This is a genomic window from Curtobacterium sp. VKM Ac-2887, from assembly GCF_015350935.1.
In the GTDB taxonomy this organism is placed as follows: Bacteria; Actinomycetota; Actinomycetes; order Actinomycetales; family Microbacteriaceae; genus Curtobacterium.
Genome location: NZ_JADKSB010000007.1, coordinates 111094 through 168168 on the forward strand (window position 1 = coordinate 111094; position 57075 = coordinate 168168).

The 57075-nt window shown below is 69.5% G+C and carries 48 protein-coding genes and 3 tRNA genes (1 of these 51 only partly in view); 30 read left to right on the forward strand and 21 right to left on the reverse strand.

The window, feature by feature from the left end; genetic code table 11:
• The first annotated feature begins 177 nt into the window (after positions 1-177).
• The 10 genes from dnaA (at position 178) to ITJ69_RS10030 (ending at position 11550) form a co-directional block, all read left to right on the forward strand.
• Positions 178-1632 carry a chromosomal replication initiator protein DnaA gene (gene dnaA, locus ITJ69_RS09985; protein ID WP_111083682.1) on the forward strand — a complete coding sequence of 485 codons (1455 nt, stop codon included), beginning with the start codon at positions 178-180 and terminating at the stop codon, positions 1630-1632.
• A gap of 407 nt (positions 1633-2039) precedes the next feature.
• Positions 2040-3185 carry a DNA polymerase III subunit beta gene (dnaN, locus tag ITJ69_RS09990; RefSeq protein ID WP_111083683.1) on the forward strand — a complete coding sequence of 382 codons (1146 nt, stop codon included), beginning with the start codon at positions 2040-2042 and terminating at the stop codon, positions 3183-3185.
• A gap of 70 nt (positions 3186-3255) precedes the next feature.
• Positions 3256-4143, forward strand: a complete 888-nt coding sequence (gene gnd, locus ITJ69_RS09995; RefSeq protein WP_123292939.1) for a phosphogluconate dehydrogenase (NAD(+)-dependent, decarboxylating) — start codon at positions 3256-3258, stop codon at positions 4141-4143.
• Positions 4144-4174: 31 nt separating this feature from the next.
• Positions 4175-5449, forward strand: coding sequence for a DNA replication/repair protein RecF (gene recF / locus ITJ69_RS10000; protein ID WP_194672686.1), 1275 nt, complete (start codon positions 4175-4177; stop codon positions 5447-5449).
• The gene (locus ITJ69_RS10005) at positions 5449-5949 is read left to right on the forward strand and encodes a DUF721 domain-containing protein (RefSeq protein ID WP_194672687.1); all 501 of its coding nucleotides are present in this window, start codon (positions 5449-5451) and stop codon (positions 5947-5949) included. The genes recF and ITJ69_RS10005 overlap by 1 nt, the downstream gene beginning before the upstream one ends.
• Positions 5950-6082: 133 nt before the next feature.
• Positions 6083-8086 carry a DNA topoisomerase (ATP-hydrolyzing) subunit B gene (gene gyrB / locus ITJ69_RS10010; RefSeq protein ID WP_123292937.1) on the forward strand — a complete coding sequence of 668 codons (2004 nt, stop codon included), beginning with the start codon at positions 6083-6085 and terminating at the stop codon, positions 8084-8086.
• 126 nt (positions 8087-8212) lie between these two features.
• Positions 8213-10870, forward strand: a complete 2658-nt coding sequence (gyrA, locus tag ITJ69_RS10015) for a DNA gyrase subunit A (protein WP_216834274.1) — start codon at positions 8213-8215, stop codon at positions 10868-10870.
• Positions 10863-11270: a DUF3566 domain-containing protein gene (locus ITJ69_RS10020; protein WP_027466922.1), complete on the forward strand. Its 408-nt coding sequence runs from the start codon at positions 10863-10865 to the stop codon at positions 11268-11270. Before gyrA ends, ITJ69_RS10020 begins: the two co-directional genes overlap by 8 nt.
• A gap of 75 nt (positions 11271-11345) precedes the next feature.
• Positions 11346-11422, forward strand: a tRNA-Ile gene (locus tag ITJ69_RS10025).
• A gap of 55 nt (positions 11423-11477) precedes the next feature.
• A tRNA-Ala gene (locus tag ITJ69_RS10030) sits at positions 11478-11550 on the forward strand.
• 383 nt (positions 11551-11933) lie between these two features.
• On the opposite strand, the gene ITJ69_RS10035 is transcribed toward ITJ69_RS10030, so the two are convergent.
• Positions 11934-12509 carry a hypothetical protein gene (locus ITJ69_RS10035; RefSeq protein ID WP_123339322.1) on the reverse strand — a complete coding sequence of 192 codons (576 nt, stop codon included), beginning with the start codon at positions 12507-12509 and terminating at the stop codon, positions 11934-11936.
• Between the two features lie 117 nt (positions 12510-12626).
• On the opposite strand from ITJ69_RS10035, the gene ITJ69_RS10040 reads away from it, so the two are divergent.
• On the forward strand, positions 12627-13166 hold the full coding sequence (locus ITJ69_RS10040; protein WP_111083688.1) for a peptidylprolyl isomerase: 540 nt from the start codon (positions 12627-12629) through the stop codon (positions 13164-13166).
• 7 nt (positions 13167-13173) lie between these two features.
• Entirely contained in the window at positions 13174-14040 is an 867-nt protein-coding gene (locus ITJ69_RS10045) for a rhomboid family intramembrane serine protease (RefSeq protein WP_194672688.1), read from the forward strand.
• A gap of 507 nt (positions 14041-14547) precedes the next feature.
• Here ITJ69_RS10045 and ITJ69_RS10050 read toward each other — a convergent pair.
• Complete coding sequence (locus ITJ69_RS10050; RefSeq protein WP_194672689.1) at positions 14548-14802, reverse strand: cell division protein CrgA; 255 nt, start codon at positions 14800-14802, stop codon at positions 14548-14550.
• Between the two features lie 81 nt (positions 14803-14883).
• Between ITJ69_RS10050 and ITJ69_RS10055 the strand changes: the two genes are divergently transcribed.
• A complete protein-coding gene (locus tag ITJ69_RS10055; protein WP_194672690.1) occupies positions 14884-15528 on the forward strand; it encodes an anthranilate synthase component II in 645 nt (214 codons plus the stop codon).
• A gap of 214 nt (positions 15529-15742) precedes the next feature.
• On the opposite strand, the gene pknB is transcribed toward ITJ69_RS10055, so the two are convergent.
• The 7 genes from pknB to ITJ69_RS10090 all read right to left on the reverse strand — a co-directional run bounded on the left by pknB (position 15743) and on the right by ITJ69_RS10090 (position 24943).
• Positions 15743-17548 carry a Stk1 family PASTA domain-containing Ser/Thr kinase gene (pknB, locus tag ITJ69_RS10060; protein ID WP_194672736.1) on the reverse strand — a complete coding sequence of 602 codons (1806 nt, stop codon included), beginning with the start codon at positions 17546-17548 and terminating at the stop codon, positions 15743-15745.
• A gap of 133 nt (positions 17549-17681) precedes the next feature.
• The gene (locus ITJ69_RS10065) at positions 17682-19463 is read right to left on the reverse strand and encodes a serine/threonine-protein kinase (RefSeq protein ID WP_159572922.1); all 1782 of its coding nucleotides are present in this window, start codon (positions 19461-19463) and stop codon (positions 17682-17684) included.
• Positions 19460-20914 carry a peptidoglycan D,D-transpeptidase FtsI family protein gene (locus ITJ69_RS10070; RefSeq protein ID WP_194672691.1) on the reverse strand — a complete coding sequence of 485 codons (1455 nt, stop codon included), beginning with the start codon at positions 20912-20914 and terminating at the stop codon, positions 19460-19462. Before ITJ69_RS10070 ends, ITJ69_RS10065 begins: the two co-directional genes overlap by 4 nt.
• Entirely contained in the window at positions 20911-22353 is a 1443-nt protein-coding gene (locus tag ITJ69_RS10075) for an FtsW/RodA/SpoVE family cell cycle protein (protein ID WP_194672692.1), read from the reverse strand. Before ITJ69_RS10075 ends, ITJ69_RS10070 begins: the two co-directional genes overlap by 4 nt.
• Positions 22350-23708: a Stp1/IreP family PP2C-type Ser/Thr phosphatase gene (locus ITJ69_RS10080; protein WP_111083696.1), complete on the reverse strand. Its 1359-nt coding sequence runs from the start codon at positions 23706-23708 to the stop codon at positions 22350-22352. Before ITJ69_RS10080 ends, ITJ69_RS10075 begins: the two co-directional genes overlap by 4 nt.
• 6 nt (positions 23709-23714) lie before the next feature.
• Positions 23715-24266 carry an FHA domain-containing protein gene (locus tag ITJ69_RS10085; protein WP_111083697.1) on the reverse strand — a complete coding sequence of 184 codons (552 nt, stop codon included), beginning with the start codon at positions 24264-24266 and terminating at the stop codon, positions 23715-23717.
• Positions 24263-24943: an FhaA domain-containing protein gene (locus tag ITJ69_RS10090; protein ID WP_123292929.1), complete on the reverse strand. Its 681-nt coding sequence runs from the start codon at positions 24941-24943 to the stop codon at positions 24263-24265. The genes ITJ69_RS10085 and ITJ69_RS10090 overlap by 4 nt, the downstream gene beginning before the upstream one ends.
• Before the next feature lie 86 nt (positions 24944-25029).
• Here ITJ69_RS10090 and ITJ69_RS10095 point away from each other — a divergent pair.
• Positions 25030-25116: transfer RNA gene (locus tag ITJ69_RS10095), tRNA-Leu, on the forward strand.
• Between the two features lie 86 nt (positions 25117-25202).
• Here ITJ69_RS10095 and ITJ69_RS10100 read toward each other — a convergent pair.
• Positions 25203-25682 carry a hypothetical protein gene (locus tag ITJ69_RS10100; RefSeq protein WP_194672693.1) on the reverse strand — a complete coding sequence of 160 codons (480 nt, stop codon included), beginning with the start codon at positions 25680-25682 and terminating at the stop codon, positions 25203-25205.
• 58 nt (positions 25683-25740) lie between these two features.
• On the opposite strand from ITJ69_RS10100, the gene ITJ69_RS10105 reads away from it, so the two are divergent.
• Positions 25741-26442: an NUDIX domain-containing protein gene (locus ITJ69_RS10105; protein ID WP_194672694.1), complete on the forward strand. Its 702-nt coding sequence runs from the start codon at positions 25741-25743 to the stop codon at positions 26440-26442.
• Here the strand turns inward: ITJ69_RS10105 and ITJ69_RS10110 are convergent.
• Entirely contained in the window at positions 26425-27042 is a 618-nt protein-coding gene (locus ITJ69_RS10110) for a TetR family transcriptional regulator (RefSeq protein ID WP_194672695.1), read from the reverse strand. The two genes, ITJ69_RS10105 and ITJ69_RS10110, sit on opposite strands and share 18 nt — an antisense overlap.
• A 20-nt stretch (positions 27043-27062) precedes the next feature.
• A complete protein-coding gene (locus ITJ69_RS10115) occupies positions 27063-28598 on the reverse strand; it encodes a PucR family transcriptional regulator (protein WP_131877947.1) in 1536 nt (511 codons plus the stop codon).
• 92 nt (positions 28599-28690) lie between these two features.
• On the opposite strand from ITJ69_RS10115, the gene gabT reads away from it, so the two are divergent.
• Genes gabT through ITJ69_RS10135 form a run of 4 tightly spaced genes read left to right on the forward strand, consistent with a single transcriptional unit; the run spans position 28691 to position 33164 of the window.
• A complete protein-coding gene (gabT, locus tag ITJ69_RS10120; RefSeq protein WP_194672696.1) occupies positions 28691-30052 on the forward strand; it encodes a 4-aminobutyrate--2-oxoglutarate transaminase in 1362 nt (453 codons plus the stop codon).
• Complete coding sequence (locus tag ITJ69_RS10125; RefSeq protein WP_123937132.1) at positions 30049-31581, forward strand: NAD-dependent succinate-semialdehyde dehydrogenase; 1533 nt, start codon at positions 30049-30051, stop codon at positions 31579-31581. Before gabT ends, ITJ69_RS10125 begins: the two co-directional genes overlap by 4 nt.
• Positions 31578-32966, forward strand: coding sequence for a flavin monoamine oxidase family protein (locus tag ITJ69_RS10130; protein ID WP_194672697.1), 1389 nt, complete (start codon positions 31578-31580; stop codon positions 32964-32966). The genes ITJ69_RS10125 and ITJ69_RS10130 overlap by 4 nt, the downstream gene beginning before the upstream one ends.
• Before the next feature lie 36 nt (positions 32967-33002).
• Complete coding sequence (locus tag ITJ69_RS10135) at positions 33003-33164, forward strand: hypothetical protein (RefSeq protein WP_159572952.1); 162 nt, start codon at positions 33003-33005, stop codon at positions 33162-33164.
• Between the two features lie 84 nt (positions 33165-33248).
• Here ITJ69_RS10135 and ITJ69_RS10140 read toward each other — a convergent pair whose 3' ends face one another.
• The 4 genes from ITJ69_RS10140 to ITJ69_RS10155 all read right to left on the reverse strand — a co-directional run bounded on the left by ITJ69_RS10140 (position 33249) and on the right by ITJ69_RS10155 (position 38256).
• The gene (locus ITJ69_RS10140) at positions 33249-34613 is read right to left on the reverse strand and encodes an NAD-dependent succinate-semialdehyde dehydrogenase (protein ID WP_194672698.1); all 1365 of its coding nucleotides are present in this window, start codon (positions 34611-34613) and stop codon (positions 33249-33251) included.
• 19 nt (positions 34614-34632) lie between these two features.
• Positions 34633-36054 (reverse strand): APC family permease, encoded by a 1422-nt coding sequence (locus ITJ69_RS10145; protein ID WP_123937135.1) that lies wholly within the window; start codon positions 36052-36054, stop codon positions 34633-34635.
• Positions 36055-36214: 160 nt separating this feature from the next.
• Positions 36215-37225, reverse strand: coding sequence for an agmatine deiminase family protein (locus tag ITJ69_RS10150; RefSeq protein ID WP_194672699.1), 1011 nt, complete (start codon positions 37223-37225; stop codon positions 36215-36217).
• Positions 37222-38256, reverse strand: a complete 1035-nt coding sequence (locus tag ITJ69_RS10155; protein WP_194672700.1) for a nitrilase-related carbon-nitrogen hydrolase — start codon at positions 38254-38256, stop codon at positions 37222-37224. The genes ITJ69_RS10150 and ITJ69_RS10155 overlap by 4 nt, the downstream gene beginning before the upstream one ends.
• Before the next feature lie 60 nt (positions 38257-38316).
• On the opposite strand from ITJ69_RS10155, the gene ITJ69_RS10160 reads away from it, so the two are divergent.
• Positions 38317-38757 (forward strand): VOC family protein, encoded by a 441-nt coding sequence (locus ITJ69_RS10160; protein ID WP_159572956.1) that lies wholly within the window; start codon positions 38317-38319, stop codon positions 38755-38757.
• Between the two features lie 106 nt (positions 38758-38863).
• Complete coding sequence (locus tag ITJ69_RS10165; protein WP_159572957.1) at positions 38864-39682, forward strand: SDR family oxidoreductase; 819 nt, start codon at positions 38864-38866, stop codon at positions 39680-39682.
• Between the two features lie 6 nt (positions 39683-39688).
• Here ITJ69_RS10165 and ITJ69_RS10170 read toward each other — a convergent pair whose 3' ends face one another.
• Entirely contained in the window at positions 39689-40342 is a 654-nt protein-coding gene (locus tag ITJ69_RS10170; RefSeq protein ID WP_123293386.1) for a DUF1345 domain-containing protein, read from the reverse strand.
• A gap of 159 nt (positions 40343-40501) precedes the next feature.
• Here ITJ69_RS10170 and ITJ69_RS10175 point away from each other — a divergent pair, with 159 nt between their 5' ends.
• Both ITJ69_RS10175 and ITJ69_RS10180 read left to right on the forward strand, forming a co-directional pair.
• Complete coding sequence (locus ITJ69_RS10175; RefSeq protein WP_194672701.1) at positions 40502-40954, forward strand: hypothetical protein; 453 nt, start codon at positions 40502-40504, stop codon at positions 40952-40954.
• Positions 40955-41089: 135 nt separating this feature from the next.
• Positions 41090-42544: an Abi family protein gene (locus ITJ69_RS10180; protein WP_194672702.1), complete on the forward strand. Its 1455-nt coding sequence runs from the start codon at positions 41090-41092 to the stop codon at positions 42542-42544.
• Between the two features lie 17 nt (positions 42545-42561).
• Here ITJ69_RS10180 and ITJ69_RS10185 read toward each other — a convergent pair whose 3' ends face one another.
• Genes ITJ69_RS10185 through ITJ69_RS10200 form a run of 4 tightly spaced genes read right to left on the reverse strand, consistent with a single transcriptional unit; the run spans position 42562 to position 47187 of the window.
• The gene (locus ITJ69_RS10185; protein WP_194672703.1) at positions 42562-43899 is read right to left on the reverse strand and encodes a flavin monoamine oxidase family protein; all 1338 of its coding nucleotides are present in this window, start codon (positions 43897-43899) and stop codon (positions 42562-42564) included.
• Entirely contained in the window at positions 43899-45263 is a 1365-nt protein-coding gene (locus ITJ69_RS10190) for an NAD(P)/FAD-dependent oxidoreductase (RefSeq protein WP_194672704.1), read from the reverse strand. Before ITJ69_RS10190 ends, ITJ69_RS10185 begins: the two co-directional genes overlap by 1 nt.
• Positions 45264-45265: 2 nt before the next feature.
• Complete coding sequence (locus tag ITJ69_RS10195; protein WP_123292906.1) at positions 45266-46708, reverse strand: aspartate aminotransferase family protein; 1443 nt, start codon at positions 46706-46708, stop codon at positions 45266-45268.
• Positions 46705-47187 carry an Lrp/AsnC family transcriptional regulator gene (locus ITJ69_RS10200; RefSeq protein WP_035809531.1) on the reverse strand — a complete coding sequence of 161 codons (483 nt, stop codon included), beginning with the start codon at positions 47185-47187 and terminating at the stop codon, positions 46705-46707. The genes ITJ69_RS10195 and ITJ69_RS10200 overlap by 4 nt, the downstream gene beginning before the upstream one ends.
• A gap of 133 nt (positions 47188-47320) precedes the next feature.
• Between ITJ69_RS10200 and ITJ69_RS10205 the strand changes: the two genes are divergently transcribed.
• The 7 genes from ITJ69_RS10205 to ITJ69_RS10235 all read left to right on the forward strand — a co-directional run.
• A complete protein-coding gene (locus ITJ69_RS10205) occupies positions 47321-48775 on the forward strand; it encodes an aminobutyraldehyde dehydrogenase (RefSeq protein WP_194672705.1) in 1455 nt (484 codons plus the stop codon).
• A gap of 31 nt (positions 48776-48806) precedes the next feature.
• A complete protein-coding gene (locus tag ITJ69_RS10210) occupies positions 48807-49994 on the forward strand; it encodes an ABC transporter ATP-binding protein (protein WP_194672706.1) in 1188 nt (395 codons plus the stop codon).
• Positions 49991-51211 carry a spermidine/putrescine ABC transporter substrate-binding protein gene (locus ITJ69_RS10215; RefSeq protein ID WP_323743081.1) on the forward strand — a complete coding sequence of 407 codons (1221 nt, stop codon included), beginning with the start codon at positions 49991-49993 and terminating at the stop codon, positions 51209-51211. The genes ITJ69_RS10210 and ITJ69_RS10215 overlap by 4 nt, the downstream gene beginning before the upstream one ends.
• The gene (locus tag ITJ69_RS10220; RefSeq protein ID WP_123339295.1) at positions 51208-52143 is read left to right on the forward strand and encodes an ABC transporter permease; all 936 of its coding nucleotides are present in this window, start codon (positions 51208-51210) and stop codon (positions 52141-52143) included. Before ITJ69_RS10215 ends, ITJ69_RS10220 begins: the two co-directional genes overlap by 4 nt.
• The gene (locus ITJ69_RS10225; RefSeq protein ID WP_194672707.1) at positions 52140-53000 is read left to right on the forward strand and encodes an ABC transporter permease; all 861 of its coding nucleotides are present in this window, start codon (positions 52140-52142) and stop codon (positions 52998-53000) included. The genes ITJ69_RS10220 and ITJ69_RS10225 overlap by 4 nt, the downstream gene beginning before the upstream one ends.
• A gap of 611 nt (positions 53001-53611) precedes the next feature.
• Positions 53612-56179 carry a carboxylate--amine ligase/circularly permuted type 2 ATP-grasp protein gene (locus tag ITJ69_RS10230; protein ID WP_194672708.1) on the forward strand — a complete coding sequence of 856 codons (2568 nt, stop codon included), beginning with the start codon at positions 53612-53614 and terminating at the stop codon, positions 56177-56179.
• A protein-coding gene (locus ITJ69_RS10235) for an N-acetylglutaminylglutamine amidotransferase (protein ID WP_194672709.1) crosses the window boundary here: on the forward strand, positions 56179-57075 show its beginning. Its footprint extends 912 nt past the window's final position; the window shows 897 of its 1809 coding nt (coding positions 1-897); the start codon lies at positions 56179-56181; its stop codon lies beyond the right edge, outside the window. Before ITJ69_RS10230 ends, ITJ69_RS10235 begins: the two co-directional genes overlap by 1 nt.

Below are 57075 nucleotides of genomic sequence, written 5' to 3' on the forward strand. Positions count from 1 at the left end.
TGTGGGAACACGCGCGGTACGAGGCGTCGACGAAGCCCCCGAGACCCCGACGAACCGCCGGCGCACGACACGGTCCGCTGAGTGCCACACCCCGCGGCACTCCGGCACGTCCGACCCAGCAGGACGCACCCCGGTCCGGCACCGAACGCACGACACACACCTGGAGACGAGCGCGACATGACGATGCCGGCCGACCCCGTCGAGGACCTCTGGTCATCCGTACTCGGAATCCTCAGCGAAGACCCCCGCATCACGCCGCAGCTCCACGGGTTCCTCAACCTGGTCGAACCGAAGGGCGTCCTCGCCGGCACCCTGTACCTCGAGGTCCCCAACGACCTGACCCGCGGCATGCTCGAGCAGCGGATCCGCATCCCGATCACCGAGGCCGTCGCCCGCATCGGTGACGACTCGGTCGCGAACTTCGCCATCACGGTGAACCCGGACATGGCGTCCGAGCCGCGCGTCGACCCGAACGTGCCGGAGTACGCCGAGCCCGTGCAGGAAGCGGTGGAGCAGAGCGCTGCACCCCGCCAGTACATCGAGGCACCCTTCGTGCCGAGCCAGATCGACTCCCCGGGCACGAGCGGCCGGCCCGAGTCGCGGCTGAACCCGAAGTACAACTTCGACAACTTCGTCATCGGGTCGTCGAACCGCTTCGCCCACGCGGCAGCGGTCGCGGTGGCCGAGGCTCCGGCGAAGGCCTACAACCCGCTCTTCATCTACGGCGACTCCGGACTGGGCAAGACCCACCTGCTCCACGCCATCGGGCACTACGCCGAGAGCCTCTACCCGGGGATCCGCGTCCGGTACGTGTCGAGCGAGGAGTTCACCAACGACTTCATCAACTCGATCGCGAACAACCGCTCGAACCAGTTCCAGCAGCGTTACCGCGACATCGACATCCTGCTGATCGACGACATCCAGTTCCTGCAGGGGAAGGACTCCACGCAGGAGGCCTTCTTCCACACGTTCAACACGCTGCACGACCACAACAAGCAGGTCGTCATCACGTCGGACGTCGCACCGAAGCACCTGACCGGCTTCGAGGACCGCATGCGCTCCCGCTTCGAGTGGGGTCTGATCACCGACGTGCAGGCGCCGGAGCTCGAGACGCGCATCGCGATCCTCCGCAAGAAGGCGCAGTCCGACCACCTGCAGGTGCCGGACGACATCCTCGAGTTCATGGCGTCGAAGGTGTCGAGCAACATCCGCGAACTCGAGGGGACGCTCATCCGCGTCACGGCGTTCGCGAGCCTGAACCGGACGGCCGTCGACATGGCCCTGGTGCAGACCGTCCTCAAGGACCTGATCACCCTCGACGAGGACAACGTCGTCGCGCCGACGGACATCATCAACCACACCGCGGAGTACTTCAAGCTCTCCGTCGACGACCTGTACGGCTCGTCCCGTTCGCAGGCGATCGCCACCGCGCGACAGATCGCGATGTACCTGTGCCGCGAGCTCACGAGCCTGTCGCTCCCGAAGATCGGGCAGCTGTTCGGCAACCGCGACCACACCACGGTCATGTACGCGAACAAGAAGATCACCGAGCTCATGAAGGAACGCCGGTCGATCTACAACCAGGTCACCGAGCTCACGAGCCGCATCAAGCAGGACCGCCGCTACCGCTGAGATCGGTACGTCTCCGGGCGCATCCACCATCTGAGACGGTTCCATGGGCCGGAGTTCTCACAGTGTGGATAGCCTGTGGATAACTGTGGAGGACACGCCGCCCGGTTGTTCACAGCGAGGGGGCCTCCTGTGGAAACTGGGGATGGAAGTGGATAGATGAGATTAATTCATCCCGACGTCGCCCACAGACCGCCCACAAGTCACAACCGTGTAGTTCCCTACGGCCGAGCGGCATGCACAGGGTTATCCACAGTGTGCACAGGCGTTAACACCATTACTCCTGGTTAACGATCCATCTCCGCGGGACAACCTTGTGGACGGCGGGATGACAAGAAATCCGGCCCACGTCCGCCTGTGCCAGAATGGGGCGGCCGGACAGTCCAAGCCGATCGACAGGGGTTCCAGCTGTGAAGTTCGAGGTCAACCGGGACGTCTTCTCCGAAGCCGTCTCCTTCGCGGTGAAACTCCTCCCACAGCGCACGACCCTCCCGATCTTGTCGGGCGTCCTGATCCACGCCGACGGCGATCGTCTGACGCTCTCGTCGTTCGACTACGAGGTCTCGGCGCAGACGTCCATCTCGGCGCAGATCGACGACCCGGGCACGGTCCTGGTCAGCGGTCGCCTGCTGAACGACATCGCGAGCCGACTGCCGAACGCCCCCGTGACCTTCACGACCGAGGACTCCAAGATCTCGGTCTCCTGCGGATCGGCGCACTTCACGCTGCTGTCCATGCCGGTCGAGGAGTACCCGACGCTGCCCGAGATCGGTCCGCAGACCGGTGTCATCCCCGGCGATGCCTTCTCCGAGGCCGTGTCGCAGGTCGCCGTCGCCGCGAGCCGCGACGACGTCACCCCGGTCATCACCGGCGTCCAGCTCGAGGTCGGCGACAACGACCTGTCGCTCATCGCCACGGACCGGTACCGCGTGGCCGTCCGCACCATCGCGTGGGACTCCGGCCGCGTCGGCTCGGACCCGCTGCACGCCCTCGTCCCCGCCCGCACCTTGCAGGAGGTCGGTCGCACCTTCGGGTCGGCGTCCACCGTCTCCGTCTCGATCAGCGGCAACTCGGACCGCGAGCTCATCGCGTTCCACGCCGACGACAAGACGGTCACCTCCCTGCTCATCAAGGGCAACTACCCGCCGGTCCGCCGGCTCTTCCCCGAGAACGTCAACGACCACGCGGTGATCAACACCGCGGAACTGGTCGAAGCCGTCCGACGGGTCTCACTCGTCCTGGAGCGCGAAGCAGCGCTCCGGTTCTCCTTCACGGTCGACGGGCTCACGCTCGAGGCGATCGGATCCGAACAAGCGCAGGCGTCAGAGTCGATCAGTGCGTTGCTGACCGGAGAGGAAACGGTGGTCTCGCTGAAGCCCGCCTTCCTCCTCGACGGACTGAACGCGGTGCACTCCGAGTTCGTCCGCATCTCCTTCACCAAGACGGAGAACCCCAACAAGCCGGGCCCGGTGCTGATCACCGGCCAGACTTCGCAAGAGGCTGCCGCGACCGATGGATACCGGTACCTGCTGCAGCCCAACCTGCTGCTGCGATAGGCGCAACAGGAACACTGCGCTGACGCACCAGCTGCGGCCTCAGCGCGACGACGAAACAGAAGAGGAAATCATGCACATCGGTCTTGTCGGCCTTGGTCGCATGGGCAACAACATGCGTGCCCGTCTCCGCAACGCAGGGATCGAGGTCACCGGTTACGACGCGAACCCCGCCGTCTCCGACGTCGCGAGCCTCGCAGACCTGGCGGGCGCCCTGCCCGAGGGTCAGCGACTCGTCTGGGTGATGGTGCCGCACGGCAAGATCACCGACGACGTCATCACCGAGCTCGCCGGCGTCCTGAACGAGGGCGACCTCGTCATCGACGGTGGCAACTCAAAGTGGCTCGACGACACCACGCACGCCGAGCAGCTCGGTGCGCGCGGCATCCGCTACATGGACGCCGGTGTCTCCGGCGGCGTGTGGGGCAAGGACAACGGCTACGGCCTCATGGTCGGCGGTGACGTCAAGGACGTCGAGTTCGCGATGCCGGTCTTCGACGCACTGCGCCCCGAGGGCCCCCGCGAAGAGGGCTTCTCGCACGCCGGTCCGATCGGCGCGGGGCACTACGCCAAGATGGTCCACAACGGCATCGAGTACGCGATCATGCAGGCCTACGGCGAGGGCTACGAGCTCCTCGAGGCCAAGGACCTGATCACCGACGTCCCCGCCGTGTTCGCCGGGTGGCAGCGCGGGACGGTCGTCCGTTCCTGGCTGCTCGACCTCATGGTCCTGGCCCTCAACGAAGACCCGAAGCTCGACGAGCTCGAGGGCTACGTCGAGGACTCGGGCGAGGGCCGTTGGACGCTGGAAGAGGGCATCGAGCTCGCCGTTCCGATGCCGGCGCTCTCGGCGTCGATCTTCGCCCGCTTCGTCTCGCGTCAGGGCAGCGCGTCCCCGACGATGAAGGCCGTCGCGGCGCTCCGCAACCAGTTCGGCGGTCACGCCGTCAAGAAGTCCTAGGACCACCCGGGGAAACCCGGACTCGGCCCGCGTGCACGTCGACCATCTCCAACTCACCGACTTCCGGAACTACCGGGAGGCGGACGTCGACCTCGCACGCGGGCCGAACCTGTTCGTCGGGCGGAACGGACAGGGCAAGACCAACCTGGTCGAGGCGATCGGGTACCTGTCGACCCTCGGTTCGCACCGGGTCCCGACGGATGCCGCGCTCGTCCGTCAGGGCTGCGACGCCGCGATCGTCCGGGCCCGCCTGGCGCACGAGGACCGCAGCATCCTCGCCGAGGTGCAGATCAACCGCACCGGAGCGAACCGTGCGCAGGTGAACCGGTCGGCGATCAAGCCCCGAGAACTCCCGCGCTACTGCACCTCGGTCCTCTTCGCTCCCGAGGACCTCGCCCTGGTCCGTGGCGAACCGGCCGGTCGGCGACGCATGCTCGACGAGCTGCTCGGCCAGATCGCACCGCGGATGCAAGGGGTGCTGGCCGACTACGACCGCACACTCCGCCAGCGGAACACCCTGCTCAAGTCGGCCCGTGCCACCGGCGCCAAGGCCAACGCCCTGTCGACGCTCGACGTCTGGGACGACCGCCTCGTCGGACTCGGTGCCGAGATCGTCGCCGCGCGCGACCACCTGACCCGCCGGCTCGCACCGTTCGTCGCCGAGGCGTACGCCACCGTCGCGGGCGAAGACCACGATGCCTCCATCGCCGGTGTGCTCTCGATCCGTGGCGGCGACCCGGAGGCCGCCGCGGCGACGGACCCGGTCCTCGGTACCCCCGATGAGCCGGTGAGCGTGACCGCCGCAGCCGAGGCGTTCGCGGCTGCCCTCGAGCGGCGTCGTCGCGACGAGCTCGACCGCGGGTTGACCCTCGTCGGGCCGCACCGGGACGACGTTCTGTTCCAGCTCAACGGGTTACCTGCCCGCGGGTACGCCAGTCACGGAGAGTCCTGGTCGTTCGCGCTCGCGATCCAGCTGGCGAGCGCATCGATCCTGCGGGCCGAGTCGAACCTCGGTGACCCGATCATCATCCTCGACGACGTGTTCGCCGAACTCGACGAGTCTCGACGTGAGCGCCTCGGGAACGCCGTGGCCGACTACGAGCAGGTCCTCATCACGGCAGCGGTGTTCGGCGACGTCCCCTCGCAGCTGGCCGCGCACACGGTGCGGATCGAGGCGGGCACGATCGTGACCGACGAGGCGGACGCCAGCCGGGCCTCCAGGTCGACCACGGACACGACCGAAGCGACGGACGACACCGGAGCGACGGACGACACCGACGCGACCCCGCCGGAAGCCGACGCCTGATGCCCCGGCCGTGGAAGCCGACCGAGCCGTCGCGGCTGTACCGGCACCTCCGAGCCGTCTTCGGCGACCCGTCGAAGCGCGGGGTCGACGCCCGCCGCCGTCGCTCCCGCGAGTTCGACGCCGACACCGTCCCGTACGGCCGCGGCCGCGAACCCCGAGGGCTCGGCGACGTGGTCGGATCCCTGGCCAACGAGCTCGGGTGGACCGAACCCCTGGCCCGCTCGGAGCTGTTCGTGGACTGGCCGAGCGTCGTCGGTGAGGAACTCGCCAAGCACTCCACGCCGGTCACCATCGACGACGGTGCGCTGGCCATCCGGTGCGACTCGACGGCCTGGGCGACGCAGCTCCGACTCATGCGTGCCAGCGTCACGACGACCATCGCCGAGCGGCACCCGGAAGCCGGGGTCGAGTCGATCCGGGTTTCAGGGCCGGACGTCCCCACCTGGAAACGCGGCCCCAGGACGGTCCAGGGGCGCGGTCCTCGCGACACCTACGGTTGAGCCGACGAAATCATCCTGTGGTGCCAAAAAAGCCCGCCTGCGGGCCGGATGAGCCCTCGAAAGAGGGGGCTCTGCGGTAGACTGGGAGGTGCAGTGCGCGGGCGTTCCGCGCGCAGGCAGGAGCACGCTCGACATGGCATCAGAATCTGAAGACGACCCGCAGAACCCGCTCGACGCGGAGACCCCGCAGAGCGAACCGTCCTACGGAGCAGACCAGATTCAGGTGCTCGAGGGGCTCGAGGCGGTCCGCAAGCGTCCCGGTATGTACATCGGTTCGACGGGGCCCCGCGGTCTGCACCACCTGGTCCAGGAGATCGTCGACAACTCCGTCGACGAAGCCCTCGCCGGGTACTGCGACACCATCGACGTCACCATCCGTGAAGACGGCGGTGTCCGCGTGGTCGACAACGGCCGTGGCATCCCGGTCGGCATCCACGCGGCCGAGGGCGTCTCGACCGTCCAGGTCGTCCTGACCGTCCTGCACGCCGGCGGGAAGTTCGGCGGCGGCGCGTACGCGGTGTCCGGTGGTCTGCACGGCGTCGGTTCCTCCGTCGTGAACGCGCTGAGCTCCGAGCTCGACGTCGAGGTCCGACAGCAGGGCCACGTCTGGCGCCAGAGCTACACCGACGGCGTCCCGGTCGCACCGCTGACCAAGGACGAACCGTCCGACGAGCACGGCACCACGATCACCTTCTGGCCGAACGCCGAGATCTTCGAGACCGTCGTCTTCGACTACGAGACCCTGCGCACCCGGTTCCAGCAGATGGCCTTCCTCAACAAGGGCCTGCGGATCAACCTGCGCGACGAGCGCACCCCGGAAGAAGGGGAAGAGGCGCGGAACGACTCCTTCATGTACGAGCGTGGTCTCGCCGACTACGTCGAGTACATCAACGCGCAGAAGAAGGCCGACCTCGTCCACCCGGATGTCATCGGCTTCGAGTCCGAGGACACCGAGCGCAAGATCGCGCTCGAGGTCGCGATGCAGTGGAACACCTCGTACCAGGAGAGCGTCCACACCTTCGCGAACACGATCAACACGCACGAGGGCGGCACCCACGAAGAGGGCTTCCGCGCGGCCCTGACGTACCTGGTGAACAAGTACGCGCGCGAGACGAAGATCATCAAGGAGAAGGACGACAACCTGACGGGTGACGACATCCGTGAAGGGCTGACGGCCGTCATCTCCGTGAAGCTCGGCGAACCGCAGTTCGAGGGCCAGACGAAGACGAAGCTCGGCAACACCGAGGCGAAGGGCTTCGTGCAGCGCGTCGTCGGCGCCGAGCTCACGCACTGGTTCGAGAGCAACCCGACCCAGGCCCGTGACGTCGTCCGCAAGGCGATCCAGGCGTCGCAGGCACGGCTCGCGGCCCGCAAGGCCCGCGAGACCACGCGTCGCAAGGGGCTGCTCGAGTCGGGTGGCATGCCCGGCAAGCTGAAGGACTGCCAGTCGAAGGACCCGACCCTGTCGGAGATCTTCATGGTCGAGGGCGACTCCGCTGGCGGTTCCGCCGTGCAGGGCCGCAACCCGATGACCCAGGCGATCCTGCCCCTGCGCGGCAAGATCCTGAACGTCGAGAAGGCGCGGCTCGACCGCGCGCTCGCCAACCAGGAGATCCAGTCGATGATCACGGCGTTCGGCGCCGGCATCGGTGAGGACTTCGACCCGGACAAGGCCCGGTACCACAAGATCGTGCTGATGGCCGATGCCGACGTCGACGGCCAGCACATCACCACGCTGCTGCTGACCCTGCTGTTCCGCTACATGCGGCCGCTCATCGAGCGCGGCTACGTGTACCTCGCGCAGCCGCCGCTGTACCGCCTGAAGTGGTCGAACGCCGCACACGAGTACGTGTTCAGCGACCGGGAGCGCGACGCCCTGATGCAGTCGGGCATCGCCGCCGGCAAGCGGATCCCGAAGGACAACGGCATCCAGCGCTACAAGGGCCTCGGCGAGATGGACTACAAGGAGCTCTGGGACACCACGATGAACCCGGACACCCGCACGCTCCTGCAGGTCACGCTCGAGGACGCCGCCGCGGTGGACAGCACCTTCTCGACGCTGATGGGTGAAGACGTCGACGCACGTCGCCAGTTCATCCAGCAGAACGCCAAGGACGTCCGCTTCTTGGACATCTGAACAGTCTCGACCCAGGCCTGGAGGCGCGGTGCCAGCCGCGCGCTCTGGTCCGGACCACCTGTGGTCGCGTCCACCGCGACGAACGTCACCACGGCCTCCCGGCCGTCAGAAAGGTAACGCAAGCCAATGGCTGACGACAACGAGAACGCCCCCGACGAGCAGCCCGAGATCGTCCACGGCGACAGCGGGGACATCGTCGTCTCCGGTGACCGCATCTCGCAGGTCGACCTGCAGCTCGAGATGCAGCGTTCCTACCTCGACTACGCGATGTCGGTCATCGTCGGCCGTGCGCTGCCCGAGGTCCGTGACGGCCTGAAGCCGGTGCACCGCCGCGTGATCTACGCGATGTTCGACGGCGGCTACCGTCCGGACCGCGCGTTCTCGAAGTGCTCCCGCGTCGTCGGCGACGTCATGGGGCAGTTCCACCCGCACGGCGACTCGGCGATCTACGACGCGCTGGTCCGTCTGGTGCAGCCGTGGTCGCTGCGCTACCCGCTCGCACTCGGTCAGGGCAACTTCGGCTCGCCGGGCAACGACGGCGCAGCAGCCCCGCGGTACACCGAGACCAAGATGGCGCCGCTCGCCATGGAGATGGTCCGGGACATCGACGAGGACACCGTCGACTTCCAGGACAACTACGACGGTCGGACCCAGGAGCCCGCGATCCTGCCGGCACGGTTCCCGAACCTGCTCGTCAACGGCTCGGTCGGCATCGCGGTCGGCATGGCGACGAACATCCCGCCGCACAACCTGCGCGAGGTGGCCGAGGGCGCGAAGTGGGCCCTCGACAACCCCGAGGCGACGCGCGAAGAGCTCCTCGCCGCGCTCATGCAGCGCATCAAGGGGCCGGACTTCCCGACCGGTGCGCAGATCCTGGGCACCAAGGGCATCCAGGACGCCTACCTCACCGGTCGTGGTTCGATCACGATGCGCGCCGTCGTCAACGTCGAGGAGATCCAGGGTCGCACCTGCCTCGTCGTCACCGAGCTGCCGTACCAGGTCAACCCGGACAACCTCGCGATCAAGATCGCCGACCTGGTCAAGGACGGCAAGCTCGCCGGCGTCGCGGACATCCGCGACGAGACCTCGGGTCGCACCGGCCAGCGCCTGGTGATCGTGCTCAAGCGCGACGCCGTGGCCAAGGTCGTGCTGAACAACCTGTACAAGCACACGCAGCTGCAGGAGAACTTCGGCGCGAACATGCTCGCGATCGTCGACGGAGTCCCGCGGACCCTGCCGCTCGACGGGTTCATCTCGGCGTGGGTCGCGCACCAGGTCGACGTCATCGTCCGCCGCACCCAGTTCCGCCTGCGCGAGGCCGAGAAGCGCGCGCACATCCTGCGCGGTTACCTCGCAGCGCTCGACGCCCTCGACGAGGTCATCGCGCTCATCCGTCGGTCGCCCGACGTCGAAGAGGCCCGCTCCGGCCTGATGGACCTGCTGTCCGTCGACGAGATCCAGGCGCGCGCGATCCTCGAGCTCCAGCTCCGTCGACTGGCCGCCCTCGAGCGCCAGAAGATCCACGACGAGGCCGAAGAACTCGAGCGCAAGATCGCCGACTTCCAGGACATCCTGGCGTCGGAGACCCGGCAGCGCACGATCATCCGCGACGAGCTCGAGGAGATCGTCGACCGCTTCGGCGACGACCGCCGCACCGAGATCATGCTCGGCTACGACGGCGACATGTCGATGGAAGACCTCATCCCCGAAGAGGAGATGGTCGTCACCATCACCCGCGGTGGGTACGTCAAGCGCACGCGCAGCGACCAGTACCGCTCGCAGCACCGCGGTGGCCGTGGTGTCCGTGGCGCCCAGCTCCGCGCGGACGACATCGTCGAGCACTTCTTCGTCACGACGACGCACCACTGGCTGCTGTTCCTCACCGACCAGGGCCGGGTCTACCGCGCCAAGGCGTACGAGCTGCAGGAAGCCGGCCGCGACGCCAAGGGCCAGCACGTGGCGAACCTGCTCGCGATGCAGCCGGACGAGCAGATCCAGCAGGTGCTCGACATCCGTGACTACGAGGTCGCGCAGTACCTCGTCCTCGCGACCGAGCACGGGCTGGTGAAGAAGACCGCGCTCACCGAGTACGACACCAACCGCACCGGTGGCATCATCGCGATCAACCTGCGCGACGGGGACAAGCTCCGCCAGGCGCTGCTCGTCGACGAGCACGACGACCTGCTGCTCGTCTCACGACAGGGCATGTCGCTCCGCTTCACCGCGACGAACGACACCCTGCGGCCGATGGGTCGGTCGACCTCCGGCGTGAAGGGCATGTCCTTCCGCGACGGCGACTCGCTCCTGGCCGCACGCGTGGTGGCGGACGACGGTTTCGTCTGGGTGATGACCGAGGGCGGGTACGCCAAGCGCACCGCCGTCGACCAGTACCGCATCCAGGGACGCGGTGGTCTCGGCATCAAGGTGGCGAAGTTGGCGACCGACCGAGGCGACCTTGTGGGTGCTCTCATCGTCGGTGAGGACGACGAAGTGCTCGTCGTGCTGCAATCGGGCAAGGTGGTAAGGTCTGCCGTGGCCGAGGTCCCTGCCAAGGGTCGCGACACCATGGGTGTCGTCTTCGCCAGGTTCGCGGCGAACGACAAGATCATCGCAGTGGCCCAGAACACCGAGCGGAACCTGGTCGACCAGGACGACGCCGAGATCGAGCCAGCGGGCCCGGTGGAGACGGTCAGCCCTTCCGAAGCGGCCCCGGACTCCACTGATCCCATCGACACCGAGCCCGTCGCGGACGAGGCCGGAGAGGACCAGTCAAGCAATGAGTAGTGTCGCCGAGAAGCTCCAGAAGAAGGCGAAGCGACCCGTCGGCACCCGCCAAGTGCGGCTGCGGCTGGTCTACGTCGACTTCTGGTCGATGGTGAAGCTCAGCTTCCTCATCGCCCTGGCCGGCAGCATCGTGATCGTGGTCGCCACGGCGCTGGTGTGGGTCATCCTCAACCAGACGGGCGTGTTCACGCAGGTGGACGCCTTGTTGAAGGACGTCACCGGTCAGAACAGTTACTCGATCATGGACCAGTTCTCACTGGGCCAGGTGCTCGGGTTCTCCATCGTCGTGGGCATCCTCAACGTGGTCGTCGGCACTGTGCTCGGCGCCATCGTGAGCGTCCTCTACAACCTCAGTGTTCGCATCACCGGCGGCTTGCTCGTCGGCTTCACGAACAACTGACACACCCGGGCCGGGTGAGCCGACCGCTCGATTTCGTTCTGCGAGATCCGTGGGGTAGGCTTTCATCCGGTCTGAGGGGCTATAGCTCAGGCGGTTAGAGCGCTTCGCTGATAACGAAGAGGTCCAAGGTTCAAGTCCTTGTAGCCCCACCAGTTCTTCGGAACACACGACAATTCCATCCCGTCGCCGATCACCTCGGTGGCACCCGGGGCCTTAGCTCAGTTGGTAGAGCGCCTGCTTTGCAAGCAGGATGTCGGGAGTTCGATTCTCCCAGGCTCCACTCCACTCCGGGATGACCCTGCTGCGGTCGTTCCTCCCTCCGCCGGATCGTTTCGCCGTGCTGGTCTCGTGCCTTCGGCACGGGCCGCTCCGCGATGGCCGTCTCCGTGCGACATCGTGCGTTCGTCGTCGTCGTCGTCGTGCTTGCTCGGTCCGGGCGGGTGTCGGTGCCCCGAGGTTCCGAGATCTCGGCATCTCGGGCGCTCCAGGGGACGGCCGTGGAACCTCGGCGGCTGGCGTGCGGCATGTCGTGGAACCTCGGCCTCGGCCTCGGCCTCGGCGTCAGCCGGCCAGCCAGTCAGTGGGCGCCTGGTCGCAGCCAGCACCCGGGAACGACGAAGGGCCCCGGCGGAGTGCCGGGGCCCTTCGTACGAACCGTGGAGGTCAGGCGGCAGGCTTCTCCGCCGTGTCAGCGTCGTCGGCAACCCACAGGTCGTCGTCGGCGCGGAGCGTCTGGTATGCGGCGTACGCAGCACCAGCAACGGCGACGACGCCGACGATGATGAGTGCGACACCACCGAAGCCGATGCCCTTCTTCTGCTGCGACGGCACGTACTTCGCAGCAGCCTTCTTGGCCTTCTTGCCCTTCTTCTGGGCGTTCTTCACGATCTTCTTGACCCGGGGGTCCTTCGCGAGGTCGGTGACGCTCAGCACGGAGCCGGCGGTCGACACCAGCCCGGGGATGACCTCGGACTGGAACTTGTGCGAAGCGCTGTGTGCTGCGGACGTCGCAGCGTGCACCCCCGTTGCGACCGCGGGACGGATCCCGTTGTCGATCGCGTTCTGCACACGGGGAGCGATGTCCTTGCGGGCTGCGTCGGCTGCGTTCGACCGGGCTTCCGCCAGGATCGCGTTCGCGTGCTCGAGGACCTTGCGCTGCTCTCCGAGGAGCGAGGCGGTCTGGCCCTTGAGCTTCTTGATCTGCTTCCGACGCTTGCGCGGGATCTCGATCGTCGTCATCTGGTACCTCCATCGGATCGGCGTGACACCCATCCTGCCACCAGAGTCCCTGACAGGTCACGGAGCCTCACCTGTGGGTACGGTCCGTACGCAGCCGCTACATGCGAGAATCGGAACATGTCTCTGCACACCGCTGTCGCAACGATCCACACCAACAAGGGCGACATCCGCGTCAACCTGTTCGGCAACCACGCACCGAAGACCGTCAAGAACTTCGTCGACCTCGCCACGGGCAAGCAGGAGTGGACCCACCCGGGTACGGGCAAGGTCTCCACCGACAAGCTCTACGACGGCGTCGTCTTCCACCGCATCATCAAGGACTTCATGATCCAGGGCGGTGACCCGCTCGGCCAGGGCATCGGTGGCCCGGGCTACCGCTTCGACGACGAGATCTCCCCCGAGCTCACGTTCCAAAACCCCTACATCTTCGCCATGGCCAACGCCGGCATCCAGGGTGGCCGTGGCACCAACGGCTCGCAGTTCTTCATCACCACGGTGGCGACGCCGTGGCTGCAGGGCAAGCACACCATCTTCGGTGAGGTCGCCGACGACGAGTCGCGTGCCGTGGTCGACGCCATCGAGGGTGTCCCCACCGACGGCCGTGACAAGCCCGTCGAGGACGTGGTCATCCAGAGCATCGACGTCGAAGGCGTCTGATCCTCACGTGACCGACCAGGCGTACAACCCGAACAACACCTGCTACCGGCATCCGGACCGGCAGAGCTTCGTGCTCTGCCAGCGCTGTGGGCGGACGATCTGCCCGGAGTGCCAGACGCCGGCGGCAGTCGGGGTGCACTGCCCGGAGTGCGTGCGTGAACAGCGCGCGCAGTTCGCCGCGAACCGCCGTGCGTCCGGAGGCCCCAGCGGGCTGACGGTCGCGCGGCGGCGTTTCGCGATGCTCGACCAGAAGGCGACGGTCGTCATCGTGGCGATCTCGGTCATCGTCTGGCTGCTCGACCAGGTCAGTGGCCGAGCGCTCACGAGCCTGTTCGCCTACTACACGCCCTTGATCGGCACGCAGCCGTGGCGCTTGGTCACCGGCCTGTTCGTGCACTCGTCCTTCTTCCACATCTTGTTCAACATGTGGGCGCTGTGGATCTTCGGCCGGATGCTCGAGAACATCCTCGGTGCATGGCGGTTCCTGGCGCTGTACTTCCTGGCGGGGCTGGGTGGAGACCTGGCAGTGTCGTGGTTGACTCCCGGAACCCCGGTGGTCGGGGCCTCCGGAGCGATCTTCGGGCTGTTCGCCGCATTCTTCATCATCCAGCGCAGCCTCGGCTACAACGCCGTGCAACTGCTCGTGATCATGGGCCTGAACCTCGTCGTCGGGTTCCTGCCGGGGACAAACATCTCGTGGCAGGCGCACGTCGGCGGGATCGTGATCGGCTTCGTCACCGGGTTCCTCTTTTCGAAGACGCGGAACGTCCGTAGGCGGGGCCTGCAGATCGGGCTGTTGGTTGCCGAAGCCGCCGTGATCGTCGGAGCGATCTACGGGGCGTACTCGGCGATTCAGCTCGGCATCGGTATCTGATCTCACCAGATTGTCCTCGAACGCCCCGTCGCTTCCGCGGCGGGGCGTTCGTCGTTCCCGGACATCCCTGCCCCCGGTCCGTCGCGTGGCCGCTCTCCCGCAGAAGCGACAGTGTGCCGCCAACCTTTCGCCGACACCTGACGCTGTCGCAGACGAGACGGCGCAGCCAGCCGCACGTTTGTCGCTTCCGCGACCAAACGGCGGACGGGAGCACGGTGCCAGGCCGCCACGGGCCTCCAGTCCGCCGTCCACAAGGCGTCTGCCGAGTTATCCACAGGTGTGGAGAAAGCGGTGAGTTACACGCGTGTGATTATCCCCATTGTGGACTCACCTGTGGATAACTCCGGGGTCCGGGTGTGGATGACGATGTGGAGAGTGTGGAGAAGTGTGGAGAACCGCCGGGATCCTCGATGATCTGCGTACCAGCGGCCGAAAGCCCTGTGGAGAACGACAACGCCCGCCGCACCAACTGGTGCGACGGGCGTCAGAGTGTCTCGAGGCTGTGGATCAGCGCCAGCGAGTGGTCATGAGGAATCCGATGAACATGATGCCGAAGCCGACGAGGATGTTCCACGAGCCGAGGCTCGGCACCGGCAGGGTCGCGTTCGAGATGTAAAAGACGATCACCCAGACGAGGCCGATGATCATGAAGCCGAACATGACCGGCTTGAACCACACCGGGTTCGGGGCGTCCCCCGCGGCGTCGACCGAGTCGGCTCGGGTCCTCCGGGCGGGCTTGGTGCGGTCCTTGTCACTGGCCATGGCCGGTATCCTACCGTGACCACGTGTGTGGATCGGCCCGCAGGCCGCTGCACACATCCCCCACGAGTACGGTGAACCGCCATGACCAGGATCCTCGTCGTCGACAACTACGACAGCTTCGTCTACACGCTGAACGGGTACGTCCAGCAGCTCGGGGCCGAGACGGACGTGGCGCGCAACGATGCCTTCCCCGAGTCGGAGATCGCAGACCGCATCGCCGACTACGACGGTGTGCTGCTGTCACCCGGCCCGGGGACCCCGGCCGACGCCGGCGTCTCGATCCCGACGGTGCACGCGGCGATCGCGTCCGGCACGCCCCTGCTCGGGGTCTGCCTCGGCCACCAGGCCATCGCAGAAGCCCTCGGGGCCACGGTCACGCACGCCGACGAGCTCATGCACGGGAAGACCTCGCAGGTCGACCACGACGACAGCACGCTCTTCGCCGGAGTCCCGCACCCCTTCACGGCGACGCGGTACCACTCCCTCGCGATCGTCGACGGCACGGTCCCCGACGAACTGACCGTGACGGCCCGGACCGGCGGTGGCGTCATCATGGGCGTCCAGCACCGCGACCACCCGCTCTACGGCGTGCAGTTCCACCCCGAGTCGGTCCTGACCGAGGGCGGCTACCGCATGGTCGGCAACTGGCTCGAGACCACCGGCCTGTCCGGTGCCGCTGAGCGCGCCGAAGGGCTCGGCCCGCTCATCGCGACCCACCGCGCCTGACGCGCCAGGAGGGCGCGCTCGACGGCGTCGTGCGTCGACGCGCCTGGAGCAGTGGACGCGACGACCCGACGGGCGCACGGACGCGTGGCGGGGAGGCGCCGGGCCTCCTGGCCGTCAGCGTGCCGACGGGAGGCCCGTCACCGGTCCGTCACGCTGCGCGCGTACGCGCGTGGTCGGGTCGACGGCCCCGATGGCGCCGTCCCTGATCGGTTGGTCAGCGACCGTCGCCGTTGTCGCCGCCGTTGTCCCCGTTGTCGCCGTTGTCGCCCTTGTCGTTCCCGTCGTCGGACGGGGCCTTGGTCGGCTGGCTCGACGCGGCGCAGTAGGTCAGGGCGACCGCGCTTCCCTGGGCGACGTCGCCCTGGGGGGTGTCCTGCTGCGTGACGAGGCCACCCGTGCACGAGTACGACGGTGACGGTGTCACGGTCAGGCCGAGCTGCTCGAGCGACGCCTTGGCATCGGCGAACTGCTGGTTCGTGACGTTCGGCAGCTGCACCTTGCCGTTGGAGACCGTCAGGTTGATCACGATGCCCTTGGTGTGGAGCGAACCGGACTCGGGGTCGGAACTCATCACGGTGCCCTCTGGCAGGTCGGACGAGTAGTCGGAACTGATCGCGCCGACGCGGAAGCCGGCGTCTTCCAGCGTCTGCTGTGCGGCTGCCTGGGACTGCCCGTTCAACTCGGGGACCGGGAGCCGCTGGGGGCCGAGCGAGACGACCACGTCGACGTTGGACTTCCGCCCCACGTTGATCCCGGAGCCCGGGTCGGTGCGGATGACCATGCCCTTGTCGACGTCGTCGGAGTTCTCCTCGACCTTGACCGGTGTGAGGTCCTTCTTCTCGAGGGCGCTGACCGCGGCACTGTAGGTCGACCCGGTCACGTTCGGCACGCTCACGGACGACGAGACCGGCGGCTTTCCCGGCTGCAGGTTGGCGACGAAGAACACGACGCCGACGATGACCGCCACCGTCAGCAGGATGCCGACCCAGATCCACGCCACCGGTGGACGGTTCTGGGTGCGTTGCGGGCGGTGCTCGGCGGTGTCGTCGTCGAGCTCGCGGAAGGCCGCGGCCGGGTTCGAGGTGGTGCGCGGGTCGACCCCGAACAGTACCGTCGACGCGTCGTTCGCCGCGTTCTGCTGGATCTTCTTGGTGGACGCCGGAACCCGACCCGAAGCGGCCTGCTGCAGGTCCGAGCGGAACTCGGCGGCGTTCTGGAACCGGCGCGTGCGGTCCTTGACCAGGGCGTGCAGGGTCACGGCGTCGAGTGCCGGAGAGACCTCGGGCGTGATCGAGGACGGAGCGACGGGCTGTTCGCTGACGTGCTGGTAGGCCACTGCCACCGGCGTGTCGCCGAGGAAGGGCGCACGGCCGGTGAGGAGCTCGAACAGCACGACACCGGTGGAGTAGATGTCCGTGCGGGCGTCGACGGTCTCGCCGCGGGCCTGCTCCGGCGAGAAGTAGGACGCGGTGCCGAGGATCGACGTGGTCTGCGCGACGGTGGCCGAGGTGTCGGTGATGGCTCGGGCGATGCCGAAGTCCATGACCTTGACCTGGCCGTTGTGCGTGACCATGACGTTGGCGGGCTTGATGTCGCGGTGCACGACGCCGGCGCGGTGGGAGTACTCGAGCGCAGTCAGGATGCCCTCGGTGATGCGGACGGCCTCGGCCGGAGCGACGGCGCCCTCGGCGATGATGTCGGAGAGCGGACGGCCCTCGACGTACTCCATCACGATGAAGGGGACCTGCACCTCGGCGCCCGAGGTCTCGGTCACGGTCTCTTCACCGGCGTCGTACACCCGGACGACCGTCGGGTGGGCCATGCGTGCAGCTGCCTGGGCTTCCTGCCGGAACCGGGTGCGGAACGCCGGGTCGTTGGCCAGGCTCGGCTTCAGGAGCTTCACCGCGACCTTGCGACCGAGACGGGTGTCGTTGCCGAGGTGCACGGTTGCCATGCCGCCTCGGCCGATGACATCACCGATCTCGTAACGGTTGGCGAGGAGGGTGATCCCCGCGGTCACACCTTCTGGCACGTACTCCTCCGTCTGTCCGTCCGGGCTAGTGTACGGCAGCACCACCTGGTGAGACGCTGGTCGGCGAGGGGTCGACCGAACCGTTACCGAACGGTGTCGACAGTCCCCGTCCGGGGGTCGTTCAGTTGCCGTCCATCGGGGTCTCGGTGGGGTTGGTCCCGTCGGTGGGGTCCGTGGTGTCGCCCGGATCCGTCTCGTCCGCCGTCCAGGTCGCCGTCGCAGCGTCCGAGCCGGGCGACTTCGGCAGGGTGTTGCCGTTGGAGCCGCACGTGACCGAGTACACGAAGGTGACGGGGGTGTCCACGGCGTCTGCCTGGATGGTCACCGCCGTCGACGAGATCGTGCCCGAGGTCGCACCGGACGCGTCCTTGCCGTTCTTCGCGACCCAGGTGTACGTCGAGACCGTGTACCCGACGGGGCACTCGGACGCCTGCCAACTGAACAGGACCGAGCCGTCGGACGACACGGTGCCGGCCTTCGCTGCGGCGGGCTTCGCCACGGACGGCGGCGTCGTGTACTGCCGGATGGTCACCAGCGAGCCCTGCAGGACGCTGCCCGTCGGCGTGATCGACTGCACCGTGTTGGCCTGGTCGGCGTTCGGTGCAGCGTCGCCGTCCTCGACCGCCGTCTGGAAGCCGAGGCTCTGGAGCTGGGACTCGGCTTCGGCGGTGGACATGCCGACGTACTCGTCGTTGCTCAGCGTGACGCGGGTCTCGGTGGGCGAGGGCGTCGGAGTCGGGGTCGGCGTCTGCGAGGGGCGCGGGCTCTTCGAGACGGACCTGGACGGCGACGGACTCGGATCGGCGGAACCGTTCAGCGCGAACGCGCCGATGACGGCGGCGATCGCGAGCACCACGACGACACCCACGACCCACCAGATCCAGGCGCGCTTCTTCTTCGGCTCCTCGGCCTCGTCGTTCGACGGGGACACCGGTGCGCCGGGTCCGCCGGCGCCCGCGGCTGCCGCGCCCGACTGGGTGCCGAGCAGTGCCGTGGCGGCGTCGTTGCCCTGACCCTGCGGCGGGTTGAACGCGACGGTGCCACCCTGCGCGATGGCGGGGACGGCGACGGTGGCCGCTGCGACGTCACCACGACGGAGCGCCTGTGCGGCGCGCGCGAGGTTGGCGGCGGTGGCGGGACGATCGGCGGGCTTCTTCGCGATGCACGAGATCACGAGGGCTGCGACGGGTTCGGGGATGTCCCCGGGCAACGCCGGCGGCTGCTCGTTGATGTGCGCCATCGCGATCGCGACCTGCGACTCACCCGTGAAGGGACGACGACCCGCGAGGGCCTCGTACGCGACGATGCCGAGGGAGTAGATGTCGGTCGACGGCGACGCCGGGTGCCCGCTCGCCTGCTCGGGCGAGAGGTACTGCACGGTGCCCATGACCTGGCCGGTCGCGGTGAGCGGGACCTGGTCGGCGATGCGCGCGATGCCGAAGTCGGTGATCTTGACGCGGCCGTCCGGCGTGATGAGCAGGTTGCCGGGCTTGATGTCGCGGTGCACCAGACCGACCGCGTGTGCGGCCTGCAGGGCGTTCGCGGTCTGCGCGACGATGTCCAGGACCTTGTCGACGGGCAGCGTGTGCTCGCGCTCGATCATGGTCGACAGCGCTTCGCCGGGGACGAGCTCCATCACGAGGTAGGCGCTGCCGTCCTCTTCGCCGTAGTCGAAGACGTTGGCGATGCCCTCGTGGTTGACGAGCGCAGCGTGGCGGGCCTCGGCGCGGAAGCGCTCGAGGAACCCGGGGTCGCCGAGGTACTCGTCCTTGAGGATCTTGAGTGCGACGGTTCGGCCGATGACGAGGTCGGTGGCCTGCCACACCTCTCCCATGCCGCCGATGGCGACCCGGGACGAGAGCTGGTACCGCCCACCGAAGGTGAGTCCGCTGGTGGGTCTCATTTGTTCAGCACCGCCTCCATGACTTTCTTCGCGACCGGGGCCGCGACTGTGTTGCCGACTCCCGACTGGCCGAGCCCGCCGCCGTCTCCGACGACGACCGCCACGGCGACCTCCGGGTCCTTCGCGGGCGCGAACCCGGTGAACCAGAGGGTGTAGGGATCGCCTGTTCCGCCCTCGGCCGTGCCCGTCTTCCCTGCGACGTCGACACCGTCGATCTTGGCATTCGTTCCGGTCCCGGCGTTCACGACGCTCTGCATGGCCTCGGTGAGGTCAGCGGACTCGGAGGAGGACAGCGGATCACTGTACTGCCTCGGGGAGAAGGACTCGACCGTCTTCAGGTCGCTCGTGGTGATCGAGTCGACGAGCGAGGGCTGCATGACCTTGCCGCCGTTCGCGATGCCGGCCGACACCATGGCCATCTGCAGCGGGGACACCCGGACGCTCGCCTGGCCGAACGCGCTGAGCATGAGCTGCGCGGTGGAGTCGACCTCGGGGTACTGGCTGGCGGTCGCGGACATCGGGACCTCGATGGCGTCACCGAAGCCGTACTTGTCGGCCATGCTCTTGATCGCGTCGTACCCGAGCTTCTGTCCGAGCTCGGCGAACGGGATGTTGCACGAGTACTGGATGGCCGTGCGGAGCTTGACCTTGTCGCCGCCCCCGCACGTGCCGCCCTCGGCGTTGTTGATGTACGAGCTCGTGCCGGGGAGCTGCAGGCGCGACGGGTTCGGGAACGTCGAGTCGAGGTTGTACTTGCCGCCCTCGAGCGCCGCCGATGCCACGACGAGCTTGAAGACGGATCCGGGCGTGTACAGGTCGCCGCCGATGGCGCGGTTCTGCAGCGGGGACGACGAGGCGCCGAGCAGGGCGTCGTACTGCTCCTTGACCTTCGCGGTGTCGTGCGAGGTGAGGGTGTTCGGGTCGTAGCTCGGCTTCGAGACCATCGCGAGGATCTTGCCGGTCTTCGGCTGGATGGCCACGACGGCGCCGCTGTTCGTGCCGAGGGCGTCGTACGCGGCCTGCTGCACGGCGGGGTCGATCGTCAGGTTGACGTTGTCGCCCTGGACGTCCTGGCCGGTGAGGATCGAGTTGAGGTTCTGGAAGAACGAGGCGTCGGAGTTGCCGGAGAGCACGGTGTTCTCCGCGCTCTCGATGCCGGTGTTGCCCTGGCCGATGGTGAAGTACCCGGTGACCGCCGAGTACAGGTCGCCGTTCGTGTACTTGCGCTGGTACTCGTACTGGTCGTCCACGGGGGTCGACTCGGCGATCGGGCTGCCCCCGACGAGGATCGCACCGCGCTTGGTCGAGTAACTGTCCAAGATGGTGCGTGAGTTGCGGGAATCGGCGCGGAGGGAGTCCGCCGAGAAGAACTGGATGGACGTCGTCGACACGAAGAGTGCGACGAACATGAGCACGATGACGGTCGAGACACCGCGGAGCTGTCGGTTCATCGACGACGCTCCTTCCTGGTCGCGCGCGCGGACCGCCCGCTCGCGGCGGGGATCGCGCCCTGCTGGACGCGTTGTTCGGCTGGGATGGAATCGGTGAGTCGCAGCAGCATCGCGGCGATGATCCAGTTGGCGATGAGCGAGGAACCACCCGCGGCCATGAACGGTGTGGTCAGGCCGGTCACCGGGATCACGCGGGTGATGCCCCCGACGACGACGAACACCTGCAGGGCGATCACGAAGCCGAAGCCGACGCCGAGCAGCTTGCCGAAGTCGTCCTGTGCCATGAACCCGACACGGATGCCGCGCGAGGCGAGCACGATGAAGAGCGCCAGGATCGCGAAGACGCCGATCAGGCCGAGCTCTTCACCGAGCGAGGCGATGATGTAGTCCGCGTTGGCGACCGGCGTGATGTACGGGCGCCCCTGGCCGAGGCCGGTGCCCGTGATGCCGCCGTTCGCGAAGCCGAACAGTCCCTGCACGAGCTGGTAGCTGGCCTGGGTGTCGCGGCTGAAGACCTCTTGGTTGAACGGGTCGAGCCACTGCTCGAAGCGGCCGTGCACGTACTCGAGGACGCTCTGCGCGACGAGGGCGCCGCCGACGAACAGCACGAGGCCGATGGCCACCCAGCTGATGCGCGCGGTCGCGACGTAGATCATCACGAGGAACAGGCCGAAGTACAGCAGCGCCGTGCCGAGGTCGCGCTGGAAGACGAGGACGGCCATCGCGGCGCCCCACATCACCAGGATCGGGCCGAGGTCGCGGGCACGCGGGAACGTCATGCCGAGGAATCTCTTGCCGACGATCGACAGCGAGTCGCGCGCGGTGACGAGGTACCCGGCGAAGAAGAGCGCCATGGTGATCTTCGCGAGTTCGCCCGGCTGGAACGAGAACGGTCCGACGCGAATCCAGACCCGTGCTCCGCCGGGTGCGTAGCCGATGCCGGGGAGCATCGGCAGCAGCAGCAGCGCGATCGTCAGGAACATGAAGATGTAGCGGTAGCGCTGCAGGAACCGGTGGTTCCGGACGACCAGCAGCGTGATGATCGCCAGGACCATCGCGAGCATCGTCCAGACGATCTGCTTCACACCGATGGCGTCCCAGCCGGTCAGGCCGTTGTGGACGTCGATGCGGTAGATCTCCGCGATGCCGATGCCGTTCAGCACGAGGGCGATCGGTAGGATGAACGGGTCGGCGTTCTTGGCGACGACCCGCAGCACGACGTGCATCACGAGCCCGAGCCCGAGGATGCCCCCGCCGACCCACAGCACCGAGGTGTCGAACAGTCGCCCCTTGGTGCCGAGCTGCACGAGCACCATCGCGCCGGCGCAGATGCCGCAGGCGATGACGAGCAGCACGAGCTCGAGGTTCCGAGCACGGGCGGGTTCACGGAGCTTGATCGTGATCGCCTGCGTGAACGACTGGGCGGTGGCGCTGCTCATCGCGAGCCCCGGGTCGGGGACGGGGAGGGCGTCGACGACCGGGTCGGTGACGGCGAGGGTGACGAGGTGGATCCGCCGTCACCGCCGGTACCGGCTTGGTCCTGCCCGGTCTCGGCGGCCTTGCGCAGTCGGTCGACGATGTCCCGCGCGTCGTCGAGCGACTGCGCGTTGATCGTCGAGCGGACGTTCTCGCGGGTGTAGTCCGGCAGCATCGACACGGTGATGTCGGTGTCCTCGTAGACGTCCGACAGCGCCAGTGGTCCGATCGACTGCTGGACGCCCTTGTAGATCGCGACGGTGCCGCGGTCGGTGCCGACGTAGTAGTGGTCCTGGGTGATCCGCCAGCCGAGGAACACGGCCCCGACCAGGGCAGCGACCGCCACCACGAGCGCGACCGTCCACGAGACTCGACGTCGGATGCGGCGTCGGCGGTCCTCGGCGATGAGCTCCGCGAAGAACTGGTCGGACTCGGGCTCGAAGTGCGAGTCCTCGGGGGCGGTGGTGACCTTGAGCGGGTGCAGCAGGATCGTGGGGAGGCGGATCGGCTTGCGACCGGTCGAGGCCTCGAAGGTCAGGGGAGCAGCCGCGGACCCGACGGTGGTGGCCGCGTCGTCGTCGTCGTCGACCTCGTCCGCGGTGACGTCCATGACGACGACGGTGACGTTGTCGGGGGCGCCGTGGTCGAGGGTCTCCTTGACCAGGCGCTGCGTGACCTGGTTGGCGTCCATGTTCGACGCCAGGGCGTGCCGGATGCGCTCTTCGGCCAGGTACGACGACAGGCCGTCGGAGCACAGCAGCCAGCGGTCGCCCGGTTGGATGTCCATGATCGCGGTGTCGACCTCGGGTGCGGCATCCACGTCGCCGAGCACCCGCATGAGCACCGAGCGACGGGGGTGGACCGCGGCTTCCTCCGGGGTGATCCGGCCGCTGTCGACCAGGCGCTGCACGAAGGTGTGGTCCGACGTGATCTGCTGCAGCTCACCGTCACGGTGGCGGTAGATGCGCGAGTCACCGATGTGCGCGATCGCGATCTGTTCGCCGACCCGGATCATCGCGGACACCGTGGTGCCCATGCCGGTCAGTTCCTGGTGCTCGAAGACCGTCTCGGTGATGAGCTGGTTCGCCGCGATCAGGGCCGACTGCAAGGCGAACTCGGCGTCGTGGGCCGAGGGGAACTCGCGGTCCACCTCCCTGATGCGCCGGATCGCGATCGCCGAGGCGACGTCGCCGCCGGCGTGCCCACCCATGCCGTCCGCGACCGCGAACAGGTGCGCCCCGGCGTAGCCGGAGTCCTGGTTGTTCGCGCGGATGCGGCCCACGTGGGACACAGCGGCGCTCAACGTGCGAGCGGTCATGCCGGGTTACCGCCGCAGCTCGAACGTCGTCGTCCCGATCGTGATCGGCGTGCGCTCCGCGACGATCAGGGGAGCGCTCACCTTCTGACCGTTGACGAAGGTGCCGTTCGTGGACTCGAGGTCGGTGAGGAGCCAGCCGTCGGCGCGCAGGTCGAGCCGGGCGTGGTTGGTCGAGGTGTAGTCGTCGCGGATCACGACGTTGGACTCGCTGGAGCGGCCGATCGTGATCGGCCCGCCGCCGAGCGGCATCTCCATGCCCTCACGCGCACCCTCGGTGATCACGAGGCGCACCGCTGCCGGCGAGGGCGACTGCGTCGCCGCCGTGGGTTGCCCGATCAGGTCGGTGAACGCACCACCCGAGGCCGCTGCCGGCGCCGCCGCTGCGGGGATCGTCGGGGTCGTCGGGCCGGAGGGAGCCGACTTGGAATCCGTGGGGATCGTGCGCACGCGCTGGCCGAAGAGATCACTGCGCAGGGCGAAGACGATCACGAAGACGAACAGCCAGAGCACCGCGAGGAACGCGAAGCGCAGGACGAGCAGGGTCAGGCCTGTGGTCATCGAGCACCTCCGTCGTTCTCCGGGATCACCCGGAACACCATACGGGTACGACCGATCTCGATGGTGGAGTCCGGCTCCACGATCGCCTGTTGGAAGTGCTGTCCGTTCAGCTTCGAGCCGTTCGTCGAGCCCAGATCCGTGGCCTGGGCGTGCTTGCCGTCCCACAGGACCTCGACGTGCTTCCGGCTCGTCCCGGTGTCCGCGATGGTGATGTCGGCGTCGCTGCCGCGGCCGATCACGGTGCGTCCGCGCTGCAGGCGGTGGCGCTGCGAGCCGATGTCGAGCACGGCGATCCAGGCGACATCGCGCTGCACCGTGGTGGAGTCGATCTGCAGGATGCCGGTCGACAGGGTGCCGTCCTGCTGCAGCCGGATGGTGACCGGTCCGGAGAACGAGTAGTTCTGCGCGACGGCGTGCTGGTGGGCCATCTGCGTGAGTTCGTCGATGAGCGGACGACCGACGTCGTTCATGCGCGTGAAGTCCGGCGGTGCGAGGCGCACGGTGAACTCGTTCGGCACGAGGATGCGCTCTCGCGACACCACGGCGGCCTTCGTGTCGAGCTCACGGCGCAGGGCGCTGGAGATCTCGACCGGCTGCACACCGGAGCGGAAGGTCTTCGCGAACGCGCCGTTCACGGCGCGCTCCAGCCCTCGCTCGAAGTTGTCCAGCAGGCCCATGTGTCTCCAGAGTCGTCGGTCGTCAACCACTGCATGGTAGTGGTTGGCGCAGGGGGCAGTCTGTGCGTGGTAGTGTTTTGGGGCTGGCGCGAGTGGCGGAATTGGTAGACGCGCACGGTTCAGGTCCGTGTGCTGGAAACGGCGTGGGGGTTCAAGTCCCCCCTCGCGCACCAGGCGAAACAGCGAAAGGCCCCGGAGGAATCCGGGGCCTTTCGTGTTCTTCCAGGACGTACCGGGGCGGCCGTCGCCGGTGGGCGGATCAGGTCCGATCGGCGTCCGTCGCGTGGTCGGGATCCGGCCAGGAGGCGCGGCTCGACCCCGACACGCCGGGTCCGGAGAACCCGTGGTCGGTTCTTCCCGCATCGCTCGGTGCGAAGAACGGGCGCGCGCTGGGCAGGAAGAGGAGGACCGCGGCGACGACCGACAACGCGATCGTCAGGAGTCCGAGCTCGCCGCTCGTGAGGCTGAGCACCGCACGGGCCACGGCGACGACGACCAGCACGATGCGTGCCACCCGCGACCCGGCGGCCGTGCGGACGACCGCCCACCCGACGAGTCCCCAGACCACGATGGCGACGAGCACCGTCAGGACCGTGCCGAGGGCGTTGCCTCCCGTGCCCGCCACGAACTGCAGGACGGTCGCCACCAGGCAGACCGCGACCCAGACGAGCCAGAGCACGAACGACACGGTGACCACTTGCGGTCGGTCCGGGCGACGGGTGAACGGTGTCCTGGTCATGGCTGCACGGTACCGGGCGGGCAGGTCGTGCGAGCAGCCGCCCCGCTAGCGTGACCAGGTGACCGATGATCGTCCAGCAGCCCCTCGTCCCGGCGTCGACGTCCCCGATGCCCGTGGGCGGACCGGACTCGACGCCGTCGGCCGTGACCTCGACCGCAACCCCGACGTCGTCGTGCGGGACGTCGAGGTCGTGTCGGACGGCTGGCACGTGCTCCGTCGCACCACGCTCGACGTCCGGCGCCGGGACGGCCGGTGGGACCGGCAGCAGCGGGAGACCTACGACCGCGGGAACGGTGCCACGGTGCTGCCGTACGACGCCGAGCGCCGTACCGTCCTGCTCACCCGGCAGTTCCGCTGGCCGGCGTACGTGAACGGGCACCCGGACGGCATGCTCATCGAGGCTGCGGCGGGGCTGCTCGACGAGGACGACCCCGAGACCGCCGTCCGCCGCGAGGCCGCCGAAGAGCTCGGCATCCGGCTGGGCGACCTGGTGCGCGTCGGCGACGTCTTCATGAGCCCCGGTTCGGTCACCGAGCGTGTCCACTTCTACGTCGGTGCCTACACACCGGCGGACCGGGTCGAGGCGGGCGGCGGGGTCGAGGACGAGGGCGAGGACATCGAGGTGCTCGAGCTGGCACTCGACGAGGCCCTCGCGATGGTCGAGGACGGCCGGATCGCCGACGGCAAGACGATCATGCTGCTGCAGTGGGTGGCACTGCGGTCAGTGGCACCGCGGCGGGTGTCACCCCGACAGGGCTGAGCCGTCCAGGCCCACCGCTCGGGCGATCGTCGTGCGGACCAGGCCCTCGCGGGTCGGTCGGTCGAGGTAGTCGACCAGGGCGTACCCGTTGGTGGCGTCGACGAGCGCGAAGAGCAGGCGTCCCACGCCGTCCGGGTCGTCGGTCCGCAGCACGCCCGCGCGCACCCCGTCGACGACGACCGTGGTCGCGAGGAGCTGCCAGTCGTCCATGACGTCCCGTGCCGCGGTCGCCAGCGCCGCGTTCGTGCGGCCGATGCTCCACGCGTCGGCCCACAGGGTGGCGACGTCGTCGCGCGCGGGATCGGCGATGCAGCCGAGCAGGGTGCGGAGGCCGGAGACGGGGTCGGGAGCAGCGGCGACGATCGCGCGGACCTCGGCGACCTCGGCTGTCGCGACGGTGCGGAACGTCTCGCCGACCAGGTCCTCCATGCTCGGGCGGTAGTGGGCGACGAGCGAGGGCGCGACCCCGATCACGGCGGCGACCCCGCGGAGCGTCACCGCCGCGAGGCCCTCGGCGCGCGCCAGGTCGACGGCAGCCGCCGCGATCTGGGATCCGCGCTCGGCCGGGCTCAGGCGCCGGCGGGCCGGTGTCGTCGGCATCGTCCCACCGTATCCGCGCGTCACGCGCCCTCGACGACGAAGGCCGCCCACAGGTCGGCCCGGGTCGCGAAGACGGAGAGGTCGCGGTCGAGGAGCCGGCCGGCGTGCTCGACCCGGGAGCGTGCGGTGTGGCGGTGGATGCCGAGCACCTGGGCGGCGCGGTCGTACTCGCAGTTCTGCTCGAGCCAGGCACGGACGGTGCGGGTGAGCTCGGTGCCCGCCGACCGGTCGTGTTCGAGCAGGGGAGCGAGGAACGCGCGTGCGACGGCTCCGGCGTCGACGTCCACGTGGGCCAGGTGTGCGAGGACGCCTTCCCGGGCGAGGTCGCCGAACTCGGTGGTGCCCGGTCGTCCTTCGCGCCGACGGTCCAGGGCCTGCACGGCCTCGGTGCGAGCGCGTCCGAACGATCGGTAGGCGGCACCGTCCGACAGGCCGGCCCGCAGGTCGAAGCGCCCGACCAGTTCCTCGACGATCGCGGTGTCGTCGGCGCTCACGCACAGGAAGAGGGCGTCGTCGACGGCGAAGAAGAGCTGTCCGGGCCGGTCCTGCACCCACAGTTCGAGCAGGTCGACGACGGTGTCGAGGTCGTGGTCGTCGACGTCGAGGGCCGCGATCCGGACGGGTTCGGCGGGCAGGGGACCCCACACCTCGCGCGACGTCGACTGGACCACCTCCGGATCGCCGACGGAGAGCATGGTGAGCAGGCCGGTGCGCAGGAGCCCGCGTGCCCGGGCCAGCTCACGGTTCTGCTGCAGCGCGAGTCCGGCGAGGGCGATGACGGACGTCACCACCTCGCGTCCGGCGCGGTCGAGTGCTCCTCCGTTGGCGATCGCGAGCACGCCGCTCAGGTGGCCACCGCTGCCGAGGGTCTGCAGCGTGAACCCGGTGTGGTGCTCGGTCGTCACCGGCAGGCTCGCCCGCTGTCCCGCACGCAACAGGCGCAGCGCCTCGGTCCGGAGCAGCTCGAGGTCCTGCGCGGGCACGCCGTCCGCCGGGTGCCCGCGGTCCAGGCGCCCCGACACGTCGAAGAGCCCGACCCAGCCGTCGAGCTGCCCGGAGAGCTCGGCGATCGTGGCCCCGAGCCCGTCCGGGCGCATCGCTGCGAGCGAGATCGCCCGCTGTGCGGCGAGGGCCCAGGCGTTCCGGGCGTTCGCGTCGCGGGCGACCGCTTCGGCGTTCGCCTGCGCGACCGCGATGAACGAGGTCTCGTAGGGCACCTCGAACAACGGGAGCCCGTGCTGCGAACAGGCGGCGACGAGGGCGTCCGGGGTGCCCGCGCGGACGACCTCGGTGCCGAACCCGAGTGCGACGACGCCCCGCTCGACGAGTCGGCGGACGTAGGGGCCGGCGACGTCCTCCGGGACCTCGGCCTCGGCGCCGAACTGGGTGCCCGTGGTCAGCAGTCCCTGCCCGTCGGCCAGGAACGGCGTCGGGTCCTCGAGGTCGGAGCTGTGCAGCCACGACAGCGGGGCGTCGAGGGCGCCCGTGTCCGCGTCGGTCAGCGGTCGGAGGCGGAGGTCGGCACGGTGCAACAGGGAACGCAGCGTCGCGGGCATGGGAGCACCCTATCCACCGGGGCGATCGGGCCGGTGCTCGATGTACACGGTGGACAGCCGCCGTGGTCACCGCAGGCTCCTACCATCGCCGCATGTCCTCCACCGCAGCACCCTCGATCAGTGCGCCCACCGGCGGCCCCTCGCTGCCCCAGGAACGACGGCTCGTCACGGCCGTCCCCGGCCCCCGGTCACGCGAGCTCATGGCGCGGAAGGCCGGAGCCGTCGCAGCCGGGGTCGGCGTCGCCGTGCCGATCGCCGTCGTCGCGGCCGGTGGCGGGGTCGTCGTGGACGCGGACGACAACTCGTTCGTCGACCTGGGGTCCGGGATCGCCGTGACCAGCGTCGGCAACGCGCACCCCGCCGTCGTCGCCGCGGTCACCGAGCAGGTCGCTGCCTTCACCCACACGTGCTTCACGATCGCCGCCTACGACGGGTACGTCGCGGTCGCCGAGGCACTCAACCGGCTGACCCCCGGTGACCACGAGAAGCGCACGGCGCTGTTCAACTCCGGCGCCGAGGCCGTCGAGAACGCCGTGAAGATCGCCCGCAAGCACACCGGTCGGCAGGCCGTCGTGGTGTTCGACCACGCGTACCACGGCCGCACGAACCTCACGATGGCGCTCACCGCGAAGAACCAGCCCTACAAGGACGGCTTCGGACCCTTCGCGCCCGAGGTCTACCGGGTGCCGATGTCCTACCCGTTCCACGACGGGCTCTCCGGGCCCGAGGCGGCGAAGCGCGCGATCAGCCAGATCGAGAAGCAGATCGGCGCGGCGAACACCGCGGCGCTGCTCATCGAGCCGATCCAGGGGGAGGGCGGGTTCGTCGTCCCCGCGCCCGGGTTCCTCACCGCCCTGTCCGAGTGGACCACGGCGAACGGCGTCGTGCTCATCGCCGACGAGGTGCAGACCGGCTTCGCGCGCACCGGGTCGATGTTCGCGAGCGAGCACGAGGGGATCGTGCCGGACGTCGTCACGACCGCGAAGGGCATGGCCGGCGGTCTGCCCCTGTCCGCCGTGACCGGGCGCGCCGAGATCATGGACTCCGCGCACGTCGGCGGGCTCGGCGGCACCTACGGCGGCAACCCGATCGCCTGCGCTGCCGCCCTCGCCGCGATCGACGCGTTCGAGCACGACGGGCTGATCGACCGAGCCCGCGAGATCGGGGACGTGCTGCTCGGACGACTCCGTGCCGCACAGACGACCGACCCGCGGATCGGCGACGTCCGCGGACGCGGCGCGATGGTCGCGATGGAACTCGTGGACCCCGCGACCGGAGAACCGGACGCAGCACTGACCGGGAAGGTGGTGCGGTCCGCGTTCGAGCACGGCGTCATCGCGCTGACCGCCGGCACGTACGGCAACGTCGTCCGGTTCCTGCCCCCACTGTCGATCGACGACGCCCTGCTCCACGAGGGACTCGACGTCGTCCTGGAAGGACTCGCAACAGCATGACCACCGGCACCACCACCGCCCCCGCGGCCGACCGCACCGACGCCGAACGCGAGCTGCTCGCCCGCGTCCCCACGGGCCTCCTGGTCGACGGCGCATGGCAGCCGTCGGCCGACGGCCGGACCTTCGCCGTCGTCGACCCCGCCACCGGCGAGACGCTGCTCGACATCGCCGACGCAACCCCCGAGGACGGTGTCCGAGCGCTCGACGCCGCGGAAGCGGCCAAGACGGGCTGGGCGACCACACCGCCGCGGCACCGCGCCGAGCTGCTGCGTCGCGCGTTCGACCTGCTGCAGGAACGGCGCGAGGAGTTCGCGCTGCTCATGACGCTCGAGATGGGCAAGCCGCTCGCCGAGGCCCGCGGCGAGGTCGCGTACGGCGGGGAGTTCCTGCGCTGGTTCTCGGAGGAAGCGGTCCGGATCGGCGGCTCGTACGGCACCAACCCGGAGGGCACCGGCCGTGCCACCGTCTCCCACAAGCCCGTCGGCACCGCGTTCCTCATCACGCCGTGGAACTTCCCGCTGGCGATGGCGACCCGGAAGATCGCACCGGCGCTCGCCGCCGGATGCACGGTCGTCGTGAAGCCGGCCGAACTGACGCCGCTCACGACCCTGCTGTTCGTCGACCTGCTGCGCGAGGTCGGTCTGCCCGCCGGGGTGGTCAACGTGGTGCAGACCACGCGGGCCGCCGACGTCTCCGCGCCGGTGATCGCCGACCCCCGGCTCCGGAAGCTGTCCTTCACGGGCTCGACGCCGGTCGGACGCACACTGCTCGCCCAGGCGGCGCAGAACGTGCTCCGGACGAGCATGGAGCTCGGCGGCAACGCCCCGTTCCTGGTGTTCGCCGACGCCGACCTCGACCTGGCCGTGGAGGGCGCGCTCGCCGCCAAGTTCCGCAACACCGGGCAGGCCTGCACCGCCGCGAACCGGTTCCTGGTGCACGAGGACGTCGTCGACGAGTTCACGCGCCGGGTGACCGCACGCGTCGAGGCCATGCGGGTCGGACGCGGCACCGAGGACGGCGTCGCCATCGGACCGCTCATCGACGACCGTGCCGTCGACAAGGCGCACCGCCTGGTCACCGACGCGCTCGACCGCGGGGCGACGCTCCGCACCGGCGGACACCCGGTCGACGGCCCCGGCACCTTCTACGCGCCCACGGTCCTGACCGACGTGCAGCCCGGCAGCGACCTGCTCCGCGACGAGATCTTCGGGCCCGTCCTGGCGATCCGGACCTTCCGGACCGAGGACGAGGCCGTGGCCGCCGCCAACGACACCGAGTACGGTCTGGTCGGCTACGCGTTCACGGAGGACCCGGCCCGCGGCCAGCGCCTGATGGAGCGGCTCGAAACCGGCATGCTCGGACTCAACACCGGGGTCGTCTCGAACGCGTCGGCCCCGTTCGGCGGGGTGAAGCAGTCCGGCCTCGGCCGCGAGGGCGGCGGCGAGGGCATCGCCGAGTACCTCGAGACCATGTACACGCTGACCCCGGACCCGTTCCGGAGCACCACCACCGAAGGAGCAGCACGATGATCGAGAGCGACGTCGTCGTCATCGGAGCCGGTGTCACCGGCCTGACCGCCGCGAACCGCCTGCGCGCCGCAGGACTGACCGTCACGGTGCTCGAGGCGCGCGACCGCGTGGGCGGCCGCACCTGGACGAACGACATCGACGGGGTCACGCTCGAGATCGGTGGCCAGTGGGTCTCGCCCGACCAGACCGCGCTGCTCGAGACCCTCGACGAACTCGGGCTCGACACCTACGACCGGTACCGCGAGGGCTCCAGCGTCTACGTCGACGCCGAGGGCACCCGCACCGAGTACACCGGCGACATCTTCCCGCTGCCCGAGGCGACGGCGAACGAGATCGAGCGACTCGTGACGGTCGTCGACGAGTACGTTGCGGCGGTCGACCCCGCGCGCCCCTGGGAGTCCCCGCACGCGGCGGCACTCGACGAGATCTCCTTCCGTGCCTGGCTAAACGCGCTGAGCGACGACCGCGTCGCCACCGACAACGTCGAACTGTTCATCGCGGGCGCCATGCTCACGAAGCCGGCACACGCGTTCTCGGCACTGCAGGCCCTGCTGATGGCTGCCTCTGCCGGGAGCTTCACGAACCTGGTCGACGCCGACTTCATCCTGGACAAGCGCGTCGTCGGCGGGATGCAGCAGGTGTCGGGACGCCTCGCGGAGCGCCTCGGTGACGCCGTGCACCTCGACGCGCCGGTGCGCACCCTGCGCTGGACCGACGACGGGGTCGTCGCGCTCGCCGACGGCGGTCTCGAGGTCCACGCCCGGCAGGCGCTCGTCGCCGTGCCGCCGCCCCTGTACTCGCGGATCTCGTACGAACCCCCGCTGCCCCGTCGCCAGCACCAGCTGCACCAGCACCTGTCGATGGGCTTCGTCATCAAGGTGCACGCCGTCTACGACCGGCCGTTCTGGCGCGGCGCCGGGCTCTCCGGCACCGCGTTCAGCCCGTACGAGGTCGTGCACGAGGCGTACGACAACACCGAGCACGGATCAGAGCAGGGCACGCTCGTCGGGTTCGTCTCCGACCAGCACGCCGACGACCTGTTCGCACTGTCGGTCGAGGAGCGGAAGGCCCGGGTGCTCGGTTCGCTCGCGCACTACTACGGCGACGAGGCCCTGCGCCCGGTCGTGTACTACGAGAGCGACTGGGGCACCGAGGAGTGGACCCGCGGCGCCTACGCGGCGAGCTTCGACCTGGGCGGGCTCGTCCGCTACGGAGCCGACCAGCGTGCAGCCGTCGGTCCGATCCGGTTCGCGTCGAGCGACCTGGCCGGGCAGGGGTACCAGCACGTCGACGGTGCGGTGCGGATCGGGCGCGAGGTCGCCGACGAGATCCTGGCCGTGACCCCGGTCGCCGCCGGCTCGGGCGCTGCCGCCTCGTCCGTCTGAACGGGTGCAGCATCGACCGCGCGTAGCGTCCGGGCCATGAGCGACACGACGGCGAACGGATCCAGCGACCCCAGCGAGGCCGAAGCGCAGTACACCGAGGACCTGCCGGACGGGTCGCCCACGGGCGACGCGACGAAGGACCCCGCGCAGGACAGCGACACGGACTCCGGCGGCGAGCCCGCCGACCCGCAGCAGTAGCGGCGACCGACGAGCAGACGGGAGGCACGGTGCCAGCTGGCACCGTGCCTCCCGTCCGTCGTGGAGCCGGGTTCAGAGCGTCCGTCAGCCGATGCGGATCAGCTTCTTGTTGACGAATTCGTCGGCCCCCAGGGGGCCGAGCTCGCGGCCGAAGCCGCTCGCCTTGACGCCGCCGAACGGCAGTTCGGGGCTGTCCGCGCCGACCATGTTGACGTAGACCATGCCGGCCTCGAGCCGGTCCGCGACGCGGAGTGCCTGGTCGGCGTCGGTCGTGAACAGGTACGAGCCGAGGCCGTACGGGGTGTCGTTGGCGAGTGCGACGGCTGCGTCCTCGTCGGCGACGCGGTACACGGCGGCGACGGGGCCGAAGAACTCCTCGCGGTACGCGTCGTTGTCCGGCGTGACGTCGGTGAGGATCGTCGGCACGAAGGCGTTGCCCTGGCGGTCACCACCGGTGACGACGGTCGCACCCTGCGCGACGGCGGACGCGAGCTGCTCCTGCAGCCGGTCCGCGGCGGTCGGGGACGACAGCGGGCCGAGCTCGGCACCGGGCATGGACGGGTCCGTCGGCGAGACCGCGGACATGGCCGTCGTGAACTTCGCCAGGAAGTCGTCGTACAGGTCGTCCACCACCAGGAAGCGCTTCGGGGCATTGCAGACCTGCCCGTTGCCCTCGAGGCGGGTGGTGACGGCCGACTCGACCACGGAGTCGAGGTCGTCGGTGGACAGCACGATGAAGGGGTCCGACCCACCGAGCTCGAGGACGACCTTCGTGAGGTTCCGGCCGGCGATCTCGGCGACGGCGGCACCGGCGCGGGCGGACCCGGTCAGCGAGACACCCTGCACGCGTGGGTCGGCGATGACGTCGGCGGCCTGGTCGTTCGTCGCGAAGACGTTCGTGTACGCGCCCTCGGGGAACCCGGCGTCGTGGAAGATCCGCTCGATCGCCAGGGCCGACTCGGGGCACTGCGGTGCGTGCTTGAGCAGGACCGTGTTGCCGATGAGCAGGTTCGGACCGGCGAACCGGGCGATCTGGTAGGCGGGGAAGTTCCACGGCATGATGCCGAGCAGCACGCCGATCGATGACTTCCGGATGAAGGCGCTGCCCTCGGAGCCGTCGGCCAAGGTGATCGGCTGGTCGGCGAGGAACTCCTCGGCGTGGTCCGCGTAGTAGTCGTAGATGTCGGCGCAGAAGTCCACCTCGCCCTCGGCCTGGTCGATCGGCTTCGCCATCTCGCGCACGATCGTGGCGGCGAGGTCGGCGTGACGCTCCCGGTACAGGTCCGCGACGCGGTGGAGCAGGGCCGCGCGGTCGGCGACGGTGCTGGTGCGGCCCCACTCGCCGTGGGTCTGGTGGGCGGTGGTGACGGCGGCGCGCAGCTCGTCGTCGGTGATGGTCGGGAACGTCTCGAGGGTCGTGCCCGTGGTGGGGTCGGTGACGGCGTACATGGCGTCCTCTCGTGGTGGGTCAGGCCTGGTCGGTCAGCTGCTTGTTGACGCCGGTGACCGGCTGGTTCTCGTCGAAGCTCTTCGGCAGCACCCGGAAGCCCTTCGTGATGACGAGCAGGTAGGCGAAGCCGATCGCAGCCCACACTCCTCCTGCGATCAGTGCGTCGGCGTGGAGCTGCGACCAGAGCACCCCCGTCAGGACCATCGCGAGGCCGGGCAGGACGATGTACTTCCACCGGTCACCCGCGGTGTGGCGGCGGCCCTGCCGGACGGCGAAGTGCACGATGACGCTCGCGTTGACGAAGGTGAAGGCGACGAGCGCGCCGAAGTTGATGTACGACGAGATGGTGTCGAGCGAGAAGCTCATCGCGAGCAGCGTGACCGCCCCGACGAAGACCACGTTGAACACCGGGGTGTGCGTGCGCGGGTTGACGTAGCCGAACACCCGCTTCGGCAGGACGTTGTTCCGACCCATCACCATGAGCATGCGGGCGACGCTCGCGTGCGAGGCGAGCCCCGACGCCAACGCGGCGACGAACCCGGCCGACACCAGGACCGCCTGGAACACCGGGCCACCGACGAGCAGGCCGATCTGGGGGAGCGGGTCGTCGGTGAACTCGCCGAACGGGGTGTTCGTCGGGAACCGCAGCTGCGCGAAGTACGCGGACACCAGGAAGATCGCGCCGCCGAGCAGCACCGTCAGCATGATCGCCTTCGGCATGATCCGGATCGACTTCGCCTCTTCCGTGTACATCGTCACGGCGTCGAAGCCGATGAACGAGAAGCAGACCACCGTCGCACCGGTGAGCAGGGCGGACATCGTCACGCCGTCGTGCACGAACGGCTCGGTGCTCGCGATCGTGCCGGCGCCGGCACCGTGGACGAGTTCGATGACGGTGAAGACCACGAACGCGATCATCGCCAGGATCGCGCCGATGAGCAGCACCATGTTGAGGTTCGACGTGCCACGCATCGACAGGCAGATCACCGTCGTCACGAACACCGTGTAGACGACGACCGTCACCCACGACGGCAGTGCCGGGAACACCTGCTCCAGGTAGAGCCGGATGATCAGGGCGTTCACCATCGGCAGCAGCAGGTAGTCGAGCAGGGACGCCCAGCCGACCATGAACCCGAGGTTCGGGTGCATCGACTCCCGCACGTACGTGTAGGCCGAACCGGCTGCCGGGTAGACCCGGACCATCTTCCCGTAGCTGATCGCCGTCAGGGCCATGATGACCAGCGCGATCAGGTACGCGCTCGGCACGGCGCCGTCGGTCTGCCCGGAGACGATGCCGAAGGTGTCGAACACCACCGTCGGGGTCATGTAGCCGAGGCCCAGGCCGACGATCGCCCAGAGTCCGAGGCTCCGCTTCAGGGAACCGCCGCGCGCAGGTGTTGCCGGTGCTGTCGGTGTGGGGACCGCGGTCGGTGATGCCATGTGCGTGGACTTCCCTGCTGGGTCGGAGGTGGGCAGCGCCGGAGCTGGGCTGGGCAGCGTCGCCCGGACTGGTTCGGAGCAACATACCGATGTGCGAGTGCTCGGTGGACCGGCCGCGGTGTACAGACGTCGGGCAGTTGCTGTACACCGCGGCGATGGATCAGACCGCCGGCTGTTGCTGCGTGATGCAGTGCAGGCCGCCGCCGCGCGCGAAGACCTGACGAGCGTCGATCGAACGCACCTGACGACCCGGGTACACGTCGGCGAGGATGCCGCGGGCGTGGTCGTCGGCGACGGCGTCACCGAACGCGCAGGCGATCACGGCGCCGTTCACCACCACGTGGTTGACGTAGTTCCAGTCGACCGGGCCGTCGTCGTCGGTCAGGGTCGACGGGGCCGGCAGTTCGACGATGGTCGCGTTCGTGGCCTGCTCGAGCGCCCGACGGATCTGCGGCATCACCAGGTGGTCCGGGTGGCCGGCGTCGGGCTGCGCGTGCAGCAGGACCGTGCCCGGATCGGCGAAGGTCGCGACCATGTCGACGTGGCCCCGGGTCCCGAACCCGTCGTAGTCACGGGTCAGGCCGCGGGGCAGCCAGACCACGTCCGTCGCGCCGATCGTCCGGGCCAGCTCGAGTTCGACGCGCTCGCGGTCGGCGTACGGGTTCCGTCGCGGATCGAGCTGCACGGTCTCCGTCACCAGGACCGTGCCCGTGCCGTCGACGTGGATCGCCCCGCCCTCGTTCACGAGCAGCGACGGGATCCGCCGCGCACTGGCGGCGGCCGCGACCGTGGCGGCGACCTCGGCGTCACGGGTCCACGTCGACCAGGAGTTCGCGCCCCAGCCGTTGAAGACCCAGTCCACGGCGCCGAGCTCGCCGGTCACGTCGTCGACGACGAACGTCGGCCCGATGTCGCGCATCCAGAAGTCGTCGAGGGGCGCTTCGAGCACCTCGACCGCGGTCGACAGCAGGCGACGAGCGTCGGCTCGCGCGACCGGGTCCACGACGATCGTGACGGGCTGGTGCTCGCTGATCGTGTTGGCGGTGGTCGCCCACGTCCGTCGCGCCGCCTCAGCGCTCGCCGCGTCGTCACCGAGCGTCAGGCCGGGGCGCGGGAACGCCATCCAGGTGCGTTCCTGCGGAGCCGTCTCGGGAGGCATCACCCACGTCATGCGCGCACCTCCGGTCCGGCGTCGGTCGCCGCCACCCCGATGGCCGCGACGATCGCGTCGCGTGCGCCGTACGCGTGGCGGTCCTCGTCGACCGGGGCGACGAGCCCCGCGTAGAGGTCGGGGCGACGGGTCACGTAGAAGGGGAACAGTCGGAGCCACTCCGTCCGGGCCTCGAGGTCGAGGTCCGCCACGAGCACCGCGTCAGCGTCACGCGGAGCTTCGGCGAGCACGCGGCCGAACGGGTCCGAGATGAACGACGACCCGTAGAACGTGATGTCGCCCTCGTCGCCCCAGCGGTTCGGGACGACCATGAACTGGCCGGCGGTGATGCCGTTCGCGACGATGACCTGCCGCCAGATCGGCGCGGTGTCGAAGTCCGGGAACGTCGGCTCGGAGCCGATCGCCGTCGGGTACACCAGGACCTCGGACCCGGCGAGGCCGTAGGACCGGGCCACCTCGGGGAACCACTCGTCCCAGCACGTCGGCAGTCCGACGCGTGCGCCGAGACCCGCCGGCTCGTACACCGGGAAGGCGTCGTCGTCCGTCCCCGCGCGGAAGTACGTGTCCTCGTAGTAGCCGGCGCTGATCGGGATGTGGGTCTTTCGGGTCCGGCCGACCAGGGTGCCGTCGGGGGCGACGAGGACGGCGGTGTTGTAGCCGCGGGGGTCGTCGGGCTGGTCGTCGTCGGCAGGGCGCTCGTACAGCGAGGCGTGGACGAACACCCCGTGCTCGATCGCCTGTGCGCGGGTGAAGGTGACCGTCGGGCCGTCCTCGAGCGACTCGGCGAGGTCCTTCGGGACACCACTGGCCGGAGTGTCGCCGGGGTAGCGGCGCAGGGTGAGCTCGGGCAGGAACACTGCCGCGGCGCCATTGGCCGCGGCGGTGGCGATGCCGTCGGCGAGTTGTGCTCGGTGGGCAGCGGGGTCTTCGAGCCAACGCACCTGCACGAGGGCGACGCGGGTCGAGCGGCGGGGGGTGCCGGTGTCCTGGTGCAGCGGAGACGGGTGCGGGGGAGCGATGACGACGTCCATCCCGCCATTGTTGATCGCATGGTCAATGAGCGCAAGGCCCAGGGGGAGTTGGGTGGGGTGATGAGCGAACCCATCGTCACGCCGCTCGGCTTCTCGCACGTGCGCCTCACGGTCACGGACATCCGCCGGAGCAAGGCCTTCTACGAGCAGCTGTTCGGCATGTCGCCCGGCAGTGACTTCAGCGACCAGATCGACGACCCGACGATCCACGACGACCCGTGGCGGACCTACGGCGGGTGCTCGTTCACGTTCGGCGGGCAGACGCTCGGCCTGCGACCGGTCGCCCCCGCCGAGGACCGGTTCGATCCCGACCGAGTCGGCCTCGACCACGTGTCGTTCCGCGTCGGGTCCGTCGACGACCTGCACGCCGCCGTCGAGCGGCTGGACGCCGCCGGCATCGACCACGGCGACGTCACCGACCTGCCGCCGTTCGGCCTGGTGATCCTGTCCGTGCAGGACCCCGACGACGTCAACCTGGAGTTCGCGGCACCTCGACCCTGAGTCGCGGTCCGCTGGTGTCCGCTTGCCGCGTCCGTCACCCGGACCTCCAGGTGCCACGGAAGCGGGGAGCGTTGCCTGATCGCGTCAGATCTCAGGAGGAGACAGCATGAGCAAGACCTGGTTCATCACCGGAGCGTCGAAGGGCTTCGGCCGCGAGTGGGCGGAAGCCGCCCTCGAACGTGGAGACTCCGTAGCCGGCACGGCCCGCGACACCGACGACGTGCAAGCACTCGTCGACCAGTACCCGGACACGTTCCTCGGACTGCAGCTCGACGTGACCGACCGTGCCGCGGACTTCGCGGCCGTGCAGCGTGCGGCGGAGCACTTCGGCTCGCTCGACGTCGTCGTGAACAACGCCGGCTACGGCCACTTCGGCATGGTCGAGGAACTCACCGAGGACGAGGTCCGAGCCCAGCTCGAGACGAACCTGTTCGGAGCGCTCTGGGTGACCCAGGCCGCGCTGCCGATCATGCGGGAGCAGGGCTCCGGGCACGTCATCCAGGTGTCGAGCATCGGCGGGATCAGCGCGTTCCCGACGGTCGGCGCCTACCACGCATCGAAGTGGGCGCTCGAGGGGCTGTCGCAGTCCCTGTCGCAGGAGGTCGCCGGCTTCGGCATCCACGTGACGCTCATCGAGCCGGGCGGCTTCTCGACCGACTGGTCCGGACCGTCGTCGAAGAAGAGCGACGAGATCGCCGCCTACGCCGACGTCCGCGAGGCCGCGTCGAAGCGCCCGTCGGCCGCCGACCCCGGCAAACCCGAGGCGACCCGCTCGGCGATCCTGAAGGTCGTCGACGCCGAGCAGCCGCCCCTGCGCGTCTTCTTCGGCAAGGCGCCGCTCGGCATCGCCGAGAAGGACTACGAGTCCCGCCTGGCGACCTGGCGCGAGTGGCAGCCGGTGTCGGAGGAAGCACACGGCTCCTGAGCGACCTCAGCTGATGATGTTGACCGCGCGCGAGATGACCAGGGCCAGCAGGATGAACCCGCCGAGTGCCTGGTAGGCCATGATCATCTTCGCGCGCACGGTCATCGGCATGGTGTCGGTCGGGCTGAACGCCACCATGTTCGTCATCGCGACGTAGAGGTAGTCCAGGTACACCGGTCGCCACGCGGCGGTCTTCGGGTCGGTCTCCTGCGGGAACTGGAAGTCGGCCTCGTCACTCGTCCACAGCTCGGGACGACGACGAGCCACCGGCCCGCCCCGGTCGAGCTCCCAGTACACGAGCCCGAACGCGATGATCGTGCTCACCCACACCTGCAGGGCGGTAAGCAGCACGGCACCGCCGTCGGCCTGGCCACCGAGGAGCACCTCGATCGTCCGGACCACGGTCAGCTGGTTCGCGACGGTGAGCAGGATCGCCAACGAGAAGGACACCCACCGCGACCAGGTCGTCTCGCGGGTCAGTCGTCGCGGGTTGAAGACGACGAGCGGGATCAGCAGCAGGACGCCGAGGACCGGGACCACCCACGACGGGAAGAACAGCACCTCGCTCGGCAGGAACAGGCTGAGCCCGAGGTTCACCAGGACGGCGATCGCCACCGGCGCGCGGTGTTCGTGGCGGTGGCGGGTCCTGGTCGGGGTCACGGTGTGAGTGTCGCGCACCGGCCGGGCGCGGAGGTGACCCGCGGCGGCGCGTCGGTCCGTCGTGTCCACCGCTCGACGGACGCGGGGTCGCCCCGGAGGTGCACGACGGCGCACCGAGCGGCGGACGACACCGGATCGCCACCGGTCGAGGCTGGAGCCATGACCGAACGCATCCACCGCCCCGTCCGTCTCGTGGCAGCAGCCGTCCTCGCCGGGGGCCTGGCCCTCACCGCGACCGGCTGCTCCTTCATCCAGCAGCAGACCGGCGACGCCTGGGCCGTCACGTACCAGGTGCAGGTCGACGGGCCGGCCGGGTCGGAACTGACCGACGTCCGCGTCGAGGGTGCCGAGAAGCGCGGCGACGCCCCGGAGGTGCACCGGCTCGGCACGCAGGAGACGGGCACGCAGAAGACGGGTTCGCAGGAGACGGGTACCTGGGAGCACGAGTCGATCGTCCTCGCCGAGCAGCGCGCCTCGGTCCGGGCGACCCCGGCGCGGGGCGCGACGGCGACCTGCCGGATCCTGCTCGACGGCAAGCGCGAGATCGCCACGGAGACCGCGGCCGCGGGTGAGCCCGTGACGTGCTCGGTCGACACCCCCGCGTTCGACTGAAGGGTTCCCACCGCGGTGCAGCACGACGTCGCCTGAGGGGGTGACAATGGCGGGCCGTCGGGGTATCGTTGCGGCATCACGACTGGCCGTCATTCCCGACAAGGGGAGGCGGCCAGTTTTCTTTACGATGACGGTGTGACGAGCACCTACGCGAAGCCGTTCCTGTCCGTCGAGGACCAGCTGGAGCTCATCGAGCGACGCGGTCTTCAGATCGGAGACAAGACGACCGCGCTCAACGCCCTGGCGTCGATCGGGTACTACCGACTCTCCGGGTACTGGTATCCCTTTCGCGTTCCTGCAAGCGCAGAGGATGAGGCGCGCCCGTCCGACTTCGTTGCAGGCTCGAGTCTGGCCGACGTCATCGCGAGCTATCGGTTCGATGAAGCGCTGCGAGCCGCGGTTCTCCTCGCGCTGTCACGGGTCGAGGTCGCTCTCCGATTTCGGATCGGGCACCTCCTGGGACGAACGGGACCGTTCACCCATACCGATCCTTCAGCGTTGAGCTCAGATTGGACTCGATCGAGGAACCGCAGTTGCAGCGGGCCGAACTGTACGAGCTCCTGCGATCACATTGAAAGCGACCACCAGTCGTGGCTTCGGAAGCAGGCTCGCGCCGAGGAGCTGTCGAACGAGACTTTCATGCCGCACTTCGAGGCTACCTACGGGAGACCGTTGCCGGTTTGGGCGGCAACGGAGGTCATGTCCTTCGGCACGCTCAACAGGCTGTTCGGCGGTATGAGCCAGCGGCACCGACAACAGATCGCAATCGACTTCGACCTGTACCTCCCCGACGGCAACGGGGACGCAGCTGCCCTGAGCAACTGGCTCGAGCACCTGCGACAGGTCCGCAACACCGCGGCGCACCATGCCCGGTTGTGGAACCGGAACCTGACCGCTCCCCTCGCCGTGCCTGAGGGCGCTCCTGAGCTGGCTCACCTCCGAGAGCAGGCAGACGAGATCAGCGGTACGACGCCGGTCTCGCGTCCGTCGAGCCGTGTCTACGGCACACTCGTCGTCCTCGCGTACTTCCTCGTGCGCATCGACGGCTCGAACGAGACACGCGATGGGCTCCGTGACCTGATCGAGTCGTTCGCCGGTGACAGCGCCGAGAAGTTGCGTGGAATGGGATTCCCGGAGGGGTGGGAAGCCGAACGAGTGTGGCAGCCCGACTACGCGAGAGACCGCGTCCTCCTCGAGCGGGCAGAAGCTCTGCGAGGGATCGACTTGCTGTACCCAGTCGATGCGGCAGCTCGGCTCTGGCACAAGGAGTCTCAATCGAAGCAGCGGAGCCGGCTCGGCTACTACCGGAAGCAGGGTGCCGTACTCGCAGTGCCGGGCGCGCAGGCGCACCGGTACCCCGCACTCCAGTTCAACGACGAGACTGGTGACCTCTTCCCCGTCGTCATCAACGCCAACCGCCGCCTGTTGCAGGGTGGCGACGGGACAGAGCAGCAGCGGTGGGATGCCCTGCAGTGGTGGAACGTGCAGCAGGCTGTGCTCGGCTCCGACTCCCCACGCCGTGCGCTGGAAGCCGGGTCGTTGACGAACGCGCTGCTCGACTCGTTGCTGCCCCCGCTGCCGGGAGACTGACCTCCTCGGCTGACGGATCAGCCGCTGACGGGCGTCGCGAGCACGAGCGGGTCGACCTCGGAGCCGAGCAACCGCCCGGCCGCCCGCAGTCCGGACAGCAGCGCGCCGTGCACGGTCGCCGGGTCGTCGCCCCACGTGGCCTCGCCGGCGAGCTGCACCCGGCCGGACGGCGCTCCGAGCAGGTCGTGGTCGTCCGGTGACGCCCCGACGTGCAGGTACGAGTACGAGCCTCGTGCGAACGGGTCGTCGGCCCACCGGGTGATCCGGAACGCCTCGGGTTCGGGGACCGACGGGCCGAACATCCGCCGCAGGCCGCCGATGCCCTCTTCCACGATCATGGCGTCCGGCAGGGTCTCGAGGCGCCGGGCCCCGGTCCCGCCGACCAGGGCGGCCAGCACGGGGGCTCCGGTGACGCGGGACATGTCGTACCAGGAGTGCCAGTCGACACCGGCCGACCCCTGCTGGCGGACCACCCACGAATCGCCCCAGAACCGCTCCGGGAACCGCAGGAACACCTTGTCGTAGACGCCCATCCCGAGTCGGCCCATCGCACCGGTGACCGTCTCGCCGAGCGGTGGGTCGAACGTCACGTCGCCGGCCTGCAGCACCCCGAGCGGGACGGTCACGACGACGTCGTCCGCCGTGACCGACGAACCGTCGGCGAGTCCGACCACGACACCCGTCGCGGACTGCGTCACCGACCGCACGACCGCGGACAGCCGGACGTCGAGCCCCTCGGCCAGGGCGGCGGCGTACTGCGCGTAGCCGCCGGGGAACACCACCTCGTCGCCGGGGACGTGTTCCTCTTCGAGGCCGCGGGCGTCGAGGACGGTCACGGGTGCGCCGCAGAGGTCCTCGGAACGGTGCGCCATGTACTCGCGGACCCGCGCGGCCCGGTCGCCCTGCCACTGCAGGGACCGCAGCACGGTGTCGACGGCGGCCGCGTACGTCGAGGGCGGTGGAGCGTGTGCGACGACGGTGTCCAGGGCGGCGTCGACGGTGTGCAGGTCCGCGACGAACGCCGAGGCCGAGGCCTCGGACAGCGGCGCACCGGAGGGGCCGTGCCACGCGATCGGGCGGCCGTCGAACTGGAAGCTCCCGACGGTGAACTCGACGGTCTCGATGCCGAACCGGGGCGCCAGGGCCCAGAGCGGGTTGCCGTCGACGCCGTGGATCCACGAGGCGCCGAGGTCGACGGGCACGCCGAGCGCGGTGTCGGTCCAGGTGCGGCCGCCGATCCGGTCGCGGGCCTCGAGCACGACGACCCGCTGGCCGTCGAGTGCGAGCGCCCGGGCAGCGGCGAGCCCGGCGACCCCGGCTCCCACGACGACGACGTCGGCATCGAGTGCAGCCATCAGTGGCCTCCTGTCAGGGGTGCCATCAGCCGCGCCGCCAGGCTCGGCCGTCCGGTCAGGGCTTCTTCGCGGTCGGCCAGGTCGGTCGCCACGAGTCCGGCGTTCGCCCCGAGGAACCGGAGCGGCTCGGGCTCCCAGTCGGGCGAGCGGTGGTTCACCCACGGCAGTGCGGTGAGCGGCGACGCGACCCCACGCACGAGGTCGGCGAGCGTCCGCCCGGCCAGGTTCGTCGTGGAGAGTCCGTCACCGACGTAGCCGCCGGCGGTGCCGACGTGCCCGTCCCAGGTGACGGACGCGCACCAGTCGCGCGGCACCCCGAGCGGGCCGCCCCACGTGTGGGTGATCGGGGCGTCGGTGACGGCGGGGAACAACTCCACCAGGGACTTCCGCAGGTGCTCGAACACGCGTGGCACCCGGTCGTAGCCGGGGGTGATCGCGGACCCCCAGTGGTAGCGGGCTCCGCGTCCGCCGAACGCCAGTCGGTCGTCCGCCGTGCGCTGCCCGTACACGAGCAGGTGCCGGTAGTCGGAGAACGTCTGCCCGTGCTCCAGGCCGATGCGGTCCCACACCGCCGCGGGCAGCGGCGCCGTCGCGATCATGAGCGAGTAGAGCGGCAGGATCCGCCGCTTCGTCTGTTCGAGCTGTGCGCCGTACCCCTCGACCGCGATGACGACCGCGCCGGCCGTGACGGTCCCCCGCGACGTGACCACACGCCCGTGGTCCCACGACGAGGCGGGCGTGTGCTCCGCGATCCGGACGCCCCGGGCCTCCAGGGCGGCCGCCAGGCCACGCACCAGTGCGGCGGGCTGCACCCGCGCGCAGTCCGGGGTCCACGCGACCCCCGCCGATCCGGCGGCGTCGCCGGGCCGAGCCGGGCGCCAGGTCATGGCGTCGCCCCACTCGGCCGACGAGGCGACCTCGTCGTGCGCCGCGCGTTCCTGCACGGCGGAGCGCGCGTAGAGGACGGTGCCGCCCTTCACGTAGTCGCAGTCGACCCCGGCCTCGGACGCTGCGCGGCCGACCTCGTCGACGGTGTCGCGCATCGCTGCGCGCAGCGCGAGTGCGGCGTCGCGGCCGTGCTCGCGCGCGACGGACTCGGCGGATCGCGGGAACAGCGCCGAGCACCAGCCCCCGTTGCGACCGGAGGCGCCGAACCCGGCGATCTCGCGTTCCAGGACGACGATCTGGAGGCCCGGGTCGGCCTGGTGCAGGTACCAGGCCGTCCAGAGACCCGTCAGTCCACCGCCGACGATCGCGACGTCCGCGGTCGCGTCGCCGTCGAGCGGCGGCCGGGGCGCCAGGTCGTCGCGTCCGGTGGACGCGAGCTGGTCGAGCCAGAACGAGACGCCCCGGTAGCCGCTCACGATCAGATCTTCGACGAGGCCTCGGACAGGACGCTCCGCAGGATCGACGTGATCTCGCGGAACTCCGGCTGCCCGATGGTCAGCGGCGGTGCGAGCTGCACGACCGGGTCGCCGCGGTCGTCCGCCCGGCAGTACAGCCCGGCGTCGAACAGCGCCTTCGACAGGAACCCGCGCAGCAGCCGCTCGGACTCGTCGTCGTCGAAGGTCGTCTTGGTGGCCTTGTCCTTGACGAGCTCGATGCCGTAGAAGTAGCCGTCACCGCGGACGTCCCCGACGATCGGCAGGTCCTTCAAGGTGTCGAGCTCGGCCTTGAACAGCGGGGCGTTCTGTCGCACGTTCGCGAGCAGGCCCTCTTCCTCGAAGATGTCGAGGTTCTCCATCGCGACGGCGGCCGACACTGGGTGCCCGCCGAACGTGTACCCGTGGTAGAAGGTCGTGTCGCCCTTGGAGAACGGCTCGAAGAGCTTGTCGCTGATGATGGTCGCGCCGATGGGCGAGTAGCCCGAGGTCATCGCCTTCGCGCAAGTGATCATGTCCGGCACGAAGTCGTAGGTGTCGCAGGCGAACATGGTGCCGATCCGGCCGAAGGCGCAGATCACCTCGTCCGAGACGAGCAGGACGTCGTACTCGTCGCAGATCTCGCGCACCCGCTGGAAGTACCCGGGCGGCGGGGTGAAGCAGCCGCCGGAGTTCTGCACCGGTTCGAGGAACACCGCCGCGACGGTGTCGGGGCCCTCGAACTCGATCATCTCGCGGATGCGCTCGGCCGCCCAGAAGCCGAACTGCTCCTCGGTGCCGCCCGGGAAGCCCATCTCCTCGGCGCGGTAGTAGTTCGTGTTCGGCACCCGGAAGCCACCGGGCGTCAGGGGCTCGAACATCTGCTTCATCGCCGGGATGCCGGTGATCGCCAGGGCACCCTGCGGGGTGCCGTGGTAGGCCACCGCGCGCGAGATGACCTTGTGCTTCATGGGCTTGCCCTGGAGCTTCCAGTAGTACTTCGCGAGCTTGAAGGCGGTCTCCACCGCCTCGCCGCCACCGGTCGAGTAGAAGACCTTGTTGAGGTCACCAGGGGCGTGCTCGGCCAGGCGGTCGGCGAGCTCGATGGCCGCCGGGTGCGCGTAGGACCAGATCGGGAAGAAGCTCAGCGTCTCCGCCTGCTTCGCAGCCATCTCGGCCAGGCGCTTCCGCCCGTGGCCGGCGGCGACGACGAACAGGCCGGAGAGCCCGTCGATGTAGCCCTTGCCGTGGCTGTCGTAGACGTGGTGGCCCTCGCCGCGCACCATGATCGGCACGTCGGCACCGGCCTGGTTCGCACCGTGCCGGGCGAAGTGCATCCACAGGTGGTCCCGGGACTTCCGCTGCAGGTCGGCGTCGTCGACCGGGGCGAACGGGTCGTAGGAGTGGAGCCGCGTGGGCTGTCCGGTCGTCTGGTCTGAGATGGTCATCGCGTTCCCCAGTCGTAGAGCTGTTTGCGGAGTTGCAGGTAGACGAAGGTCTCGGTGCCGGCGACGCCCGGGATGGCCCGGATCGTGCCGTTGAGCAGTTCGATCAGGTCGTCGTCGTCCTCGCAGACGACCTCGACCATCAGGTCGAAGCTGCCGGCGGTCATGACGAGGTAGTCGACCGCCGGCAGCTGTTCGAGGGCATCGGCGACGGTTCGGGTGTCACCGCTGACCCGGATGCCGATCATCGCCTGCCGGTGGAAGCCGAGCTGCATCGGGTCGGTGACCGCGACGATCTGCATGACGCCGGTCTCGGTGAGCTTCTGGACGCGCTGCCGGACCGCCGCCTCGCTGAGACCGACGGCCTTGCCGATCTCGCCGTACGGACGGCGGCCGTCCGCCTGGAGTTGTTCGATGATCCGCTTCGAGGTGTCGTCGATCGGTCCCGGACGTCGTGGTGCTGCCGCCATGCCGGACAGCATGGCAGCGAGGCTCGGAGCGCGCAAGGGATTCCGTTGTGAACACCGTGTTTCGCGACGATTTCCGTTGTTACGGTTCTCCACAACCTCCGAATCCGTCTTCCGAACCGCCGGAATCCGTGTCAGGATCACCGCCATGCTGGACACGACGGAAACGGTGACCACGACGCACGAGGTGCGCAACTTCGTCGGTGGGTCGTTCGTCGAGTCGGGCGCGGACACCCGGTTCGACCTGGTCGACCCCACCACCGAGCAGGTCTACGGCACGTCCCCCGTGTCCACGGCCGCCGACGTCGACGCCGCGTTCACGAGCGCGAGCACCGCCTACGCGACCTGGCGCCGCACGACCCCCGGCGAACGGCAGCTCGCGCTGTTCCGGATCGCGGACGCCATGGAGCAGCGGGCATCGGAGTTCGCCGACCTCGAGTCCCTCGACACCGGCAAGCCCCGGGCCACCCTGGTCGAGGACGAGATCCTGCTGTCCGTCGACCAGATCCGCTTCTTCGCCGGAGCCGCCCGCAACCTCGAGGGCCGCAGCGCCGGCGAGTACATGGCCGACCACACCTCGTTCGTCCGGCGCGAGCCCATCGGGGTCGTCGCCCAGGTCACCCCGTGGAACTACCCGCTCAACATGGCGGTGTGGAAGTTCGCCCCGGCGCTCGCCGCGGGGAACACCACCGTGCTCAAGCCGAGCGACACCACCCCGCTCTCCACCCTGCTGCTCGCCGAGGTCGCCGCCGAGTTCCTGCCGCCCGGCGTGCTCAACGTCGTCGTCGGCGACCGCACCACCGGCGCCGCGATGATCGACCACCCCACCCCGCAGCTCGTGTCCATCACCGGGTCCGTCCGCGCCGGCATGGAGGTCGCCCGCGCCGCCGCCGGCGACCTGAAGCGCACCCACCTCGAGCTCGGCGGCAAGGCCCCGGTGATCGTGTTCGACGACGCCGACATCCCGTCCGCCGTCGCCGGCATCGTCGCCGCGGGGTTCTTCAACGCCGGGCAGGACTGCACCGCCGCCACCCGGGTGCTCGTGCAGGACGGCATCCACGACGAGTTCGTGGCGGCGCTCGCCGCCTCGGCGCGTGCGACCGCGACCACCGGCGCCGACACGGCCACTCCGTACTTCGGCCCGGTGAACAACGCGAACCAGCTCGCCCAGGTCCGGTCCTTCGTCGACACGCTCCCCGACCACGCCACGATCGAGTTCGGCGGCGGGCGGCAGGGCGACGTCGGCTACTTCCACCAGGCCACGATCGTGTCCGGCCTGCGCCAGACCGACCGCATCGTGCAGCAGGAGGTCTTCGGCCCCGTGCAGACCGTGCAGCGCTTCACGACCGAGGACGACGCACTGCGCGCCGCGAACGACGTCGAGTACGGGCTCGCGAGCTCGGTGTGGACGACCGACCACTCGCGGGCGATGCGCTTCGCCCGTGACCTGGACTTCGGGTGCGTGTGGATCAACACCCACATCCCGATCGTCGCCGAGATGCCGCACGGCGGCTTCAAGCACTCCGGCTACGGCAAGGACCTGTCCCAGTACGGGTTCGACGACTACACCCGCATCAAGCACGTCATGTCCTACATCGGCTGACCCCGATCCTTCCGAAGCAGCAGGAGGCACCATGGCAATGACCGGCACGTTCGCCGAATCCGGAGCCGATCTCCGACTCGAGCAGATCACCAAGTCGTTCCCCGGCCACACCGCGGTCGACGCGCTGGACCTGACGGTGCCGGCCGGCTCGTTCTTCGCCCTGCTCGGCCCCTCGGGCTGCGGCAAGACCACGACGTTGCGTCTCGTCGCCGGGCTCGAGGAGCCCACGAGCGGCACCATCACGATCGGCGGCGAGGACGTCACCGACACGAAGCCCTACCAGCGGCCCGTCAACACGGTGTTCCAGAACTACGCGCTGTTCCCGCACATGAGCGTGCTCGACAACGTCGCGTTCGGCCTGAAGCGGCGACGGATCCCGGACCCGATGACGAAGGCGCGCGAGGCCCTGCACCTGGTCGAGCTCGACGCCTCGGCCGACAAGCGCCCCGCTTCCCTGTCCGGCGGCATGCAGCAGCGCGTCGCCCTGGCCCGCGCGATCGTGAACCGGCCGGCACTCCTGCTGCTCGACGAGCCCCTCGGTGCGCTGGACCTGAAGCTCCGGCACCAGATGCAGCTCGAACTCAAGACGATCCAGGCCGAGGTCGGACTCACCTTCCTGCACGTCACCCACGACCAGGAAGAAGCGATGACGATGGCCGACACGGTCGCCGTCATGAACGGCGGCCGGATCGAGCAGATGGGCAGCCCCCAGGACCTGTACGAGCTGCCCCGCACCGCGTTCGTCGCGAACTTCCTCGGCCAGTCGAACCTGCTCGAGGGCGAGGTCCGCGGCACCGACGGTCCGCTGCTCGTGGTCGCGACCCCGGCGGGCACCATCGCCGTCCCGGCCGACCGCGCCGTCCGGACCTCGGGCAGCGTCGTCGTCGGCGTCCGTCCCGAGAAGCTCAAGATCCGCACCTCGGAGGCCACCCCCGAAGCCGGCCGCAACATCCTCGGCCCCGGCCGCGTGGTCGACGTCTCGTTCTCCGGGGTCAGCACGCAGTACCTGGTGGACGTCCCCGGCGCCGGCCGCGTCTCCGTCTTCGCGCAGAACTCGAAGGGCGGACCGCGGATCGCGACCGGCACCGAGGTCTGGCTCACGTGGGGCGTCGACCACGGTTTCGGCCTGGAGGCGCACCCCGCGTCCGACCAGACCGTCACCACCCACGCCGCCACGGGCCTCCAGTCCGCACCCGCCACGGCAGGATCGCTCGCGTGACCGGCGGGGGACCCGGCCCGGACCTGCTGCGCGGACTGACGTCCGCGCGCGTCAGCCGACGCGGCCTGCTGGCCGGCGGAGGAGCCGCCGCGCTCGCGGCGTTGCTCACCGGGTGCAGCATCAAGGGCTCAGCCGCCTCCGGCGCCGAGAACGCCGTCGACTGGACCGCGTTCTGGCAGGACGCCACGGCGACGAAGCAGCTGAACTTCGCGAACTGGCCGCTCTACATCGACTCCGACCACGGCAAGTCCGAGTCGCTCGCGCTGTTCCAGAAGGCCACCGGCATCAGCGTCGACTACCAGGCGGTGATCCAGGACAACGCGACGTTCTACGCAACCGTCTCGCCGATCCTGCGGGCGCAGGGTGCCACCGGCTACGACCTGGTCGTGATGACCAACGGGTTCGAGCTGACCCAGATGATCAAGAACGGCTTCGTGTGCGAGCTCGACCACTCGCGGCTGCCGAACTTCGCGGCGAACGCGGGTGACTCGGTGAAGGACCCGACGTACGACCCCGGCAACAAGCACTCCGTCGTCTGGCAGACCGGCTTCACCGGGATCGCCTACAACCCGAAGTACATCGACCGCGAGATCACGTCGTTCCAGGACCTGCTCGACCCGGCGTTCGCGGGCCGCGTCGGGCTGATGAGCGACAACACCGAGCTCGGTTCCCTCGGGCTGCTCGCGAACGGCATCGCCCCGGAGACGTCCACCCCGGCGGACTGGCGGAAAGCGCAGGCGTGGTTGCGGAAACTGCGCCCGAGCGTGACCGGCTTCTACGACCAGAGCTACATCAACAAGCTCGAGAACGGCGACACCTGGATCACCCAGGCGTGGTCCGGCGACGTCTTCCAGGCGCAGCAGTCCGGGTTCGAGGACCTGAAGTTCGTCACGCCGGAGGAGGGCCAGATGATGTGGCACGACAACCTCATGATCCCCCGGCAGGCAGCGAACCCGGTGGCCGCCCTCGAGTGGATGGACTTCTACTACACGCCGAAGATCGCGGGCATCGTCGAGGACTGGGTCAACTACGTCTGCCCGGTCCCCAGCGCCGAGGCCTACGTCCGTGACGAGCTCGACGACGCGACGGTGGCGGACAGCCCGCTGGTGTTCCCCTCGTCCGAAGTGCTCGACAAGTCGCACGAGTTCCGGGTGTTCGAGAACTACGACGAGTACTCGGAGTGGAACGGCATCTTCAACGCGGTGGTGCAGTCGTGACGGCCGTCGGGGTCGCCGGGCCCGGTGCCGCACCGACACCGGGCGCCGGTCCGGCACCGGTCCGTCGGGGGCGCCGTCGCAGCACGCCCTTCCTGCTCGCGCTGGTCGGGACCGCCTACCTCTGCGTGTTCTTCGTCATCCCGCTCGTTTCCGGGCTCATCGTCTCGCTCATGTCGGGCAACCCGGACGACGGGTACACCTTCACGTGGAACTGGGGGATCTACGGCTCCCTGTTCATCGACCCGCAGGTGCCCTACCTGACGTTCCTGCTCCGGTCCCTCTGGTACGGCGCCGCAGCAACGGTCGTGACCATCATCGTCGGGTACCCGGTGGCGTACTTCATCGCCTTCCGGGTGTCCCCGCGGTGGAAGAACCCGCTGCTCATGCTCGTGTTCGTGAGCTTCCTGGTGTCGTTCATCATCCGCACCGACATGTGGGCGTTCGTGCTCGCGTCGCAGGGTCCGGTCGTCACCTTCCTGCAGGCGATCGGCCTGGCCGGCAAGGACTTCCACATCCTCGGCACCGGCGGCGCGGTGATCTTCGGCGACGCCTACAACGACCTGGCGTTCATGGTGCTGCCGATCTACGCCGCGCTCGAACGCATCGACCCGCGACTCGGCGAGGCCGCCAACGACCTGTACGCCGGCAAGTTCCGGGCGTTCTGGCACACCACGCTGCCGCTGTCCCGCTCGGGCATCTTCGCCGGCGTCCTGCTCGTGTTCATCGACAGCGTCGGCGATCCGGTGAACTCGGCGCTGCTCGGCGGCACGAACACCTACACGATCGGTCAGGCGATCCAGGACGCGTACTCCGGCAACCAGCAGTACAACGTCGCCGCGGCACTGTCGACCGTGCTCATGGTCGTGCTCGGCATCATCCTGTTCATCTACGCCCGCGTCTCCGGCACCGACGACCTCGAGGACCTCGTATGACCGCCGTCGCACCGTCTCGTCCGTCCACCGCGACCACCTCGTCGCCCGTCGTCCGCCGCCACGGCGTGAACCGTCGCGGGCCCTGGCTCGCGATCGTCTACTGGGTCACCATCGCGATCACACTCGTCCCGATCGTCTACATGATCGTGTACTCGTTCAACGACGCCCCGACGAACCGGCTGTCGTTCGCGTGGAACGGCTTCACGACGTACTGGTACGCGAACCTGGTCAACGTGTCCGGGCTCGGAGCCGCGTTCGTCACCTCGGTCGTCGTCGCGTTCCTGGCCGCGATCATCTCGGTCGCGATCGGGCTGCCGCTGGCCCTGGCGCTCGAGCGGTACCGGTTCCCCGGCCGCGGTGCTGTGAACGCCGTGGTGTTCGCGGACATCGCGGCGCCGTCCATCGTGGTCGGCTCGGCGTCGCTGTCGTTCTTCCTGTCCGTGGGGCTCGGCACCGGGTTCCTGACCGTGCTCATCACCCACGTGGCGTTCGACGTCGCGTACGTCGTGGTGGTGCTCCGCGCCCGGATCTCCGGCACGTCGCGGGTGCTCGAAGAGGCCGCGAGCGACCTCGGGGCGACGCCGCTCCAGGCCTTCCGGCTCGTGACGCTGCCGTTGCTCGCGCCGGGCATGCTCGCGGCCGGGCTGCTCGCGCTCGCGATGTCGATCGACGACTACGTCATCACCTCGTTCGTCGCCGGGCCCGCGGTCACGTTCCCCTTGTTCGTGTACGGCGCCGCGAAGGCCGGGATGCCGCCGCAGGTGCTCTGCTTCGGGACGCTGGTGTTCGCGGTGGGGCTGCTCGTGGCGCTGCTGAACGGTGCGCTGAACCGGCGCCTGGCCCGGACGCGCGGGTAGGCGCCGGCCCGCCTGGTGCGAGGTGCGTGGCCTGGTGCGAGGTTGACCGCTTGGTGCGCGCTCGTAACCGGGCACGGAGCGTGCAACCTCGCACGGGGTGACGAAGCGTGCACGGTGCGGGCGGGAGGCGCGTGGCGGGCTGGCGCCGTGCCTCCCGTCCGGCGGGTGGTGTGCGTCCACAGAACGGTGCGGCTTTCGCGGGCTGGTGCGGGGTTGCGCGCGTGGTGCGCGCTCGTTACCGGGCACGGTGCGTGGAACCTCGCACGGGGTGGCGAGGTGCGCACGGTGCGGGCGGGAGGCGCGTGGCGGGCTGGCGCCGTGCCTCCCGTCCGCACGTGCGGTGCGTCCACAGCACGGTGCGGCTTTCGCGGACCGGTGCGCGATCCGCGCGGGTCGCACGGTGCGAGGTGCGTGAGCTGGTGCGAGGTTGCGCGCGTGGTGCGCGCTTGTAACCGGGCACGGAGCGTGCAACCTCGCACGGGGCGGCGACGGGCGCACGGTGCGGCCGGGAGGCGCAGCGCTCGTGACGCTCGATTGACGGGCGTGTTACGGACGCGAGTCGGGCGGTGTGCCGCGGCGCACGCCACAGCGGCCGCGCGTAGGTTCCAGCCATGAGTGCAGAGCTGACGCTCGGCGCCGAGGAAGAGCTGCACCTCATCGACCTCGAGTCCGGCCGACTTTCCGCGAAGGCCCCGCGCCTTCTGCCCAAGCTGCCCGCCGACCGCTTCGGCGCGGAACTGCAGCGCACGACCATCGAGACGAACACCCCCGTGGTGCGCACCCTCGACGACCTGCGGCGGGTGATCGTCGACCTGCGCCGGGAGCTCAGCGCCGCGATCGCACCGGCCGGGGTCACCATCGCGTCGGTGGGCACCGCGCCGCGGTCCGAGTACGCCGACTTCGAACTGACCAGCGGCGGGCGCTACGGCCGGATGCAGGAGCAGTACCGGATGCTCGTCGACGAGCAGCTCATCTGCGGCCTGCAGGTGCACGTCGGGGTGAGCGATCGCGACCTGGCGGTGCAGATCGCCCAACGGGTCGCGCCGGTGCTGCCGGTGCTGCTGGCCCTGAGCGCGTCCAGTCCGTTCTGGAACGGGCAGGACACCGGGTACTCGTCGTTCCGCAGCATCATCTGGCAGCGGTGGCCGTCGGCCGGCAGCTTCGGGCGGGTGTCGAACGCGGCGGAGTACGACAAGGTGCTCGACGACCTGATCGCGTCGGGGGTGATCGCCGACAAGAAGATGGCGTACTTCGACGTGCGGCCGTCGTCGCACGCTCCGACACTCGAACTCCGGGTCTGCGACGCCACCCCGATCGTCGACGACGCGGTGCTCATCGCCGGGTTGTTCCGGGCAGCGGTGCGGAAGGCCGAGATCGCCGTCGAGTCCGGCGCCGAGTGGCACCCCCGCAGCGAACCCCTGCACCGTGCAGCGATGTGGCAGGCGGCGCGCACGGGGCTGAGCGGCGAACTGCTCGGCCTCGGGCAGCACCCGGACCGCCTGCCCGCCGAGGTCGCCGTCCGGCAACTGGTGTCCCGCCTGCGTCCGGAACTCGAGGAGCTCGGCGACTGGGGCACCGTCACGGACCTGCTCGAGGACACCCTGGCCCGCGGCAACTCCACCGATCGACAGCGCACCGCGTACGCCGAGCGCGGGGAGCTCGACGACGTCGTCGCCCTGGTGGTCGAGGACACCGCCGGCACGCCGTCCGGACGTGACGAGGACCCGGCGGTCGCGGTCCCCGGGTACCGCGTGCGCGCCGGCGACGAAGCGGTCGGCCCCGGCGCCCGCCCCCGTCCGGCGTTCCGCGACCTGGCGACGTACTTCACCGCCTGGGACGCCGACACGACGAACGAGCACTGCGCCGCACGCGACGCCTGGGCCCGCGAGCACGAGGTCGGCTTCGTCGTGGACGGCGGCGTGCAGGCGTTCGGGTGCGACCTGGTGCCGCGGACGATCAGCGCGTACGAGTGGTCGCAGCTGGAGCGTGGCCTCGGGCAGCGCGCACGGGCGATCGAGCTGTTCCTGCGCGACGTGTACGGCGAGCGGCGGATCGTGGCCGACGGGGTCATGGACGAGCACCAGTTCGTCGGTGCGAACGGCTGGGACCCCGACGCCTCGCGCCTGCCCGGTCACGCGGTGCGGGCACCCGTGCTCGGCTTCGACCTGGTGCGGAACGAGTTCGGCGGCTGGCGGGTGCTCGAGGACAACGTGCGCTCGCCCTCCGGGGTGGCGTACGGCATCGCCCTCCGCGAGCTCATGGACGCCGTCGTGCCCGACGCGCCCCGTCCGGCGCTGTTGCGGGACCCGCACGGCGTGACCGACCGGCTGCGCGAGACCCTGCGCACCAACGCGACCGCGGTGACCGGCAACCCGGACCCGGTGCTCGCACTCGTCAGCGACGGCCCCGCCGCCGGCGCGTGGTTCGAGCACCGCAGGCTGGCCGACGGAGCCGGGCTGCGCCTCCTGGCCGGGTCTGACCTGGACGTCCGTGACGGACGCGTGGTCGACGCGACGACCGGCGACGTGCTCGACGGGCTGTACCTGCGGATCGACCGCGACGTGCGGGCCCTGACCGCGGACCACGCGCCGGAGCTGGGCGCCCGCGTCCTCGACGTCGCCGAGGCCGGACACGTCCACCTGGCGAACGCCCCGGGCAACGCCCTGGTCGACGACAAGGCGATGTACGTCAACGTGCCGGACCTGATCTGGTACTACCTGGACGAGAAGCCGCTGCTCGAGTCGGTGCCGACGTACCGCACGAGCATCGAGGGCGAACGGCTGTCCGTGCTCGACCGGGTCGGCGAACTCGTGACGAAGCCGGTCGACGGCGAAGGCGGTCGCGGGGTCCTGATCGGGCCGAGCGCGAGCGCCCCGGAGGTCGCCGAACGACGACGCGAGATCGCTGCCGACCCGGCCGGTTGGGTCGGGCAGGAAGTGGTGCAGCTGTCGTCGCACCCGACCATCGGACCGGCGGGCCTCGACCCCCGGCACGTCGACCTGCGCGCGTTCGTCTACCTGACCGGGACCGGAGCGGACGACGCGCAGCTGGCCGACGTCGCGCTGACCCGGGTGGCGCCCGAGGGCAGCATGGTCGTGAACTCGTCGCGCGGCGGCGGGGCCAAGGACACGTGGATCGTGGGATCCGCCGCGAAGGCGGCGGCCGAGGGAGAGCGCTGATGTGTGGACTCGCGGGCGAGATCCGGTTCGACGGCACGGCCCCGGACGTCGGAGCAGTGGCACGGATGACCGGGTGCATGGTGCACCGCGGCCCCGACGGTGACGGGCTCTGGGCACGCGGGCCGATCGCGCTCGGGCACCGACGGCTGTCGATCGTCGACCTGTCCACCGCCGGTGCGCAGCCGATGGTGCTGCCCCGGGCCGGACTGACGATCGCGTACAACGGCATGGTCTACAACTACGCGCAGCTGCGTGACGAGCTGCGCGGCAAGGGGCACGAGTTCTTCTCGACGTCGGACACCGAGGTCATCGCCGTGGCCTACGCCGAGTGGGGCACGGCCTTCGTCGAGCACCTGATCGGCATGTTCGCCATCGCGATCTGGGAGCACGCCAGCGGCCGACTCGTGCTCGCGCGGGACCGGCTCGGCATCAAGCCGTTGTACGTGGCACAGGTACCTGGCGGGCTCCGGTTCGCGAGCTCCCTGCCCGCGATCCTGGCGGGGGACGGCGGCGCGAGCAGGACCGGCGGCGGCATCGACACGTCCATCGACCCCGTCGCCTTCGCGTCCTACATGAGCTTCCACTCGATCGTGCCGGCACCCCGCACGATCCTGTCCGGTGTCGGCAAGCTCCCGCCCGCCACCGTCCGGGTGATCGAGCGCGACGGTACGTCCCGCGACACCGTCTACTGGGAGCCACGGTTCGAACGCGACCCCGCCAGGGCCGACTGGACCGACCAGGACTGGGAGCAGGCGTTCATCGGGTCGCTCCGCACCGCGGTCGAGCGCCGCATGGTCGCCGACGTCCCCGTCGGTGTGCTGCTGTCCGGCGGCATCGACTCGTCCCTGGTCGTCGGACTGCTCGCCGAGGCCGGGCAGCAGGACCTCGCCACGTTC

What these genes read in the sequence shown, in the direction of transcription:
- ITJ69_RS10160 (WP_159572956.1), top strand. Translation starts at nt 38,317, where the DNA reads ATGAGCGAACCCATCGTCACGCCGCTCGGCTTCTCGCACGTGCGCCTC.
- gyrB (WP_123292937.1), top strand. Translation starts at nt 6,083, where the DNA reads ATGGCATCAGAATCTGAAGACGACCCGCAGAACCCGCTCGACGCGGAG.
- ITJ69_RS10155 (WP_194672700.1), bottom strand. Translation starts at nt 38,256, where the DNA reads ATGGACGTCGTCATCGCTCCCCCGCACCCGTCTCCGCTGCACCAGGAC.
- ITJ69_RS10040 (WP_111083688.1), top strand. Translation starts at nt 12,627, where the DNA reads ATGTCTCTGCACACCGCTGTCGCAACGATCCACACCAACAAGGGCGAC.
- ITJ69_RS10020 (WP_027466922.1), top strand. Translation starts at nt 10,863, where the DNA reads ATGAGTAGTGTCGCCGAGAAGCTCCAGAAGAAGGCGAAGCGACCCGTC.
- ITJ69_RS10185 (WP_194672703.1), bottom strand. Translation starts at nt 43,899, where the DNA reads ATGGCTGCACTCGATGCCGACGTCGTCGTCGTGGGAGCCGGGGTCGCC.
- ITJ69_RS10070 (WP_194672691.1), bottom strand. Translation starts at nt 20,914, where the DNA reads ATGAACCGACAGCTCCGCGGTGTCTCGACCGTCATCGTGCTCATGTTC.
- ITJ69_RS10050 (WP_194672689.1), bottom strand. Translation starts at nt 14,802, where the DNA reads ATGGCCAGTGACAAGGACCGCACCAAGCCCGCCCGGAGGACCCGAGCC.
- ITJ69_RS10165 (WP_159572957.1), top strand. Translation starts at nt 38,864, where the DNA reads ATGAGCAAGACCTGGTTCATCACCGGAGCGTCGAAGGGCTTCGGCCGC.
- ITJ69_RS10125 (WP_123937132.1), top strand. Translation starts at nt 30,049, where the DNA reads ATGACCACCGGCACCACCACCGCCCCCGCGGCCGACCGCACCGACGCC.
- ITJ69_RS10090 (WP_123292929.1), bottom strand. Translation starts at nt 24,943, where the DNA reads ATGGGCCTGCTGGACAACTTCGAGCGAGGGCTGGAGCGCGCCGTGAAC.
- ITJ69_RS10130 (WP_194672697.1), top strand. Translation starts at nt 31,578, where the DNA reads ATGATCGAGAGCGACGTCGTCGTCATCGGAGCCGGTGTCACCGGCCTG.
- ITJ69_RS10200 (WP_035809531.1), bottom strand. Translation starts at nt 47,187, where the DNA reads ATGCTGTCCGGCATGGCGGCAGCACCACGACGTCCGGGACCGATCGAC.
- ITJ69_RS10055 (WP_194672690.1), top strand. Translation starts at nt 14,884, where the DNA reads ATGACCAGGATCCTCGTCGTCGACAACTACGACAGCTTCGTCTACACG.
- ITJ69_RS10135 (WP_159572952.1), top strand. Translation starts at nt 33,003, where the DNA reads ATGAGCGACACGACGGCGAACGGATCCAGCGACCCCAGCGAGGCCGAA.
- gabT (WP_194672696.1), top strand. Translation starts at nt 28,691, where the DNA reads ATGTCCTCCACCGCAGCACCCTCGATCAGTGCGCCCACCGGCGGCCCC.
- ITJ69_RS10140 (WP_194672698.1), bottom strand. Translation starts at nt 34,613, where the DNA reads ATGTACGCCGTCACCGACCCCACCACGGGCACGACCCTCGAGACGTTC.
- ITJ69_RS10065 (WP_159572922.1), bottom strand. Translation starts at nt 19,463, where the DNA reads ATGAGACCCACCAGCGGACTCACCTTCGGTGGGCGGTACCAGCTCTCG.
- ITJ69_RS10075 (WP_194672692.1), bottom strand. Translation starts at nt 22,353, where the DNA reads ATGAGCAGCGCCACCGCCCAGTCGTTCACGCAGGCGATCACGATCAAG.
- gyrA (WP_216834274.1), top strand. Translation starts at nt 8,213, where the DNA reads ATGGCTGACGACAACGAGAACGCCCCCGACGAGCAGCCCGAGATCGTC.
- ITJ69_RS10175 (WP_194672701.1), top strand. Translation starts at nt 40,502, where the DNA reads ATGACCGAACGCATCCACCGCCCCGTCCGTCTCGTGGCAGCAGCCGTC.
- ITJ69_RS10195 (WP_123292906.1), bottom strand. Translation starts at nt 46,708, where the DNA reads ATGACCATCTCAGACCAGACGACCGGACAGCCCACGCGGCTCCACTCC.
- gnd (WP_123292939.1), top strand. Translation starts at nt 3,256, where the DNA reads ATGCACATCGGTCTTGTCGGCCTTGGTCGCATGGGCAACAACATGCGT.
- ITJ69_RS10145 (WP_123937135.1), bottom strand. Translation starts at nt 36,054, where the DNA reads ATGGCATCACCGACCGCGGTCCCCACACCGACAGCACCGGCAACACCT.
- ITJ69_RS10225 (WP_194672707.1), top strand. Translation starts at nt 52,140, where the DNA reads ATGACCGCCGTCGCACCGTCTCGTCCGTCCACCGCGACCACCTCGTCG.
- ITJ69_RS10115 (WP_131877947.1), bottom strand. Translation starts at nt 28,598, where the DNA reads ATGCCCGCGACGCTGCGTTCCCTGTTGCACCGTGCCGACCTCCGCCTC.
- ITJ69_RS10205 (WP_194672705.1), top strand. Translation starts at nt 47,321, where the DNA reads ATGCTGGACACGACGGAAACGGTGACCACGACGCACGAGGTGCGCAAC.
- ITJ69_RS10100 (WP_194672693.1), bottom strand. Translation starts at nt 25,682, where the DNA reads ATGACCAGGACACCGTTCACCCGTCGCCCGGACCGACCGCAAGTGGTC.
- ITJ69_RS10230 (WP_194672708.1), top strand. Translation starts at nt 53,612, where the DNA reads ATGAGTGCAGAGCTGACGCTCGGCGCCGAGGAAGAGCTGCACCTCATC.
- ITJ69_RS10035 (WP_123339322.1), bottom strand. Translation starts at nt 12,509, where the DNA reads ATGACGACGATCGAGATCCCGCGCAAGCGTCGGAAGCAGATCAAGAAG.
- ITJ69_RS10080 (WP_111083696.1), bottom strand. Translation starts at nt 23,708, where the DNA reads ATGACCGCTCGCACGTTGAGCGCCGCTGTGTCCCACGTGGGCCGCATC.
- ITJ69_RS10150 (WP_194672699.1), bottom strand. Translation starts at nt 37,225, where the DNA reads ATGACGTGGGTGATGCCTCCCGAGACGGCTCCGCAGGAACGCACCTGG.
- ITJ69_RS10110 (WP_194672695.1), bottom strand. Translation starts at nt 27,042, where the DNA reads ATGCCGACGACACCGGCCCGCCGGCGCCTGAGCCCGGCCGAGCGCGGA.
- ITJ69_RS10085 (WP_111083697.1), bottom strand. Translation starts at nt 24,266, where the DNA reads ATGACCACAGGCCTGACCCTGCTCGTCCTGCGCTTCGCGTTCCTCGCG.
- ITJ69_RS10210 (WP_194672706.1), top strand. Translation starts at nt 48,807, where the DNA reads ATGGCAATGACCGGCACGTTCGCCGAATCCGGAGCCGATCTCCGACTC.
- ITJ69_RS10005 (WP_194672687.1), top strand. Translation starts at nt 5,449, where the DNA reads ATGCCCCGGCCGTGGAAGCCGACCGAGCCGTCGCGGCTGTACCGGCAC.
- dnaA (WP_111083682.1), top strand. Translation starts at nt 178, where the DNA reads ATGACGATGCCGGCCGACCCCGTCGAGGACCTCTGGTCATCCGTACTC.